The organism is Pseudomonas sp. xss_2, assembly GCF_043104195.1.
GTDB lineage: Bacteria > Pseudomonadota > Gammaproteobacteria > Pseudomonadales > Pseudomonadaceae > Aquipseudomonas > Aquipseudomonas urmiensis.
This window is the reverse complement of sequence record NZ_JBICKL010000049.1, coordinates 1-57,671: the sequence shown is the minus strand read 5'-3', so window position 1 is coordinate 57,671 and position 57,671 is coordinate 1. Positions and strand designations below refer to the sequence as shown.

Below are 57,671 nucleotides of genomic sequence, written 5' to 3'. Positions count from 1 at the left end.
GGCCCCTGTACGTGGACCACGGCTTCAAGCGCTGCCAATGCCACGCACATGTCCGAGGGATGGATCGCGACACAGGCGTCGCTGGCACCGAGAATGGCATGGATGCGGTTCATGCCTGCACGCGCAGGGCATCCGCTTCCCGGTTCGCGCTTGTTGCACGGGGTGCCGGTGTCGTAGAAATAGTAGCAGCGGGTACGTTGCAACAAGTTGCCACCGGTACTGGCCATGTTCCTCAACTGCGGCGATGCCCCAGCCAGGATCGCGTCTGACAGCAGTGGATAATGCTGCTCGATCATCGAGTGCCAGGCCAGGTCGGCATTGCTCACCCGTGCACCGATCAATACGCCGCCGCCGGGGGTGGAGTGAATACCGTCCAGCCCAAGGCCGGAGATGTCGATCAGGCGCTCTGGGCGCACCACGTTTTCCTTCATAAGGTCGATCAGGTTGGTGCCCCCGGCGATGAAGTGCGAGCAGGCGTCAGCTAGGTTCACCGCTTCGCTGACCGAGGCGGGCTTGTGGTAGCTGAAGGGCGTCATGGGTTCGGCCCTCGTTGCGGCTGGGCCCCGTCGGTCATCAACGGCAGGGCTTCTTCCACTGCTGCGACGATGTTGCCGTAGGCGCCACAGCGGCAAAGATTGCCGCTCATCTGCTCGCGAATGGCCTCGCGGGTGTCGGCACGTCCCTCGTGAACCAGCCCCACCGCAGAGCAGATCTGCCCCGGGGTGCAGTAGCCGCACTGGAACGCATCGTGGGTGATGAAGGCGCGCTGCATGGGGTGCAAAACGTCGCCGCTGGCCAGCCCTTCGATGGTCAGCAGGTCGGCCCCGTCGCACATGATAGCCAAGGTCAGGCAGGCATTGATGCGCTTGCCATCGCGCAGCAACGTGCACGCGCCGCACTGGCCATGGTCGCAACCTTTCTTGGTGCCGACCAGGTCCAGTTGCTCACGCAGCAGGTCAAGCAAGGTGACCCAGGGATGCACTTGCAGGGTTCGGGGCTGACCATTGAGGGTCAGGCAGATGGGGTGCTGTGCAGCCCCGTTGTAGGCGATCGCGCTCATGGTAGGTCCTCACGGTCAGGGTTTGCGCAGTCTGCTGCGTCTCTGTTTTTGCGACCGGGCCGGCTGATCAAACGTTCAGCCGGCTCGCCGAGGTGCCTGTCACTTCTTGCCAGGCAGCACCGAGCCGAGCACCTGCTTGGCTGTTTGCATAATGATGCCCGCCTGGTCGGGGTCGCCCTTGAGCAAGCTGCTGGCAAACTTCTTTGCCTGTTCCAACTTGATGTGGGGTGGCAAGGGCGGCACGTTCGGGTCGGTCTTGAACTCGATCAGTACTGGCCGATCGGCAGCCAGCGCACGCTCCCACGCAGCGGCAACGTCCTCTTCGCGATCTACGTAGATACCTTGCAGGCCAATGGAAATGGCAAACAGATGGTAGGGCACGTCAGGGATCGACTGCGAAGCTTCGAACTTGGGGTCGCCCTCCATGACCCGTTGCTCCCAGGTTACTTGGTTGAGGTCTTCATTGTTGAACACGGCACAGATCCATTGCGGGTTGTCCCACTGCTGCCAGTATTTGGCCACGGTGATCAGTTCGGCGAGGTTGTTCATCTGCATCGCCCCATCGCCCACCAAAGCAACTACAGCCCGTTGCGGGTGGGCGAATTTGGCTGCAATCGCATAGGGCACGGCGGCGCCCATGCAGGCCAGGCCGCCGGACAGCGAGCACTGCATCCCCTGGCGAATCTGCAGGTCGCGGGCAAACCAGTTGGCACAGGAGCCGGAGTCGCTGGTGATGATGGCGTGGTCGGGCAGGCGAGGGGAAAGCTCATGGACCACGCGTTGCGGGTTGATCGGGTCGGCCTTGACCAGGGCGCGCTTGGCCACGGTCTTGTCCCACTGTGCACGCCAGGTTTCTACCTTGTCGCGCCAGCGTCGGTCGGTCTTGTGGTCAAGTAACGGCAACAGTGCGTGCAATGTTTCGCTGGCGTCGCCGACGAGGTTGACCTCCATCGGGTAGCGCAGGCTTAGCATGTCGGGTTGCAGGTCGATCTGCACGCCTCGTGCCTGGCCTTCCTTGGGTAGAAACTCGGAATAGGGAAAGCCGGAGCCGATCATCAGCAGGGTGTCGCATTCGCTCATCAGCTGATAACTGGGCTCGGTGCCGAGCAGGCCGATCGATCCAGTGACCCATGGGAGGTCGTCCGGCAGCACCGCCTTACCCAGCAGCGCTTTGGCCACCCCGGCGCCAAGTGTTTCGGCAATTGCAATGACCTGCTCTGTCGCCTGCAGCGCGCCGGCACCCACCAGTATCGCCACCTTGCGACCGGCGTTCAGTAGTTCGGCCGCGCGCTGCAAGTCCTCCTCGAAGGGCAGCACCCTGGGCTTGCTGAAGCCCATGCCGGAATGCACCGTACCGTGGGCCCTGGGTGGTTCGTTGTAGGGTAGGTCCTGCAAGTCGTTGGGCAGGATGATGGCGGTGACGCGGCGTTCGCCGACGGCGGTGCGCACCGCACGGTCGAGCAGATGGCGTACCTGCTCCGGCGTCGATGCCTGCTGGACGAACGCACCGGCGACGTCCTTGAACATCGACAGCAGGTCCAGTTCCTGCTGGTAGTGCCCACCCAGTGCCGCACGGGCCTGCTGACCGACGATGGCCAGCACCGGCTGGTGGTCCATGCGTGCATCGTACAGGCCGGTAAGCAAGTGCGAGGCGCCCGGGCCGGAGGTGGCCATGCACACACCGAGCTCGCCTGTGAACTTGGCATGGGCGCTGGCCATGAAGGCGGCCATCTCCTCATGGCGGGCCTGGATGAACTCTATCTTGCCTTTGGCCCGGCTCAGCGCGCCGAATACACCATTGATGCCGTCGCCAGGGTAACCGAAGATGCGCCGTACGCCCCATTGATACAAACGCTCTACCAGAAGTCGCCTACCGTGCCGGTCATTGCCTGCTCCCGTTCTGTTATCGATAGGCTTCTGGACTTGGCACGTGCCGGGAAAGTTTCAACGGTATGTGCACCCGTCTGCCGGCTGGAACCAGGCAACCGCCGACGGGTTCGAAGTTGCACCGATAACCCCTCAGGGTGCGCATCATGACGCTCATGAATACACAAGATGCCAGCGTGCAGACCTTGTATTTCTAAGACGACGGCGCGACGCCGAACAGCCGTTTTCCCGTACTGCTTTATCGGTTGAAACTTGACCCGTCGGAGGACAATGCCAGCGCATTCGAGGTGATGTTTGCGGCTCACCAATGGACCCCGCTCTGGCGCTCAGGGATTTTCGACTATCACCACTTTCATCCAAACGCTCACGAGGCACTCGGGATTGCCTGTGGACGGGCCCGTTTGACGCTTGGCGGTGAATACGGGCAAAGCGTGAGCGTGGAGCGGGGAGATGTGCTGGTGCTGCCAGCAGGTACGGGCCATCGCTGCATCGAGTGCAGCGATAACTTCCTGGTGGTCGGCGCCTATCCTCTTGGGCAGGAAGACTACGACATTCAGCGGCCCGACAGAGCAGCACACCCGCGCAATCTCGCGCGCATCGCCCAGGTGCTGTGCCCTGAACAAGACCCGGTCTGCGGTATTCGGGGCATGCTGCTGACGCAATGGCGTTGAGTGTGAGGCGAGTGAGCCTCACGCTGCGCCGACCTTCTCCGATTACCCCTGTTTTTGCAGGGCTTCGACCAACTGGGCCTTGTTCATGCTCGAGCGCCCCTTGATGTCTTTGCTGCGCGCCTCCTTCATAAGGCTTTGCTTGCTTTGTGATTCCAGCGACGCGCGCGAAGTGCGTGAGTGCCCTTGACGAGACTCGGCGGCGCGTTTGGCTGAATCCGTGCGTGCGGTCTTCTTCTCGCGTGACGCAGTCCTCCTCCCCGAGCCTCCCGGCTTTTCACCACCACCGGATTGCTTGTTCACGGTGGCCCAGGCGCGCGCTTCGGCTTCGTCCTTGCCCACGCCCTTGTCCTCGTACGATTGCTCGATGTGCTCGGCCTTGCGTTTCTGCTTGTCCGTATATTTGTCCTTGTCACCGCGTGGCATGGCATCCACTCCTGAGTGTGTTGCTTGATCAATGGCGAAACTGAAACGCTGGGCCATGAGCGGGAGATCCTCCGCCATTTGGCCATTCCACCTAGCTGCCCGATCCTGAACCTGATCCACTACCGGTTGAGCCACCACTACCACTCGCCGGTCCTGCACCGCTACCATCCCCCCCATTATCACCGGAGCCCGAGTCAGTATCGGTGCCGTCACCGCCCGTGTTGTCCGTTCCATTGTCATGGGTACCGCCATTACCCGTGCCCATTCCATCTGCTGGTATTCCAGAGCCTGTCGCATCGCCTTGGCCGTTCATGGACCCATTGCTGTGAGGTTGCGTGCCCGGGGCGCGCTGATCGTTCAGGTCTGTGGCAGCCAGGGCAAATGGCGCCGCGCAACCCAAGCACATTGCGAGCAGCAACGCGCACGGTTTCTCTGCTTTCATGGTGAAACTCCCTCTCTGGTTGTTCACCCTGTGTTCGGCCTGCTGTTTACCGAAGGGTGCCCGCAGAGCGACGGAAGGTTCTGATGCAGAAAGGCCGGCTGTCACGGTCAGGCCGATCGCGATCGAGGGCATTGGGAGGATCAAGAGCGCTTACCTGTCGAAGTGGATGAACCGACGCCCCTTTCTGAGGAAAGGCGTTCAACCGAAGGTCCGGCTTCGACAGGCTGCCACGCCACTCGTCTAGCTGCAGGCACTCTCAAGCATCGCCCGCTTTCCAAGTTTAGGTGCAGGTACCATCTGCCTCTGAACGGAGAAAGGACATGGTCATTGATGAAAATGCTCCCGGTAAGGTATCGCAGCAGGTGATCGGCGATAAACACGGTGATGAAACATCGCAGCGTCGCGGGACAGAAGAGGTTGAGGTCCCGTTGCCGCCTGAGGATGAGTCCCCTGTAGAAGAAGAGATGGATGATGTGGATGCAAACAACTCAGTATCCAGTGAACACCCAAACCCTAGCGGTGCGAGTAGTAGGCGGGATGTGCGCCGGGATAATCAACTAAAGGAAGGGGCTCCCATACCTGATGATCCGCGTATCAACCCCGGTCTGGGCAATGACAAGGAAAGCCAGCGTTCCCCTGGAGTTCCGGCGAGCGACCCTGAATCAGGGGCGTAGCATGCCTGGAAGTTCCGGGAAGCCAACCTCCCCGCTGATTGCGGGCGTGGGACCCTCGCTATGCTGATGCCAGCCATGCAAGGTATTTTTTTGTCGGTCAGGTCGAGGACGACATGCCAAATCAAAACATGGATCAAGCCGAGCAGTTGGTGGCTGAGGTGCTCGCTGCGGCCTGCCTGGCCATCGAAAAGGACGCAGGCTCAGTAAATGATCTAAGTGTCATACGACATTTACTGCGTTGTGCCTTTGAAGCACTTCGCTCTCGGCACATCTCAGTGCACAGTCAAGTGGGAGTGAGGGAGTTTCAGCTTCCGAGCGACAAGGTTGCTATCGCGGATCCGGGCACTGGCTGGAGAGTTGTGATGAGGAAGCGCGGACGGCAAGTCGTGCTGGATCGGGCTCGCCTTCAATCTCACTGTGCATTCATGACCATGGGCCGCTGGTGCAGATCAGCGCTGAGAAGCAATCTTCAAAGGGTCTTTAGAATCCTGGGACATCCTGAATTCCGTTGACGCATTTGGAATGCCTCCCACGTCACATCCCATCACAGTATCTATCCATAATCCGCTCGGCGGGGCTGTCTCTTCTGCTCCGCTGCGCTAAGGTTCAGAAACCCCATATATAAGACTAAAGTCGTAGGAGGGCGGCATGCGGATTCGCGGTGACATTTTCTGGAAATGGGCAGACCCGGCGCTACATCACAGGACGCACTATGAGAGCTTGGATGACGGCACTACGATGGATGTCCAAGTGCGCCTTTCGCGCACAGGTGACACGCAAATGTTCATAGGCGTGTATGCCGGCACCGGTATGCCACTGCACGAAGAAGCCTTCGACACGCGGCCAGGAGAGTCGATGACGCGTGCCTTGGCCTGGGGGGTTGGCCGTGCAAGGTGCCTCGCTGCTGAGCGTCACCAGCCGAAACAACGGATTGCTTAAAACATCGCTGGAAACCGTGGGTTGCAGTTTCCGTTCAGCGATCCACGGCTTGATGCGTCCAGGCGGCATAAGCCGCTTTGAGAGAGTGAGGCAGATGAGGTAAACCGGGTTTCGATTCGCCCGCCACCTTCAACCATTCGCTCAACCATGCGATGACCAGGGGGCGCGTTACAGGGCTAGGTCCCACCTGGCGCTCCAATTCAGCAGCAATCTGATCCAGAGAGACGAGCTCAGCGTCCAGTCGGGCTATCTGATCAGCCATGGTGTTGTCCTCCTAGTCCGGCTGCTTATGTGGCTAGCCGCAGTCTCTGGTTACTATCTTGAGCGAGCTTGCAAACTGTCAAGCCGTTGGCCGTGCCTCACGAGGCAGAACGGTGCCTTTCGGTGGCCAGGCTTGGCGTCAATGACAAGGCCCCACGCTCCCGAGAGTTAAACATCGACTGAAGATTCTTTTCGATATTTCGGCAGAGGTCATCGGTACGAATGCTGTGTTGGCTACGCCCGAATGGTGCTTGCAAGTCGGTGCCGATTCGCTCCATGGCCAGCAACATGCAACCTACCACCGTGGAGACGACCGGTGTGAACCAGCCCAAAGAGGGCACCAGGCTGAGCGGCATGATCACGCAAAAGAGGGTGCTGAATATCCTGGGGAAGTAGGTGTAAGGGTAGGGAAGCGGCGTATTGGCAATCCGCTCCATTCCGCCTTGCCAGTTCGAAATATCGACCAACGTGGACTCAAGGCGGGCTAGGCGGATGCTGTCGAGGCGGCCCTCCTGAAACTCCCTAGCGATGATTTCTGCAGAGCCGCTGAGGATGTCGTTTGGCAAATTGCTTGCTGTGGTGAGCAACTGCAGGTCGTGGTTGGACAGCAGCGGCGTTAAAGCAGAGATGTCCCGTTTTCCTTGCAGATGCATTCGCAAGGCCTGGAGGTAGGCCACGTGACGCTGAATGAGCCTAGCCTTGACTGGATTGGCAAGCTGCTCATCGTCGATCAGCGTCAGTACCTGGCGGCCATAGCTTCTCGAGCTGTTGACCATCGAACCCCATAATGTCCGTGCCTCCCACCATCGGTTGTAAGCGCTGGAGTTACGAAAACTGATCAGCACTACCAGGGCTGAGCACAACAGTGACAGGGGCATCAACGGCAGCTCAAACCCATATCCCGCCGCGAGCATCGCATCCAGGGTGACTGCGACGTCCCACAGCAATAGCCAGAACAGCGCCCAACCAACATACGTGATTGTCCGGGCCAGGCATTTCCATTTGTTCGCCAGTGCAGCTTCCATATCGCATCTCTCCTCATCAACTGGGCGCTGGGGCTTATTGCCTGATCAAGGAGATTACGGCGCGATCCTTAACAGGAACTTAATGCCTATCCGCACTTACACGCCGGAAATACGCGAGGCATCTGTAATGTCAGGGAGTAGAAGGGTGGTATTGCAGCCCGGCCGAAGCCGGGCCTTTCAGCTCAACGCCGGTCATCAGAAAGTGGCGTCGGTTCATCCGCTTCGGGAGGCAACCGTTCTTGGTCCTCCCAATCCTCTGGGCTATCCATGCCTGGCTTCCTTAGCGGATCGTACTTCTTAGGGTCATCGGGGTTCAGGGTAGGATTATTTACATCAGGACCAGGCATCGATGGATCTGAGACTTGCGGTTGATCTTGAAAATTCGAGTCAATAGACATAGCGACCTCTCCGATAGAGTCCAGTTTTTCCGGGCCGTACGCTTTGGAAACTACCTAATTCATCGAGGTGCGCTCGAGCAGATGAATGGGCAACAAAATGCCCCACTCAAGGGGCGGACCCAACACCTCGGGGAAGAATGATCGGGTGATTGCGACGGCTATCAGTGTTGAGCGTCAGCTCTGGGCCGACGGCTGCTTTCCACGAAAGATATCTCAGAGTCGGTAGCGGACCCTCATGAGCGACCTGATATCTCCAGGTGCTAGCACGGGACCGTCGAAAGGTACTTCAAATTACGGTGGGGGCAGTGCTGCGGCGCGAAGCTTGGTGGGGGGCGTCTACCGCTAGATGTTGTGTTGCCGGAAATTTTTAGGCCACCTTGTCCGCATTGATACGGGGACGGCGATCAGCGTAAGTGGCCTCCTGCCCGTTCTCTCCTTGCATGGGGTGCAAGGGGTCGAGTGTTCGAATCACTCCGTCCCGACCAAAAAACTCCAAAAAATCCAGTCACTTAGCGGTGACTGAATTTTTTTATGCCTGTCTGCTTTATCTTGGTTAGCGATTTTGCCCCACTTTTTGCCCCACCGAATTTTCAGCTGCCCACTGTCCATGAATGTTGAATCGGACGATCCCTGGCACTACATCCACTCATGCAGAAGGCGAGTAGCTTAGAGGGGGATGAGATGGTGCGAATCCCTACGCTTCCGCCACTAATTCTCATTAAAGCCCTGATTTATCAGGGTTTTTTTGTGTCCGCTCGGTTCTAGCCCATACCATAGCCCATGCTTTGGGCGCTGGCTTTCAGTGAGCATCGTTGGAAATTTTCGCTGAACGGTCGTCACCTCTAACCTGCAGTGTCTTGATGCGACGTGCCGGCTCGTTGAACTCATTATGCTCACAGGCCAGCCGGGCCTGATGGGGTAAGGTTTTCGTTAACAGGTTGCAAGCTGATCGCCGTCACGCAACGACCTGTCATCTTTTCTCCGGCAAGGTCGACCAAAAGCTGCCATTGATTTAGGCAGTATCCGGCCAATTGCTGCCCTTCCTCATTGCCGCAATTTGCCTGAGCAGGCTATTCCTCAGCCTGCATTATCTCAGCGATGTGATCTGCGAATTCTTAGTCGGCTCATGCTGGTTACTAATTGGCGTGGCATTTGCGCAGTGGCAGTTCCCGGCCAATGGCGACGTGTTTGTCGGCGCGTCGCATTGGCGAGAACATTGAGGTCTTTCGGGGTCACTCCGCTCGAAGCAGCATGAACAAATAAACTGCCGCAATGGCGATAGCGGGCACCAGAAATGTCCCTACGATGAGTTCGGGCACTTCGCCCGCCAGTGGTCCGAAATGCCCCTCATGGCCGAACTGAAATAGCTCTGACATTTGTGTGGAAGCCGTCATGATGCTCAGACAGTAGGCGGTCAGAGCACGAAACTTCTCCTTCAGGCTGGCAGCGTGATGAAAGATCGTGGCAGCAACCACCATGCTTGCCACGAACAACAGTGCGAAGTCAGACAAGGCGTCTGTGAGAAACCGTCCCAACAGCAGGCCCAGTACCACGCTGGTCATCAGCAATTTCATGAGGTGACTCTCCCGTTCGAAGTGCTTCGTCGGGCTGAAGTTTGCGTCGCTTCAGGCATGACTATGTGTCTCAAAATATCTGTTCCCTTCGTTGAATGGGGGGAGCCGGTGCGAGCTTGATCATCAGCGTCGTTGGGCACGCAGTTGATGGCGGGGATGCAGGCAATGGCGGTGGCAGGAACCTCGGCTTTACAGGTCGCTTCATTCAATTCCCGTGACGCCAGCACCGCACCTTCCACTTCGGTAATGCTGTACCACCCTTCACTGGAGACCCGCTGACTGGCAGAGATCGCGGCGAGCAACAAAGACCACCACAGCAGCTGGATCAACAGCTGCCTGTTTGCCTCAAACCAGTCATGAGAGGTCGACGTTGGGCGAGCGTTATAGATTCGATACATGCTGCCGGGCTCCAGTCAGAGGGTGTTGTGACGGTTGCTTACGCCTTCAACTGGAAGGTCTGCGTTAGGGGTGGAGCCGTCCGTGATTGGCAGCTCGCACAGCATCAGTACTGCGCGGACTTTGCGCAGCTCTTCAGCGTGATCGCTCAGGAAGGCACGTAACCGATCCTCGGAATCCAACAGCTCCAGATACTGGGGATGACGCATTCCGCCTAGCTCAGGGTGATGATGGGAAAGGCGCTGACCGGGCAAATAACCTGCGGGCACGGTGCGGAGAATCACCTGCTCGATCTTCGCCGCAGCGGCCACTCTCAACAGGTGTTGAGCGAGCGCAGGAGGACTGAGTCGGTGCCAGAATCGGGTCACACGAGCACGGCTCGCACTTGGAAAATACAGCTGCAATATGGTCAGGCGATTCGGTTTAGACTCATTCATTTCTGCTTGTCCTCGACGACCGGTTTTGGTGTGCTCACGGCGTTGGGTTGCGCGTGAAAGGTCTTGATCTCCGAAAGGCGGATATCGGCGGGCAGGGCATGGCGATGCTTGCTGTGGCCAACGCGCTGGGCGTGATAGATCCCGGTATGGCCAGACACCAGATAGCTGGCGATGCAGGCAATCGCGGCGAGTGGGGCAATCTCGGGGCCGAACAATTCCATGGCCATGACAATGGTTGCCAGCGGGGTGTTGGCGGCGCCAGCAAAGACTGCGACGAAGCCGATGCCGGCGAGCATCGAGAACGGTAGGTGCAGCAGCGGCGCAAGAGCATTGCCCAAAGTCGCGCCGATGTAGAACAGCGGCGTGACCTCTCCACCTTTGAATCCTGTGCCGAGTGAGGCGACAGTAAACGCAAGCTTGCCGAACCAGTCCCAGGGCGCCACCGGCGCTGCGAAGGACTGAACGATGCTCGGGATGCCCAGACCGATGTACTGGTAGGCGTCCAGCGCCCACACCGCTGTTGCCACCACGATCCCGCCCAGCACTGGGCGCAAGGGCGAGTAGGGAATCAGCCTTTTTACCCACGCGCCAAGGGTGTGGGTGGTGGTGGCGAACAGCAGCCCCGCGAACCCGAACACGATGCCCGCGACGACAACCGCCATCACGGTCCAGAACTGCACGGGCGCGATTTCGCCGATGACGTAGTGGGTGTGCACGACTCCCCAGATCAGTCCGACCTGATCGGCAACGATGGCGGCGACCATGCACGGGAACAGCGCGTCGTAGCGCATGCGGCCAATGGCGAGCACTTCAAGGCCGAACAATGCTCCGGCCAGCGGCGTGCCGAAAACCGACGCGAAACCTGCGCTAATGCCCGCCATGAGCATGATTCGGCGATCTTCGCAGCGTAGGCGGAACAGGTGGGTTATCTGATCGGCCAGTGCACCCCCCATTTGCACGGCGGTGCCTTCGCGTCCGACCGATGCGCCAAACAGATGCGAGATCAGCGTACCCGCGAGCACCAGCGGCACCATGCGCAGCGGCACGGTTTTCTTCGGATCGTGAATCTCGTCGATCAGCAGGTTGTTGCCCGCGTCCACGGGCTTGCCGATCAGGTAGTAAACCAGCCCCACAGCAAAGCCTGCCAGGGGCAACAGCCAGATGCCCCAGCGGTGGGTTTCACGCCATTGGGTCGCGTGATCGAGAGAGAACAGAAACAGCGCAGAAGCCGATCCCGCCAGAAGCGCTACGGCGCTGGCAAGCACCAGCCATTTGCCGATGTAGGGAAGCAGGTCGAGTTGTTCAGGTTTTCTGAGTTTTAACATGGGGTCAGCCACACAAAGGAAAGTGAGCCTGACCAAAAGGGGATTTCGAGCGCGAACGCCTACAGCCCTGTCTTGATCAGGTGTCTGTAGGCATCATCAGCTGCTACTGGCGCAGCGGTTGGTAAGTGGAGGAATGCCATCTCCGGCGCTCGATCATAGAGACCTCGCCCTGAGATGTAAAATTTGGTTACGGCGGCAGTGGCAGCGGCCTTAAAAATCCTGATGGACGGCAGAAAGGTCGAGTTGCACGTCACATACAAATTGGAGTGTCTGCTTCTGGCCGATTGCAGCCCTAGGCGAATGTCCGCAATGGGTCGAAAGCGCCCCGTCGCGACTGACCGCAATCGACCCGTGGTTGCCGTTGGACTCACCAACATCTTTTGTGGGAGCGGGGTTGCCCGTAAAGCCGGCACCGAGGTGGATGGCACCGGCTGTGGGGCAGGTGGCTGCGTGTCTATATCAACAGGTGATGCCGCCCGCCGGAATGTATCGACCGTCAAGTCCAAAAACTACGGTGCTAATATCTGTTCAGCACTCGAAATGTTTTTCTTGACCTTGACCTGATAAGCAACGGCCAGGCAGAAAATCCAGAGAGGCATTAGGAATACGGCGGTACGGGTATCGTTGTCCAAAATAAGTAGACCCACAACAAAGAGGATGAAGCCTAGCATGGCAACTGCGGTTGGAACGCCTCCGGGCAGCCTGAAGGTGGATGCTCTATTAGCTTCAGGGTTCTTGGCTCTGTAAGCGAGATAGGACAGCAGAATCATCGACCATACGAATAAACCACCCACTGCGGCAACAGTAGACACCATGATGAAGATTGTCATTATCTCTGAAATGAAGAACAGAAGTGTGACGCCAATGATAATGGTGAGCCCTGTGAAAAGAATCGCATTGCCCGGCACACCGAATTTAGTCGTATAGCCTAGTGCGGCTGGAGCTCTTCTGTTGTGGGCAAGACTGAACAGCATTCGGCCTGCTGAATAAATACCGCTATTCGCGGAGGATGCAGCCGAGGTAAGCACTACGAAATTGATGATGCCGGCGGCGGCTGGAAGCCCTGCGAAGAGGAATAGCTCGACAAATGGGCTTCGGTTGGACGGGACGTGCGCCCACGAAATAACACTGATGATGCCTGCAAGCGATAGCACATAGAAAAGTAGAATTCGAAAGGGAATCGTATTAATTGCCTTCTTGATCGTCGTTTCAGGGTTCTTCGCTTCTGCAGCGGTCGTGCCGATTAGTTCAGTGCCATTGAACGAGAAAATAGCAATTTGAAATCCGGCAAAGAATCCCATCACGCCGTGTGGCAAAATGGAGCCGGGTTCAATCAAATTAGAGATGGAAGCTGTTACGCCGTTGGGGGACACGGCAGCATTCATTACCAGGACGACACTCGTAATTATAAGGGCTACAATGGCAAGGATCTTGATTATGCCAAGCCAAAATTCAACTTCACCAAAGACTTTGACCGCTAAAAGATTCAGTGCTATCAATATGCTTGCTGTTATGAGGCCTGGTGCCCAAGATGGCGCGCTGGGATACCAATACTGGAAGAACCCAGTGACCATTACCATGTCGGCGACTGCGGCTACGCACCAGCACAACCAATAGGTCCAGGCCAGTATGAAACCGGCTTGTTGGCCAAGGTACTCGGTCACGAAATCCGCAAATGAATTGAATTTCAAGTTGGACAGTAAAATTTCCCCCATCGCGCGCATCACGAAATAAATGAATGCACCGATGATTGCATACACTAGGAGAATGGAGGTTCCTGAAAGTGATATCGCCTTGCCTGCCCCCATGAACAGTCCTGTCCCAATTGCACCGCTAATCGAAATTAGTTGGATGTGTCGGTTTTCCAGCTTTCTTTTTAAGGTGAAATCGTGAGGGCTGACATCTGAAACACACGCGTCAACTTCAGTTTTCATAATAACCTCTTCTTGTTGTAGGGTTGAGCATCACAATGCTCGCCTTCTTTGCATGAGCGCACGACGGGTAGTGGTAGAGTCGCGCCGCTAGATATCAAGGTTCGATAACTGGAAACAGTGCCGTTCGTTTGCGGAGATGAACTATCGGCTGGCCAAAATGATTGGTTTTTTAGTATCCCGCCCGCCTAGATTTTTACAGGGATAATTGGCGCGTTTGTATTGATGCTGCTGCGCCTATAAACGCATCTAGTAGTTTGTCGAAATCTTGTGCAGGCGCGAGAGCGTCTTCTGGGTGCCATTGCACTCCGACAATCCAGCGTTGGTGGGTCGCTTCGATTGCTTCGATAATCTGATCTTCTGCTCTAGCTGCCACAGCAAGGCCATCACCTAGCTTTGATACTGCTTGATGATGTGCAGACCGAATGGTGAGGTTGGATGTGTCATAGATTGAGTGCAGGCGACTGCCTGCCGCCAGCAAAACTGGATGAGAGACCATCAATGAGTTATCAGCGTTTCCGTTATGACATCCAGGACCAATTTCCTGAATAAGCTCCCCACCGAACGCTATGTTGATTAGCTGCATTCCTCGACAGATTCCAAGAATTGGGAGATCATCAATGGCTCCTTGGCGAATCAGACCTAATTCGAAATGATCAGCTGCAGGGTTGATTGCATACATTGTGTCCGCAACTTGGGCCTGACCATAGCATGCAGGGTCCGCATCTCCTCCGCCGAGCACTAGCAGTCCATCTACCTCTGACAACAATTCATCTGGCACACAGTTTGGTGAGGAGGCCTCGACAAATAGGCAGGCGGCTCCAGCGCGTTCTAACGCTGTGAACACGCCATCGGAAAGTTCCTTCAGCTTACCTTTGAGCCAATCGCTGGCATCAGGCGGCGTCAGAGAGCCCACCACCAAGATTCTAGGGGTAGGCGCTTGAAGGATTTCGTTGGTTGCGGTCATCATCTGATGCATCATTCCTGGTCATTAGGTGGAAGCACGGCATGGCGCCTTGATTTTCGCTGAATATTATCATCTATAGTATAGAGGTCAAATGAAAATAGCTGTCCCCATTCCTTCATCCATCCGATCGGCCCCGGATCTGGTTGCGATTCGACTGCGTGATGCCATCTCGACTGGTGAGCTGCGCCCTGGAGAGCAGTTGCCGCCGGAGGTCGATCTTGCTCGAGGATTCGGTATCGCGCTGATGACGGTGCGGATTGCGCTAAACGCGCTTAAGGACATGGGTCTTCTGGTGACTGTCCGAGGCCGTAATGGAGGGACCTTTGTCGCTATGGATGTCGGCGAGCGCATAGCTGAAGCTGCCAGAAAATCCCCACTCTCAAAGGCCGAGATCAGAGACCTGACCGACTGGCGTCGAGCGGTTTCCGGAGAAGCATGTTATCTCGCCGCCATGCGCGCTACTGCCCAAGAGCGGAGCGCGATTAGGGCAGCATCGGAAAATTTTGACAGCTTAGGAAATACGTTTCCCGATGTCCGATTTGCAGATGCCAAATATCACACGCTGATTGCTGAAGCGTCCAAATCGCCGAGGCTCATTAGTACCGAAATTGAGATTCAGCGAGTACTCACCGAGATAATCTTGGCTATTGATAAGCCACTTAAGTCCAAAGAAATTGCAGGCTATAGCCATGACGACATCACGTTGGCCATCTTGGCTGGTGATCAGGATCGGGCTCGTCAAGCGATGTTGAATCATGCTGAGGCCACGTTTACCTGGGTCACTATGCTTTTGTGAGCTCATTTTGTCGGTCGATTGATAGCTGACGGCTCGCACATGTTGCCGTCTGCGATCAATTCCTTACACCAACAGGGAGGATTCTGGTCACAACGTAAGCGTCCGGCGAACTCACCGTCCGAAATTCAGCGATAAGGGCGATGGTGTCCACGATGTAAGCAGACGCGATCGCGCTTATCTGAAATCGTCCAAGGCCAAGGTCGTTTAGGAATGCCTGCAACCTAGAGCAACCGTGTCCGGTGTCACCATCAGCGACGGCATTGATGCCAACGTCATTCGCAATTGGATGCCGCTTTACCGAGATCAGCCACCAGCAGCGTTACCAGCTTTCGTACCGCTAAGAGCGACCGCCAAGCCCCCAGCTGACGGCGCAGTAACCATCGAACTACCTTTCGGTGAGCAAGTCGTGACCTTGAAATTGCCCACTTCTGATCCTGAAGGTTGCGTCCGTTTCGTTCGTGAGCTGCTCCAGTGATCCGCATCAAGGCGATCTGGCTCGCCATCGAGCCGATGATGTACATGCGTGCCGGCACAGAGAAGGCATTGATCCGAATGATCGCAGTGTTTGGTGCGGCGAAGCCGTACTGCGCTTACCTGTTCGCCAACCGCCGGGCTAACCGAAGGAGAGTGCGTGTGCATGACGGCGTGGGCGCCTGGCTTGTCGCACGGAGGCTGAATCAAGGCAAATTTCATTGGCCCGGCATTCGCTATGGCGGCGAGGTCGAGCTCGACAGCGAACAGCTCCAGGCGTTGGTCTGCCATGGCAGCGCGTCGGCGCAGGTGGTGTGATCAGCATGCTGTAACCGTCGACCATTTGGCCGTTCTACTTGTCGTCCTCCCGCGTCTGCTCTGGCACAATCGGCGGCATTACGTCCTCGCCCAATCTCGACCAGATGACCTTGGAACAGCTTAGTGCCTTGGCGGCACAGGCGTTGCCGTTGCAGTCCGGGTTGAGGCTATGAGCAGGAAAATCCAGAATAAAGCTTCATCGAACAGCTCACGCACGAAATCGCCTTTCGCAAACGACACGAGTTCGTCAAGCGCAGCGAACAGATCAGTCCGGCGCCAGGCCGCTTGCTAGATGATCTGTTCAGTACGGATCATGAGGCTACCGAGGCAGAGCTAAATCAGCTCCTTCCACCTTCACCGCAGGCCGAACACGGGAATCGCCCAAGCGTGTGTCATTGTCGCCGCAATTTCCACGCACCGTCATTCGCCACGAGCCCGAAAACCCTCAGTGCTGCTGTGGCTGTCAACTTCAGCGCATCGGCGAAGACTTCAGCGAAAAGCTGGATGACACGCCGGGCGTATTTACCGTCGAGCCACATGAACCTGGAAACGGGGCCTGCCGTCAGTGCGAAAAGCTGATCCAAATACCTGTACGGGTCCAAGTACCCGACAAAGATATTCCGACCGCATGCCTGCTAGGGGCTTGGAGTTCCAAGTTCACGAGTTCAACCATTTGGGCGTCGGCGTGGGTGCAGGAAGGGTTAGTCGTGTCAGCAAACTGTCGATTTCCTCGTCGAACACTACCACTTCACTGTGGGTGTTGGTGATGAAGCCCTCGTTTTCCGCGTGCAGTAGGCTTGCCCTGAGGAAGGTGTAGTACTTCTCGATGTTTAGTACGCCGATATGCTTTCTCTGTGCGCCGATCTGAATAAGGCTTGCGACCTCTAGAATCTCCTCGAACGTCCCCAGGCCTCCAGGCAAGGCTATGAATGCATCTGCTGCATCTCGCATAACTCTCTTTCGAGACGCCATATCCGCAACAACCTGATGACTTGTAAGGTTCGGATGTAAATGACCGAGCTGGTAGAACTCCTGATTGATGATCCCAACGACCTCGCCGCCAGCGTCAAGCGCGGCGGTTGCCAATATACTCATCAGCCCTCTGGAGCTACCCCCGCAAATCAGACGAATTTTTCGCGTTGCTAATGCGATTCCCAGTGAGCGAGCCGCATCAGCATATTCATATCGGAAGCCGAGATTAGAGCCGCAAAAGACGGCAATGCTCGTTACAGTTTGCGACGCCAATCTCATTCCTCCTTGAGGATTCTATAAATCACACGCTGGAGCATTTTCATGTCAATTCGCTCGGCGGACTCCGGATTTCTAATCGCGCGTGCTGACAGCCCTTCAAAAAGGGCTGCGATGATTTCGCAGCGGGACTGAACTTCAGGAGTTGGTCCGCCGAAAAGCTCGTGAAAAGACTCGCTAACACTGTCGTCATTTTTGTAGATCAGGGAAGCTACTTTCTGATTGCGGCTAGCCTCTGCCAGGATTTCAATTGCAAGAGCGGCATGACCGGGTGCCATGTACCGTTCAGCGCACTTGGGCACCAATTCAGTAAAGGCCGAAATCGCATCGGAGTGCCCGGCAGCATTCCGCACTTCTTCAAGGAAGTCCCCCAGCTCGCTGTGTTCACGCGCCACTACCCCTTCGATGATGCCTTCCTTGCCACCAAAAAAGTGGTGGATATGTCCCGAACTCATTCCGGCAGCAGCGGAAATTTGAGACATGCTTGTACGGTGAAAACCATCCATTCTCACGCACTCAGCCGCTGCCGCCAAAACCTGTTCCTTCCGACGCACTGCAACCGCGGAGTCGCCGGATTTCTTGATAGTCATTAGAGGTTACTCCTTGAAAAGTACCCATCTCAGCGGCCAGCCAGCGAACATGTGGCTTGCGTGGAGGGGGCGGTTTGAGTGTACACTAATCCTAGGTGGGTCGATCAACCTAGAATTTTGGATGCGGTTGAACCCCTTAACGTGTGCTGAATGCTGCCTGTAGGCCGGCCAGTGCTTTCAAGAAAAAAATAGGTGGGTCGAGCCACCTAAAGTGAAGCGCGAAAACATGATTGATACACACAAATCAGTGGTAGCTGGAATCGCAACGCTAGCTGCCTGTTTGCTGATGGCCTCCTGCAAAGAGAGCGATGCGGCAGTCGTTGCTCAAGCGCCCGTACCGGAAGTCATTGTACTGAGTGTCCGCTCGGAGCCGCTGCGGCTCACAACTATTTTGCCAGGCCGTACACGTGCGAATTTGGTGGCAGAGGTTCGTCCACAGGTAGGTGGCATTCTGCTCAAGAGAGCCTTTCAGGAGGGAGCAGAAGTCAAAGAAGGGCAACTGCTGTATCAGATCGATACCGCTCCTTATCGCGCAGCGCTCACCCGGGCAGAAGCAAGTTTGGACTCTGCGCAATCATTGATGCGGCGCTATGAGTCACTGGTGAAGTCTCATGCGATCAGTCAGCAGCAATATGACGATGCGCGCTCGCAGTACCTGCAAGCGAATGCTGCAGTAGAAAGTGCACGTATTGATCTGGGCTATACACGCATCACCGCTCCTATTTCTGGCCGTATCGGTCGCTCCAAGGTGACACAGGGCGCCCTTGTGACCGCGAATCAGGCCGCGGAGCTGGCAACTGTACAGCAACTCGATCCAATCTATGTCGACATCGTTCAGCCATCGATTGCTCTGCTGCAGCTCAAGGATGATCTGGCAAATGGTCAGCTCAAAAGCGATGGGAAGAACCAGGCAGATATCCGAGTCAAATTGGAGAACGGCCGGGATTACGCGTACACCGGGAAGCTCCAGTTCTCGGAAGTGAGTGTTGACGAAAGCACAGGCTCAGTGACTCTGCGTGCGATCTTCCCTAATCCGCAAGGGGATTTGCTGCCTGGAATGTTCGTGAGGGCGGAACTGGAAGAGGGTGTTCGTCAGCAGGCGTTACTGGTGCCCCAGCGTGCAGTGTCCCGAGATAGCCAGGGCAAGACCAGCGTCTTTGTGGTGGACGCTAACAATGCCGTCAAAGAGCGAGAACTTACGATCGAGCGAGCAGTTGATGGGCAGTGGCTGATCAGCGATGGCTTGAAGGTGGGTACCCGCGTGATTGTCGATGGTATCCAGCACGTGCGCCCAGGCATGAAAGTTAAGCCGATTGAGCTCGGTGCGATCACCAGCGCGGCATCTCCAACTTTCAGCAGCAAATAATCGGCGGATCATATGTCAAAGTTTTTCATCGACCGCCCTGTATTTTCGTGGGTGATCGCAATTGTCGTCATGCTGGCGGGAGCGCTGGCGCTCCTCAAACTGCCAGTTAATCAGTATCCGGATGTAGCACCTCCAGCAATCGGGATTATTGCAAGCTACCCAGGGGCGTCTGCTCAAACGGTCCAGGACACTGTCACTCAAGTCATCGAACAGCAGCTGAATGGACTTGATGGACTTCGTTATATTCGTTCCGAAAGCAACACCGACGGCAGTGTCACAATCGTGGTGACGTTCGAACAGAATGTGAATCCCGATACAGCCCAAGTTCAGGTTCAAAACAAGCTTGCACTTGCGACTCCGATGCTACCGTCGGCGGTCCAGCAAATCGGGCTACGTGTCGTGAAATACAAGCTCAACTTTATGGTTGTTGCCGCGCTGGTTTCTGAAAACGGGCGTCTGGATAACTATGCCCTGGGTGATCTAGTGGTTTCTCAGCTCCAAGACCCTCTGACTCGTACCCCAGGCGTTGGCGATTTCATGGTGCTGGGTGCCCAAAACGCCATGCGTGTCTGGCTCGACCCTATCAAGCTGAATAACTACGGGCTGATGCCGGGGGATGTGATAGATGCGATCCAGGAACAAAACGTTCAGATATCTTCGGGACAACTGGGTGGGCGTCCTAGTACCGGCAAGGTACAGCTCAACGCCACTGTGATTGGGAAGTCATTGCTCAGGACGGCGGACGAATTCAAGGCAATCCTGCTTAAGGTCAACTCAGACGGCTCCCAGGTTACCTTGGCCGACGTGGCCGATGTAGCGCTTGGTGCGGATGATTTTTCCATCAGCGCCATGTCAAATGGAAAACCGAGCGCAGGCATCGCTTTGCGGTTGGTCACGGGCGGCAATACTCTGGACGCTGTAGCTGCCGTGCGGGCGACCTTGGACCGTATCGCGCCAACGCTTCCAACTGGGGTGAAAGTAATCTACCCCTACGACACTGCACCTGTCGTCAGTGAATCGATCAATGGTGTGGTTCATACCTTGATCGAGGCCATCGTGCTGGTGTTCCTGATCATGTACCTGTTCCTGCAGAACTTTCGCGCAACTTTGATTCCTACTCTGGCAGTGCCTGTTGTGCTGCTAGGTACGTTCGGAGTCATGGCGATGTTCGGGTTCACCATCAATATCCTGACGATGTTCGGCCTCGTGCTGGCGATCGGATTGTTGGTGGATGACGCCATCGTGGTCGTCGAGAACGTTGAGCGGATCATGGTGGAGGAGGGGCTTTGTCCACTGGAGGCCACCCGCAAATCCATGGAGCAGATATCCGGCGCCTTGGTGGGGATCGGCTTGGTGTTATCTGCTGTGTTCATCCCCATGGCCTTCTTTGGCGGATCGACGGGGGTCATCTACCGTCAGTTCTCGCTGACTATCGTGACGGCCATGGCATTGTCCGTATTGGTCGCGCTGATCTTCACGCCAACGCTGTGCGCGACGTTGCTCAAACCCATCCATGGGCATCACGAGAAAAAAGGTTTCTTCGGCTGGTTTAACCGTTCCTTCGATCGTAGCGCCAACCGCTACGAAAGAGGAGTCGTGCGGGTTCTCTCCGGGCGCAAACGTTACATGGCGCTTTTCGCGATAATCGTCGCTGGCCTTGCATCGCTCTTTCCACTGATGCCGACGTCTTTTCTCCCTGACGAGGATCAGGGTTTCCTGCTGGCGCAAGTCGAATTGCCTCCCAACAGCACGGCAGACCAGACCGACCAGGTTCTCAAGGAGATGACGTCCTACCTACTGCAAGATGAAAGCGAAATGGTTGATTCGGTGTTTGCCGTGAACGGTTTCAGCTTTTCTGGCAGGGGTCAAAGCTCTGGCATGGCCTTCATCATGCTCAAACCATGGGACGAGCGAAAGGGGACCGCATTCGAGCTACAAGGCCGAGCGATGCAACGATTCAGTCAGATGAAGTCTGCAATCGCGTTAGCGTTCATGCCTCCCGCAATCATGGAGTTGGGCAACGCAACGGGCTTCGACTTCTTCCTGCAGGACTACAGTGGAAAAGGTCACGCTCATCTTATGCAGGCCCGTGCTCAGCTTTTGCAAGAGGCTGCCAAACGTCCCGAATTAGCCTTGGTGCGGCCAAATGGCAAGGGAGACGAGCCGCAGTATCAAGTCCAGATCGATGATCAGAAGGCCAGAGCGTTTGGTGTCACGCTCGCTGATGTGAATACCACAATGAGCGCGGCGTGGGGATCGTCCTACGTTAACGACTTCATCGATCGCGAGCGCGTGAAGCGAGTATACGTGCAAGGCGTGCCCCAATCTCGAATTACGCCTGAAGACTTCGCCAAGTGGTACGTGCGCAACAAGTCTGGAGAGATGGTGTCGTTCGCATCTTTCGCTACCGGCACGTGGACATTCGGTTCACCGAAGCTTGAGCGCTACAACGGCGCGCCGGCGATCGAAATTTTGGGTCAGCCTGCGCCGGGTTACAGTTCCGGCGATGCTATGAAGGCTATCGAAGAGATTGCTGCCAAGCTTCCAGACAGTGTCAGCATCGCCTGGACAGGATTGTCTTATGAGGAGCGTCTCTCCGGTTCCCAGGCATCTTCACTGTATGCACTGTCGATCATTGCGGTATTCCTTTGCCTGGCCGCGCTTTATGAAAGCTGGTCGATCCCGTTCGCCGTGATGCTGGTGGTTCCGCTAGGGGTAATCGGCACCGTCCTGGCAACGTTGGGACGAGGGTTGGACAACGACGCGTTTTTTCAGATCGGACTTCTGACCACCGTCGGGTTGTGCGCTAAAAATGCGATCCTGATCGTGGAGTTCGCCAAAGACTTGTATGAAAAGGGCGGCCGGTCACTCATGGAGGCTGCGGTTGAAGCATCTCGACTTCGCCTACGACCCATTATCATGACCTCGCTGGCGTTCACTATGGGCGTCATTCCCTTGGCGATATCTCACGGTGCCAGCTCGGGCAGCAAGCATGCGATCGGTACAGGCGTCATCGGTGGAATGGCTACCGCGACATTCCTCGCCATTTTCTTCATCCCTCTATTTTACGTTGTCGTGTCCTCGTTATTTGGTCAGAAGACCAAGGACACAGACGCGCGCCATAAGGAGACGAAGGCGTGAAAACCATTCCTTTGGCAAACCCGATTTTCATCGCCGTGCTGGCAGCAGTCATGACCGGCTGCTCAAGCACACTGGCTCCCGTGTACCAACGGCCAGCCTCGCCAGTGACCAATGCTTGGCCAGATGACTCCAGCACGCCGCTCCCCGCGACTTTATCGGGGCAGCCTGCTCAGAAATGGCAGGATATCTTCGCCGATCCGAAGCTATGCGAAGTGATTGACCTTGCGCTTGAGAACAACAGGGATCTACGAATAGCGGTGCTCAACATTGAGAAAGCGCGGTCCCAATACCAGATCCAACGCTCGGAGTTGATGCCCGATATCGGACTCGGGGTATCTGGAAACTCAAGCCGCGTTCCATCTTCGATCTCCAGTACCGGGAGTGGATACACCAGTCATGTGTATGAGGTAGATCTGGGAATCACCTCATGGGAACTGGATCTGTTCGGCCGCATTCGCAGCCTCGAAGATCAGGCCCTACATGAGTACATGGCTACGCAGGCGGCTCAGCGCGCAGCTCGGCTTGGACTTATCGCACAAACCGCTGTTGCCTACATCCAGCTCGCCGCCGATACGGAGCAGCTTAACGTGGCGCGTGAAACTGCCCGTAGCAGACTTGAAGCGTACGACCTGCAGAATCAACTGCAGCAGATTGGAAGTGCGTCAGAGCTCGAACTGCGTCAGGCGCAAGCGGAGCTGGATGCCGCTCGCGATGACGTGTTGGCCTGGGAGAGTGCGGCCGCTACGGATCGTAATGCGCTTGAGCTGGTCGTGGGTACGCCCTTGCCCACGACACTGCAGCCTACCGAGTCACTCGAATCCATGTTGGCGGTTCGGGATCTGCCAGCAGGTTTGCCTTCAGACCTGCTGCGTAGTCGGCCAGACATCCTGGGGGCCGAAGAAGCGCTGATGGCCGCTGAGGCAAACATTGGTGCAGCTCGTGCCGCATTCTTCCCCAGTATCAGTCTGACGGGGGGCTTCGGCAGGGCCAGTGATTCGCTCAATGATCTGTTCAGCGGCGCTAATCGAACCTGGTCCATTTTACCGCAAATCAATGTACCGATTTTCACAGGCGGGCGGCTGAAGGCAGGCCTCGCAGTTTCCAAAGTGGATCGCGACATTGCCGTCGCCACTTATGAGCGTTCCATCCAGTCAGCTTTCAAAGAAGTTGCGGACGCCCTGGCGATTCGCTCACGAATTGATGGTCGTCTCTCTGCACAGCAAGGGCGTGTCGAGGCAGCGAGTCAAGCCTACGCACTGGTCAAACAACGCTATGACAGTGGCGTTGCCAGTTACCTTGAAGTGCTGGATGTGCAACGCACGCTTTATTCGGCTCAGCAAACCTGGATTTCAACGCGCCTGGCAAGGCAGGCGAATCTGATCACCTTGTTCAAAGCACTGGGTGGTGATTGGCAATCGCAAAAAAACAACAATCAGGTGGCGACTACGCCAGAAGATCGTCACACATCGTAAAGCGAGGTTTTTACATGCCGATGCTCAAGGATATTGCCGTTTTTTTCGATAGCAGCGATTTCGGAATGCAAGTCCTGCGGTCAGCCGCTCGGCTGGCCGCCACCCACGAGGCGAAGCTCGTGGGGCTCACGACTCTTGAGCATGCACTGGGCTTTCCTGAGGATTGTTTTGCCCGTGGAGATGCCATTTCAGCGGTCATACGTAACCAGGAAAAGACTCGTATTGAAACGACTAAAACCCTACAGGATTCCTTGAACATCGTTGCAGCGGAATTTGGTTTGATCACCGAACTTCGTTTGATACCCGAATTTGAAACCGACACCGAGATACTCGCCCGTTGTCTTTACTGCGATTTGGTGGTCGTCGGACATCCTCGGCTTCCTGGTGCGCTTCATGGAGTGGCGCTCTCTCAGGTACTGTATGGGATCGGGGTTCCGCTCTTGATCCTGCCTGCAAGCTGGACTGGCCAGGTCATAGGCAGGCGTATCACTGTGACATGGAACGCTAGCCGACAATCCCGTCGCGCCATCGCCGATGCCTTGCCAATATTGAGTGTGGCGGAAAAGGTTCAGCTCTTGATCGTGGACTCCGGTAACAGCTCCAAGCAGTATGGTGGTGATTCGGGTGAGGCACTCTCCGCTTTTCTTGTACGCCACGGTGTAACGGTCGAGCTGCGCAAGGTGTCTGCACGAGGATCTGTTGCAGCCACCATTCTGGCGGATGCAAGGGAAAACAACACCGATCTGATCGTATTTGGCGCATATAGTCGGCCGAGAATTACCGAAGCAATCCTGGACGGCGTGTCTCGCACATTGCTCGCGGATGTCCCGCTTCCATTGCTGACAACTCACTGACCATGGAGACCCAGAGCCATCAATGGCGTGATGCCCTCTTTGCAAATATCGCTCGGGTCCAACCGGCCTTCATGAGCGATACGACTCAAGGGGGCATTCTTGAACCGTCAACATCTTCGAAGCATGGATTTGCAGCTCCTGGTGCTTTTTGAAGCCCTCATTCAGGATTGCAATGTCACTAGGACAGCAGAACGAGTCTGCCTTTCGCAACCCACTGTGAGTGCTAGCCTCGCCCGGCTACGACGCTATTTCGGCGACCCGCTGTTGGTTCGATACGGGCGAAGTATGGTGCCCACGTCGCGGGCCCTGGATATCTTGAGTTATTTAAGCCCTGCGCTCGATACATTGTCTTCAGCCATGGGAAAGTCAGCGCCTTTCAATTCGCTTACCAATGCTAAAACGTACCGTATCGGCATGTCGGATGATGTAGAACTCGCGTTGATGCCCTCGTTGATCCAGGTACTGAGACAGGCAGCTCCAACCATCAAGGTGGTCGTCGTTCCCGTGGATTGTTTTACGGTATCCGAGATGCTCAGCAATGGCACGATCACTATGGCTGTTACGCCACTTCGTAATTTGCCAGCAAACTGCAAGCAACGCTATTTGCGACGCGTTAGCAGCTATGTGTTACGAGCGGGAGCACCTCGTAGCAAGTTGGATATCGGAGAGTTCTGCCGCAGGCCTCATGTTCTAGTGTCGCCACTTTCCGACACAAGAGGTGTTATCGATGATGTTCTAGCTAATCAAGGAATGCAGCGCGATGTGGTGATGACAATCCCAAAGTACAGTCCATTACCCGCGTTGCTCGCCGAAAATCATGAGCTAATCGCTGTGCTTCCAGAGCATGCAGCGCGCGTGCTAGCTCGGTACACAGGTCTGACTTGTGATCCGGTTCCCCTCGTTATCCCTGCGTGCGAACTCTCTATTGCGTGGCCGGTAATCCACGACGCGAATCCCGCCGAAAAATGGCTTCGCAGTGTCGTGATTGCTCATCTGTCCCAATGAGGTCCCCAGAGCGATGACACCGGCTTGCGGCGAAACAGGCATCACGTAAGTCCTCGTTTCCCAAGCTGCGTGTCACGTTGAGAGTGAGTAAGGAATTCGAAGGGGTCGAAGAGATTTTCAGCTACGACGCGAGTACGCTGAGCACACTGCTGGCTGAGTCCGACGCTCGAAATGCGGCGAAGAAAAAGCGATATAAGTACATCGAGTTAGTGTCGATTGTCCCTGTCTGAAATTTCACGGACATCTGTATTGCCTTGATCGACGTAGGTTGCAGTCCGCCTTGTGAACTCGGGCAGAATACAATGCATCAGAGATGCGGGGGCTTTAGCAGGTGATGCGGAGCAGTGGCGTGGACGAGAGTGTCCATCAACGAAGGGCATGAGTTGCAGCCACGTTAATCATCTAAGCATTTGCGGCACTAGACCATAACTCTAGGTGAGGGGCCCGGGAGTAAAGTCTCCCGGGCAAGATGCAGCGTTACTTTGCGTATTCGCCTGCCAGCTTGGCTGCGGCGTACTTGAAGGAAGCCTTCATCTCCTCGATCACTGTTGGAGCGTGTTCGAAGGAGATGTAGAGGCGCCCGTACGGCGACGGCATGATCATCAGACCAGCTTCACGAAGCGCAAGGTGCAGCGATTTGGTGAAAGCTGGGTTAGCAAGCTTCGCGGCTTCTTCGTAATTGCGGGGTTCCTGATCGCCCAACCAGATGCCAAAAACGTTGCCGTAGCCGCTAGTGGTAATCGTGATGCCGACGCCTTTAAAGATCTCCACGATTGAGTCGCGCAGCTCGTTGCCTCTAGCGGTGAGCTCTTTGTAGTCCGCAGCGTCGAGTTTGGCCAGTGTGCTAGTCACGGCTGCGCAAGCCATTGGGTTGCCGCTGAAAGTACCGCCGCGCGCGGCGCGGCCAGCCTCTACCACAGCCATCACCTCGGGTTTGCCGACGACGGCAGACACCGGGACACCGTTGCCGATCGCTTTACCGACCGAGGCCAGATCCGGATCTAGTCCTTCCAGATGAGATGCCAGGCCGGCATGGCGACGGAATCCCATGAGGACTTCATCACTGATGACTAGCGCACCGTATTTGCGCGCCACGTTTTGTACGTGCAGCAGGTAACCAGGCGCGGCCATGATGCAGCCAGCGTTTGCAAGCATCGGCTCCAGGATGACGGCTGCGATGTCGTTGTCCTCCTGGAAGAGGCGTTCAACGTCATCGAAGTCATTGAAGCGCAGCAGGGTAGTACGAGGGGTGCTAGGGCGCTCGCCGTCCTTAAAGGCTGCTTCCTGGGTCGAGACGTTACCGAATGCAACATCATCCAGCCAGCCGTCGAAGCCAGCCGCCATTTTGGCGATCTTGCCTTTGCCGGTGTAGGTACGAGCGATGCGACATGCGAGGTGCACCGCTTCGCTACCGGAGTTGTTGAAGACGACCTTGGTCAGATTCCCGGTGTGAGCAGCCAGCGCAGAAGCTGCACCGTGTTCACGGATGTGTGCCCAGGAAGGAGCAGCAGACCCGGCGAGCGCTTCAGCGACCTCACTATTGATGTCGTCATCAGCGTGACCTACAAGTACGGCACCGAAACCGAGTGCGGTATCAATGTACTTACGGCCTTTGTCGTCCCAAAGGTATGCACCCTTGGCGTGCGAGATGAATAGGGCTTCGCCATTGAGATCAGGCAGAATACGGGCAGCACTGGAAACATCACCGACCAGATTAAACATAACAAACTCCATATCTAATATCTGAGCATTTCGCTCAATAAGCTAATTCGGAATGAAAGTGACCTTAGATATTTTTATTATTCCACCTCTGTTTTAAGCCGCAGCTTTTCACTCCGACGGCGCAACTTCTCGATGGTGAGGAGCATGAGCACCGATAGCACGACCATGATGGTCGCTACTGCAGCAATACTTGGGCTGATATTTTCGCGAATACCGGAAAACATCTGGATAGGCAGTGTTTTTTGCGTCGGGCTCGCGAGGAATAGTGTTACTACCACCTCATCGAAGGACGTTGCGAACGCGAACAGTGCGCCCGAGATAACGCCAGGCGCGATCAAGGGCAGTACCACTTTAAAGAAGACCGTCAGCGGTGGAGCCCCTAGGCTGGCGGCGGCACGGCTAAGGTTGACGTTGAAGCCCTCAAGCGTCGCGCAGACGGTGATGACCACGAACGGAACTCCCAGCATGGCATGGGCCAAAATCAGGCCGACATAGCTGTTCAAGAGCTGCAGCTGTGCAAAGTAGAAGTAGAAACCTACAGCAACGATGATCGTTGGCACAATCATTGGCGAAATGATGAACGCCATGATGATTCGCTTGAAGGGGAAGTTACCCCTGGACAAACCTACCGCTGCGAGCGTGCCGAAGATCATCGACAGGATCGTGGCGAAAGGTGCAATGATGAAGCTGTTTTTAAACGCCAACATCCAGTCCTGAGATGACAGGAGTTCCTGATACCAGCGCAGTGAGAAGCCATCCATCGGGTAAGTCAGGAACGAGGTGGAGTTGAAGGACAACGGGATGATTACCAAGATTGGTATCACCAGAAATCCTAGAATCGCCCAGCACAGCACGACCAGCCCGAAGTGGACAATTTTCTCTAACGGAGTTGCATAGAGGTTCATAGGGGTCACCGTGCCTTGCTGGCCGAAGAGTCAAGCAGCTTGGTGTAGACGAAGTAGAGGATCAGCGTGGCAACCAGTAGCAGCGCGCCCAGTGCCGAGGCCATGCCCCAGTTCACGGTTTTGTTGGTGTAGAACGCGACGAAGTAGCTGACCATTTGATCCGCAGCGCCGCCAACGAGGGCCGGGGTCACGTAGTAACCGATAGCCATAATGAACGTCAGAATGCCGCCGGCTGCCAGGCCAGCGAAGGTCTGAGGCACGTACACCCGCACAAACGCTACAAACGGATGCGCGCCCAGCGAGACCGCTGCACGGACATAGCTTGGAGAGATGCTCTTCATCACGCTGTACAGCGGTAAAATCATGAATGGCAGCAGGACGTGAGTCATCGCGATCACAACACCGATGCGGTTGAACACCAGCTGCAGCGGAGCGTCAGTAATCCCCAACGCCATGAGCGATCGGTTGATCAGGCCATCGGATTGCAGAAGCACGATCCAGGAGGCGGTGCGCACGATCAGTGATGTCCAGAATGGCAGCAGCACCATGATCATTAGCAGGTTGCTGCGGTGATCCGGAAGCGTCGACAACCAGTAGGCGACCGGGAAGCCCAGAGCAATACAGAGAATCGTGACAATCCCCCCGATCTGGAACGTCCGCATGAAGATGTCTATGTAGATTGCCTGGTTCGGGCTGGCCTTGATGATCTCACCGGTTTGGGCGTCTACGCGGCGATCCATTGCAGCGAGCAGGTAGTAGCTCGTCACGGCAGACGAGGCCTGCTTGATGGCCTTCCAGGTCGATACTTCACTCCACCCAGCATCAATTTCCCGCAGCGCTCCCTGCTTGGATGCCACGTCGGCCTCTGGAAGTTGTCGCATGGTTTTATTGAAGAGCGAGCGCAAAGCCGGATTTTCGTAGCTCAAGCGCTTAACAAGTGCACCTGCCGAACCTGAATCTGTTGCCGAGCGGAGATCTTCTACGATGGCGGCGTAGACGGGTTCGGGTGGCAGGTCGGTGCCGCTCCAGGTGGCTAACAAAGTCGACGTTTGGGGAAGTGCGGTGTGCACTTCAGGGTTGTCGACACTGCGGCTCAACATGGTGCCAATAGGAAAGGCAAAGCAGGTCAGTACGAACAGGAACAAAGGTGCAATCAGCGCCAGGGATTTCGCCTTGTAGAGTCGCTCGGCTCGCCGCAGCCCAGCCTTCAAGCTGGAGCCGCGACCTTTTTCAGTGGCGTTAGGCATTACGAGGGAATCGTTCATGGCGCACCTCACTGAACCGGATCAAGGGCGCGAGCGTGCTCAATGTCCCAATCGAGCGTCACAAGGCTGCCGGATGCCCAAGCAGGGTTCATCTGCGAGATGGGTAGCTTCACCATGAAATCTTTGTTGCCTGCAGCTTCGGTGATCATGCGGACATGGTCGCCCAAGTAAATGTACTCGCGGATTCGAGCTGGAATTTGGCCTCCGCTATCTGCCACCTTGATACGCTCAGGGCGAATGCACATCGAAACCTTGTCACCCACTTGATTGAGGTCGACCAGCTGAGCGTGAGCTTTGGTGCCATCCGCGAGCTGGATCTCGCCGATGGCTCCATCGATCTTGGTGATGACGCCAGGGATAGCGTTGTTTTCGCCAATAAACCGAGCCACGAACGATTTGTTAGGGGCTTCGTAGATCGTGGCTGGGCTATCGATCTGCTGGATCATCCCGTCGTTGAACACAGCAACGCGATCCGACATCGTCAGCGCTTCACTTTGGTCGTGAGTTACGTACACCACGGTCAGGCCCAGCTCTTTGTGCAGGTGCTTGATTTCCAGCTGCATGTGCTCACGCAATTGCTTATCCAATGCGCCAAGAGGCTCGTCCATCAGAACAAGCTTTGGTTGGAATACGAGCGCGCGTGCAAGCGCCACGCGTTGCTGTTGGCCACCGGACATCTGGGCGGGATAGCGTTTGGCGAGGTCTTGAAGTTTCACCATTTCGAGCGCCCGTTTAACCTTCAGGGCGGCATCAACCTGATTTATTTTCCGCACAGACAGTGGGAAAGCCAGGTTTTGCTCAACGGTCATGTGAGGGAATAAGGCATAGTTTTGAAAGACCATGCCAATATTGCGTTTGTGGGGCGGCTGGGTGTGAAGAGGCTGATTTTTGAGCAAAATCTCACCTTGGGTGGGGCGTTCGAACCCAGCGAGCATCATCAAACTTGTCGTTTTCCCCGAGCCGGATGGGCCCAGGAGCGTAACAAATTCGCCTTCGGCAATATCAAGGTTTAGATCTTTTACGACGAGCTTTTCACCGTCATAAGTTTTTTGTATTTTTTTGAAAGATACTAAGCAGGTCACGATGAACCTCTACTCAATGAAGGAGCGAAAACGTTGCCGCAGACCAGCACTCCGCCATCGAGCAAAGTGCATGAATCACAGCCCATTATTACTGTCAGTGAAGCCTGAACTTGCGCCCCTTAACGGGGCGCAGCCCTAATTATTATTTCTGGGCAATCCATGCATTGAAGCGTTCGGTCAGGGGTTCGATGTTGTCGACCCAGAAGTCCACGTCCAGCGGAAGCGATTGTGCTTGGTTCTCTGGAGTGGTGGGCAAGTCAGCTCGCAGCTCGGCTGGAACAAGCTCGTTCGCTTTCTTGTTGGTGGTACCGTAGGCAATAAACTTTGGCAGCTTGGCTTGGTTTTCTGGCTTGCTGTTGTACGCAATGAAGTCCATGGCAGCCGCTTTATTTTCCGATCCTTTCAACACAGTCCAGGAGTCGATTGCTGCAACACTGCCGTTCCAGACAAATTTGAAGTTCTTGCCTTCGTTTCGGTTGAAGCCAGTGATTCGACCGTTATAGGCAGAGCTCATAACGACATCGCCTGCCGACAGCATCTGTAGAGGTTGAGCGCCCGCTTCCCACCAAACGATGCTGGACTTGATGCTATCGAGCTTTTTGAATGCGCGGTCTACCCCTTCGGGGGTGCGGAGAACATCGTAGACCTCATTGGCTTTCACGCCATCAGCAAGCAAGGCAAATTCAAGAGCGTATTTCGGCCCTTTACGAAGGCCACGCTTGCCTGGGAACTGCTGTACGTTGAAGAAGTCGGCCCAAGAGGTTGGGGCGGCCTTCAGTTTGTCGCCATCATAAGCCAGGCCCGTGTTCCAAACGATGTTGCCGACTCCGCATGGGCTAACTGCTTCCTTGATGAAGTCGTTCTTATCGCCCACCTTGGCCCAGTCGATCTTCTCATAGAGGCCGCTGGCACATCCCAGAGCGAGATCCTCGGCCTCAACTTCGACGACATCCCAGTTCGGAGCACCGGCTTTTACTTTGGCTTCAAGTACACCGACGCCGCCGTCCCAGCTTTGATCCAGAACGGGTTTGCCGATCTGAGCGCTGTACGGCTTGAAGAAGATTTCGCGCTGAGCGTCTTGGAAATTACCACCCCAAGAGACGATCGTAAGATCGCGTGCGAATGCAGGGACTGCAATGGACAGGGAGGCGCCGGTCAGGATTACGGCAAGGACATTACGGCATGAGTTATGCATTTTTATACCTCAGTGACGCGTCAGGGTGGTTGGTGGTAGAAATTATTACCACTCGACCTTCAGGCTTGCAAGCAATTTCGCAATGCCCTATTTCCGTCATTTCATGGTTTTTAGGCGTATTTAGGCGCAAAATCACATGATTTATGCCTTTGTGTGCGGGATTGTCATAATTCTTATGACGTTTTTTTCTTGCGTAACATGCGTTTCTCCTCTTGATGATCGTTTCCTCTTGACACACAGGCTTGAGTAGTCTGCGAAAGGCGCACCAAAACGGGACGTTTGTGGGGCCTGTGCACCTTTCTTGCTTTGACTGGCAGTCACACCTGATGTGAAGAAAGAGGGGCTTATCGGCAAAGCTAGCCCCCTATACCTTGTACTCCACTGGTCACGCCGCACCGTACGGCGTGCACCTAGACCGGAGAAAAAAGAATGACTAGCCTGAATAAACCTGATCAGCTCGCGATCCCGTACCAGCTTCCCCAAGTGCCCTTCATGTCTCCCGACCTGGTGCACCTGGGCGTCATGACCGATTGGCTCGCCGATGACAATCTGTGGGTGCCTGTTACCGATAGCGTTTCCTTTAAGCCTCTTCTGCTGAGTGTGAGCGGCGGCTACTACGTCAACCTGCTGCGTGTTCGCCGCTCTGGCGTACTGTCGCGTCACCGTCACACTGGTGGTGTCCACGCCTTGGTTCTCAAGGGTCGTTGGTACTACTTGGAGCATGACTGGATTGCGGAAGAAGGTTCCTTTGCTTTCGAGCCGCCAGGAGAAACCCACACCCTGTTCGTACCAGAAGGCATCGATGAAATGATCACCTGGTTCCATGTACAGGGCGGTTACACCTACGTAGACCCTCAAGGTAATGCCGTTGGCTACGAGGACGTCTTCACCAAGCTTGAAGCAGCCCGTGCGCACTACAAGGCGATTGGCCTTCCAGATGACTACATCGAAAAGTTCATCCGCTGATCAACAGGGCGCCCAATGGGCGCCTTGTTCTTTTAGGGGTACGCTGCGCTAGCATGTGTATTCACAACCTTGCAGAGATCGCCCGGTGGACAAAGAAAACTATTCGCAGATGTTGGCCTTTCTCTGGTCGAATGAGCACGGGAGTTTCTCGTCAGCCGCTCGCGCACATGGCTTATCCCCGTCAGCTATCAGCAAGCTAGTGACCCGCCTGGAAAACCGTCTATCCGTCAGGTTGTTTCAGCGCGGCACCCGGAGCTTGACGCTAACGGAGGAGGGGGCAATCTATCTTCGTAGTGCCCGATCTGTAATGGATGCCATGGCTGAGGCTGATTCTCTGGCAGAGTTTTTCCCGGCCAAGATAAGTGGAACGCTACGTATCCACACCATGGCTACTTTCGCCAAGCACCAAATCATTCCTTGGCTCCCGGACTTCCTCCAGGTTCATCCTGATTTGTCGATCGAAATCGAGGTAGGTGCCCAGTTTGTCGATCAGTTTGATCAAGGTCTAGATATCGCGATCCACAGCGGCGTCCTACCAGACTCTTCAAGGGTCGCCAGACGGATTGGTGAGTCGAGCTGGATCACCTGCGCTACGCCCGAATATCTCGCGGCGCGGGGTGAGCTAGAGAGGCCTGAGGATCTGCTCAAGCACGATTGCTTCCACTTCAGCTTCAATAGTCCATGGAATGTGTGGAGCTATGAGGTCGATGGGAAAGCGATGGTGGTGCCGATCAAGCCCCGATCAACGTTCACTCAGGGGGATCTGCTGAGATCTGTAGCCTTGAATGATGGCGGGATCGTCCGTCTAGCTGATTTTCACATCGGCGCCGACATAAATGCGGGGCGACTTGTCCCCGTGCTGGATGAGTATCGATCCAGGGTAGTCCAGCCCATCTACCTAATCTATGCCAATCGGAACAATTTGAGCCCACGAATCCGCGTCTTTGTGGAGCATCTTGAGCGACAGATTGCACTCCATCCTTGGAATGTGTGACGTGCTCGGGTAACGCCGAAGCACGGTGTTACCTCTCCGACCTCTCCGCAACATGCGCTACCTCAAGGGCGCTCTTTCGTCCCGCTAAGCCGTTGTTTTTCAACATTTTATTTTATGTGGCAATAGGGTTTCTTGAACATTTCCGTAAGAAAAATGCTCCCAAAAACCGGTTGATGCGCCAAATTGAGGGTGGTAAGAATAGTAACCACCCAGGCGAGTTGACCAAGGTTAGTAGGGGGTGAAGCATTTTTCATGCCGTCCCATGTAGCGCTCGTACTGGGCGAGTCGTACCGGCAACTCCGTAATTAAATCAATCGTGCATTTCATTTTTGCGCACGCCCGCCTGTGCGCGTGAAACGCATGTGCTTATGTCGAGAATGAAATAATTATAACTGGTGCATAATAATGACCTATCGAATTTCGGTTGATACTGGTGGTACCTTCACGGATGTTGTTGTATCAGGTGCAGAGCATAAGCTGATTATCGGAAAGTCGCTGACCACACCTGAGCGTGCATTCAAAGGTGTTCGTAACTCTATTGAAGACGCCGCCGGCCAAATCGGGATGACCGTTGAAGAGTTGTTGTCGAAGACCTCTTTGTTCATCTACGGCACCACTCGGGCTACCAACGCGATCGTTACGAAGCAAGGCGCCAAGACTGCATTCCTCACGACTCAAGGTTTTCCCGATATCTTGGTCATGAAGGAAGGTGGCAAGGTCAATGCTCATGACTTCAGTAAGGACTACCCCGAACCTTATATTCCTCGCCGACGTACCTTCCAGATCGAAGAGCGTATGAGCTCCGAAGGGACTGTTTCGCGCGAGCTTAACGAGGAGCAAGTGAGGGAAGTTCTGCAAGCGCTGGCTGCTGAGAAGTATGAAGCCGTCGCCGTCACGCTACTTTGGTCAATGGTAAACCCCACCCACGAACTCCGGATTGGCGAACTCATCCAAGAGGTGCTGCCTGGCGTTCCGTTCACCCTGTCGCACCAACTCGTGCCTATCCTACGTGAATACCGGCGCGCTTCCGCCACCGCGATTGATGCATCCCTCAAGCCGCTGATGCAAGCGCACCTGCGGGGCCTCGAAGAGGATCTGCGGGCAGCTGGGTATACAAACGAAATCCTTGTCTCGACGTCGATGGGGGGCTGTATGCACATCAGCAACCTGATCGAGCGTCCGATCAACATGGCGAAATCCGGCCCATCCATGGCCCCTGTTGCTGCACGTAGCTTCAGCAACCTCGAAAGCCTCGGCGGCGATATCATCATCGCTGATACCGGTGGTACGACCTTCGATGTGGGTTTGATCAGAAACAATGAGCTGCTTTACTCCCGCGACACTTGGGTCGACGGAGAGTGGACAGGGCATTTGTTGGGTATCTCCTCCGTGGACATCAGCTCTGTTGGTGCAGGCGGGGGCTCGATCGCCTGGATCGATGACGGCGGCCTGTTGCGGGTGGGGCCGCAGTCTGCGGGCTCGGTACCTGGCCCGGCTTGCTATGGTCGTGGCGGCGTCAAACCGACGGTTTCTGACGCAGCTGCAGTACTTGGTTATTTCAATCCCGCCTACTTCCTGGGCGGACGGATGGAGCTCAACGTCGATGCGGCGCGAGCGGCCATTGCGACTGTCGCAGGGCCGCTGAACCGCACCGTCGAAGAAACTGCGTTCGCCATCTTGAGCATCGCCTCGGAAGTCATGATCAACGCGGTACACGACATCACGACCTCCAAGGGCATCAACCCTCGTGAGAGCATCATGGTGGCTGGTGGCGGTGCTGCTGGTATCAACATCATGCTTATCGCCAAGGAGCTGGGCACCAAGACGGTGTTGGTGCCCAAGCAGGCTTCGGCGCTGTCAGCGTCCGGCATGCAGTTTGCGGATATCGTCACCGAAGAGACCAAGAGCCTTTTCACCACGTCCGGCAATTTTGCAGGTGACAAGGTGGCGGCAGCGCTCAAGGCCTTGGAAGGTTCGCTTCTCGATTTCCGGAAAAATCTTTCTGCAGAGCACCAGGCATGCGAGTACAGCCTCGATTACTCGGTGGAGGCCCGATACGCAAGCCAGGTATGGGAAATCGACGCAACCGTACCTGCAGACAAGATCGTCAGTGATCCGCAGGCATTGTTCGAGGCTTTCCACCAGTCACACGAAAATCTGTTCGCGATGCGCGATGAAGGCAGTGACATTGAGTTCATCAGCTGGAAAGCACGCTTGACTGTCCATACCGGCCTCACGCTCACAGGCAGTAAGGGTGCAGCGAAGGCGCTTTCGTTCGCCCCGATCGATGAGACTCGCGAATGCTTCTTCGGCGAAGCAAGCTCGAAGACCACCGCTATCTTCAAGGGCAAAAACGTCGTGCCGGGCATGGTGCTGGAAGGCCCGTGCATCATCGAAGAGCCCACCACCACCATCGTGGTATTCCCGAACATGTCCGCCCAGGTCACTCCGACCGGCCACTATCTGCTGACCTTCGAGTGAGGAGCCTGCCATGACTGAACAATCCCAACAGCTTGATCCTATCCTCACCTCCGTTCTCTCGAACCGCATTGACGGCATCGTGCGTGAGATGAGCAATACGTTGATGCGTACCGCACGCTCTGCGGTGATCAACTCCGCGCGCGACTTCTCATGCTGCATCGTTACGGGTGACAACCAGCTGCTCGCAGTCGCTGAAGGCTTGCCGATTCACATCTTCGGCACCGACCTGCAGACCCGCGTCATGACTGAATACCATCCGGACATGGCCGAGGGCGACTGCTACCTGCATAACGACCCTTATACCGGGAATACGCACGCCGCCGACCACGCCTTCATGGTGCCGGTCTTCTTCGAAGGTGAGCATCTGTTCACTGCAGTGGCCAAGGCTCACCAGGCCGACTGCGGCAACAGCATCCCGACCACCTACATGGCTGCCGCAAAGGATGTATATGAGGAAGGCTCGATGATCTTCCCGGCAACCCGCATCCAGCGTGGTTACGAGATGGTTGGCGACATTGTGCGGATGATGGAGAAGCGCATTCGTGTACCTAGCCAGTGGTATGGGGATTTCATCGCCGGCATCAGCTCTGCGCGGGTCGCCGAGAAGCGCCTTAAGGAAATGTGCGAGAAGTACGGAAAGTCGACGATCAAGCAGTTCATTCAGACTTGGCTCGATTACTCCGAACAGCGCATGACCAACGCGATTCGCGCGCTCCCGAAAGCTACCTTAGTCAACCACGGTCGCCATGACTCCACACCATTCCTGCCGGATGGCATTCCCCTGATTGTCAAAGTAGAAGTGATACCGGAGGAAGGACGTATTGAGATCGACCTTCGCGATGGCCCTGACAACGTCGACTGTGGCTACAACCAGAGCCAGGCCACTGCGACGGCTGCGGTAATGGCTGGCCTCTTTAACAGCATCGAGGGCGATATTCCAAAGAACGCCGGGGCGTTCCGTCGTGTGCAAGTGCTGATGCGTGAAGGATGTGTCACCGGGATTCCCAAGTTTCCACATTCGTGTTCGGTTGCAACTACCAACGTGTCCGACCGTATGGTCAACCTGACAGGCGCTGCCTTTGCGCAGTTGGGCGATGGTTTTGGGCTGGCAGAGGGCGGGCTGGGCCCAGGCATCGGCATGGCTGTCGTGGGTGGCGAAGATCCACGATACGGTAATGCACCGTTTGTTAACCAAATCCACTTGTGCACCAACGGTGGAGGTGCCTCTCCGACCGCAGATGGTTGGGTGACATTTGGCATTCCCGTCGTAGCTGGCTTGATGAATCGGGATTCCGTCGAGGTTGATGAACTCAAGCACCCGTTTGAGATCAAGCAACTGGCCCTTATGACTGGCTCGGGCGGCGCAGGCAAGTTCCGAGGAGCACCTGGGGCCATCCTGGAGTTTGGTATCAAAGGTGAAAGCATGAGCGTCATCTATCCAGGTGACGGCCAGGAAACACCGCCCCGTGGTGTCCGAGGGGGGGGGGATGGTCAGTTGGCCGAGCGTTGGCTGGTCAAGGCTGATGGTGAGCGGGTTAAGTTGGAGAACGCTGCCCATGTGGTCATGGGGGCGGCAGATACCGTCATCGGAATTGACTGCTCCGGTGGTGGGTATGGCTCGCCTCTGGAACGTGAACCGCAGCGTGTTCTTCATGATGTGCTTGAGCGTTATGAGACGCGGGAGCGAGCTGCAGACATCTACGGCGTTATCTTCACCGGCGATGCTGCGAACGAAACATTGGCTGTTGATATTCCGGCAACTTCGGCAAGACGAGCAGATCTTAAAGGCGTGCAACGCGCTTAAGCTCCGATCTGCGGTGTGGACTGTCCCACCGCAGATCTTCCACCTCCACCCCCTGTAATCCTAGTTGGCACTACTAGGTATCTGGCACGTGCGTCTAAAAATAAAACTGCTCGATGTTTCGGTTTGACTCAATTCGGGAATTAATCCGTAGTATCTAACATGCGGTGAACTCAATGACAGTGCAAAATAGAATAGATAATGTTGTAGCTCCTTATGGGATATCCCCGACTGTACCCTCGCGCGATATTAAATTTGCGACGATGATTGCGTTTTTTGCGTGGGTTTTCGCGGTCTATGACTTTATTCTTTTCGGAACACTTCTACCTGAAATGGGGGCGCATTTCGGGTGGGATGCCGCAAAACAGTCCTGGATCGCCACACTCGTCGCGTTGGGTGGATGTGTTGTCGCCCTGGTCATCGGCCCGATAGTCGATCGGCTTGGACGACGCAAAGGGGTCATCATCACGGTAGGTGGAGCGGCTGTATCCTCTCTCGCCACTGCGCTTGGCGGTAGTTTGGGCACAGGCACGCTTGTGGCCATTCGCTCAGTCGCGGGGTTGGGATACGCTGAGCAGACGATCAATGCTACTTATTTGAGTGAACTCTATGCCTCCACCGACGACCCTAAGCTGGTCAAGCGCAAGGGTTTCATCTACAGCTTGGTGCAGGGTGGCTGGCCTGTGGGGGCGCTGCTCGCTGCTGGATTGACGGCACTGCTCATGCCCCTGATAGGTTGGCAAGGAAGCTTCATTTTTGCCGCCATTCCGTCGTTCGTCATCGCTTTGCTCGCGTTCAAATTGAAGGAAAGTCCACAGTTCTTAATGCACGCGAAAATGAATGAGCTCAAGGCCGCCGGTCAATATTCTGAAGCTGCGGACATCGCAAAGCACCAGGGCTGGGAATCGGGTGATGCAAATACAGGGCTTGCCGGGGTTTTCCGGGGATCCTCTCGCAGAGCTGCACTGATTTTGGGCTTTGCACATTTGCTTTGCTGGTTCCCGATTCAAGTTTTCAGCGTCCTCGGAACTACTGTAATCATTGAGGTTCACCGGGTTTCGTTCGAAAACTCGCTCATGATTCTGGTGATGTCCAACCTGGTTGCATACGTGGGGTATCTCACGCATGGGTGGTTGGGGGATAGGTTTGGTCGTCGAAACGTAATCGGGATTGGCTGGATTCTGGGGGCAGTGGCGTTTACTGCGATGCTTCTGGTGCCGACAAGCTTCAGCGCAATTGTCGCGCTGTACAGCATCGGTTTGTTCTTCTTGATTGGGCCGTTCGCCGCGATGCTCTTTTTCGTGAGCGAAAGCTTCCATACGCCTATCCGGGCATCTGCCGGCGCGGTGGTATCGGCGATGGGCCCTATTGGCGCCGTACTGGCGGGGATTGGTTCGACGTATGTGCTATCGAACGGCGGCACCTGGCTAACCTGTGCGCTTTGGTTTGGCGCGTTCCCGTGCTTACTGGCGGGGTTGCTGATGTTCGCAGCCAAAAAGGTTGATCCATCAAGCGTTCGTTAGATTCTCAAGGGGGCTGCTGCCCCCTTTTCTTTGGCTATATCGCCCTCGCATTCAGCCCCCTTGCATGTGTTCATGTAGCTCCACACTCGTCTTTCTAGCGAGCGGCTAGTTGATGTGGTAGCGTTTGGACATTGCCTGTAAGCAGTCCTTTTCTCTGGTTTGATCTTGCTGGGAGCACCATGTACTTCGACGCATTGGAAGAACGCTTGTCCTCCTATGGTTCTGGCGGTTTTTATTTTTTAGAAGCTTTCATACTGAAGCTGTTAGAGCTTGAGGCTGAAACGTTAGGGCAGAAAATTTTGCAGCATGGTGTGCCGTCTGCCCCTTTTGATGCAACCGCTCCAAATGGGGTTGGCGAGATCAGTGAACCGGTTGTTATTGAGATCACCTTTGCTATAAGCAGTAAAAAGCTTGAGTCTATAATCTCTCATTACTCCAAAAAGGCTGAACCCGGTTATCGATTGCTGGTGATTGCACCCAAGGTGACAGATGATCAGCTTCCGTTCATTCTTGGTGGAGTAAGCGACGCCTCTCGGTTTCCACTTTACCTCTGGGGCAGGGAGAAGATAGATGAGCTGATTGCGAAACATGCGGCTGTTGCAGGGGTGCTTGCTGAAAATATGTTTTCGGTTAGGCTCAAGATGGCCGCAGATCGACCATCTAACGCTTGGCATGAAGAGCGAGATCAAATAATAAAAGATATTTCCGATCAATACCGTGCTGGCAGTTTTTCATTGGCATTGGGAGCCGGTGTATCTAGCAGCGCAGGGTTGCCCGATTGGAATACGCTTTTGAATTCTTTATTTGTTTCCATGCTTTCCGAGGAAAATATTGGAGAGGGTGAGAGTAATCACTCACAAGTGGCACAGATTGTGGGGCGATTGATGGAGGTCGATGGGCCGTCTGCATTGATGCTAGCTCGTTATATTCGAAAGGGGCTGGCTGCGGGGTCGCCGACAGAGCAGCAGGTATTCATCGAGGCTATTACCAAGCAACTGTACGATCTGAGAAATACTGACTTTCCGGTTGAGTCCAAGCTTATTACAGCTATTGCAACGCTTTGCACGCCAACCCGTACTGGAGCCAAGATAAAATCCATTTTGACGTATAATTTCGACGACTTTATCGAGCGGGCGTTGAAGGCCAAAGCGCTTGTGCATAAAAGTGTTTTCGAAGAGTTTGAGACTGCGTCTGCCGAGGAGCTTCCTGTTACCATGTGCATGGTTTCTTGCCCCAGGACAGGTCAGGCTACCCCAATCTAGATCGAAGCACTTTGGTTTTCTCGGAAGAGGGCTATCATCAGATTTATCGAGACGCTTACCACTGGTCTAATTTGGCGCAGTTGAATATATTTAAAGAAACGTCATGCCTCATGATAGGTTTGTCATTGACCGATCCGAACCTGCGTAGGCTGTTGGAAATTGCTTCAAAGTCCCTCGAAAAGCCAAAGCACTTTGCATTTATGCGTCGTTTGAATCCGGTCAAATTTAAACGAGGTGAAGGAAGCACTGCTTTAAAAATTCCGAATGCGGTGATCGAGCGATTCCTTGATCGTCATCATAGTACGAATGAAGAGCTGATGAGGGAACTGGGTGTTACTGTGATTTGGTATGAGAATTACGATGACATACCCACTATTCTCGATAGGATCAGGGTTGGGCAGCGGAGCAGCTAGGGGGCTATCAATCGTCTGCTAAGGCCAACACATCCATGTCGAGTCGGATAATGCATCCCTCAACTGTTGCTAGCGGTGACTTGCTATTCATGATCATGAACATGATTTGACGATCTAGACGCGACAATTTTTTTGCGCAACGTTTAGCTGTGGATTTAACGGCGGCATCCGTTTTGTGAATGCGTGCCGCCAACGCCACGCACAATGTGGCATGGACAATATCCATTAGTTACCTCATCTGCAGCGGGCACATCAGAGTACCCGCTGCGTTCTCATGAGTATCAGTTAGCCAGTTTGGCGTCTTCGATGATCAGGTCTGCTGCTCGCTCAGCGACCGCCATTACAGCGCCTTGAATGTTGCCAGAGATCATGGTGGGCATGACCGAGGCGTCCACTATGCGAAGCCCTGTCAAGCCGTGAACTCGCAGCCGCGAATCCACAACAGCCTCTTCATCCTCACCCATGCGACATGTGCCCAACGGGTGATAGATTGTCTGACCGTTGCGACGAGCAAAGTCGAGCCACTGCTCGTCAGTTTGCACGCCCATACCAGGGCTCGTTTCCTCTTCCAGGAATGGCTGCATTGCCGGTTGCATGACAATCCGCCTAGCGATCTTCATACCTTCGATCAAGCTGATCTGGTCTTCACGCTCACCCAGCATATTCGGGCGGATGGCCGGCATGGCATAGGTATCGTTGGACTCGATGTGGATCGAGCCCTTCGATTTTGGACGCAGCTGGCTTACACCGATAGTCATCCCCGGGTGCTTGTCCAAAATGCGGTTTGCCGCGTTGGCATAGCTCGCATGGACGAAGAAATACTGGATATCGGGTGATGCCAGTGCCGGGTCGGTTTTGACGAAGCCGTGCACCAAGCCAGTACCAAGTGTCAGGATGCCGGTCTTTTTGGTGAAGTATTCAGACACCGCCATCCCAAGCCGCCATCCCCGAGCCATCTCGTTCAGGGTGACCGTATTACGCATCCGCCAATTCATCCGCGTGGCGAAGTGATCGATGTAGTTTTCACCAACCCCGGTGAGCTCATGCTTGAGTCGAACACCCGCATTATCCAGCACGTCGGCACGCCCGATCCCTGAAAGTTCCAGGATTTGCGGCGACTGAATGGCGCCTGCGCACAGAATCACCTCGACCTTGGCAGTTGCGGTGACTTCACGACCATGTCGCTTGTAGGTAACTCCGGTGCAGCGCTTGCCTTCCAAGTTCAGCTTAAGGACGTGAGCGCCCGTTTCGATGCTGAGATTGCTACGGCTACGTGCCGGCTTGAGATATCCGTCTACCACGCTCCAGCGCTTACCGCCGTGCTGGGCGACTTGGTAATAACCAAACCCGGTTTGATCGTCGCCGTTGTAGTCCGGGTTCAGTTGATGCCCATCCTGCTTGGCTGCCTCAATGAAGGCGGTGGAAAGCGGGAAGCGCTCGGTGACCTGATGAATCCGCATCGGGCCTTCGTGCCCTCGGGTCGTATCGCCTTGGGCATAGTTTTCAAGTTTGCGGAAATAGGGCTTGAGGGTGCCGAAGTTCCAGTCCTTGGCACCGGTTGCGGCCCAGGCATCGTAGTCACCTGGTTGGCCACGGACGTAAATCATGCCGTTGATGAGGGTTGATCCCCCGAGACCTCTGCCTCGGGGCACGGCGATTTCTCGCTGGTAGGTTCCAGCTTCGGGCTTGGTTTTGAAGTCCCAATTGTAGCGTTTGTCGACCATCAACTTGCTGAAGCCGGCTGGAATGGGAATCCACCATCCATTGGGCTCACCACCGGCTTCAAGAACAAGAACGCGATGCTTACCCGAAGCGGTCAACCGATTTGCGAGGATGCAACCGGCTGTACCACCGCCTACGATCACGTAATCATAACTGCTCATTTTTGGACTCGGTTTTGTTGGTGTGTCTGAGTGTCGATACCCATTGCTTGGGCCATGTATTCGATTTGGCACTTGAGCATTGGGCGCCCGAAATGGATCGTGCAACCCAGCTTCTCAGCATACTTAAGCAGCGAGGTGTACTCAGGTTGCATGATGATCTCTGCAACAATTTGGTCAGCAGTTAAGCTCTCAACGTTCAGAGGATAGGGGTCATTTTCGTTAAGCCCCATGGAGGTAGCGTTGATCACGAGTTCGTGGCCGGAGGCATCAGGTGATCCAACGCGGAAGTCTACTGTGGGGAAAATTTCGCGAAGCCGCATCACCAGCAGCTCGGCTTTGGAACAGGTACGATTTGCGATCGTGAGCTGTTTGATCCCACTCTCGGCCAAGGAGAACGCGATTGCATTCGCGGCTCCGCCGGCACCCGCCAGGTAGGCCGTTTTGCCCTCAGGGTCGATCCCGGCGTTGCGCAGCCCCGCCACGAAACCTACTCCGTCCAAGATATCGCCATGCAGCCCACTCTTGGTGCGCCGGACAACGTTGGCAGCACCCACCATCTTGGCGGCTGGAGACAATGTATCGCATAGCTCAATGATTGAGCTCTTGTGCGGGACTGTGACGATGAAACCGTCCAGGCTCTCGATGCCGCGAAGCCCTGCTACCACACTCGCCAGGTTCTCAGGCTTTACGTGGAAGGGAACCATGATCTGATCCAAGCCGAGCTCGGTCATCAGACTGTTCATGTCCTCGGGGGTTTTTACGTGATGGATAGGGTCGGCCAGAATCGCAAGGACACGAGTTTTACCGGTGACTGGACGCAGAGTATTAGTCATCGCAATCACGCCTGGGTGTAGGTGGTCTTGATGGAAGTGTAAAATTCGCGGGCATAAGCACCTTGCTCGCGTGCGCCGTAGCTGGATCCTTTGCGGCCACCAAACGGTGCGTGGTAATCCACGCCTGCAGTCGGAACGTTAACCATGACCATGCCAGCGGTGGAACGTTGCTTGAAGTCCGATGCGTATTTGAGCGAGGTGGTACAAATGCCAGAGGACAGGCCGAACTCCGTCTCGTTTGCTACGTGCAGGGCCTCCTCGTAATCCTTCACGCGCACTACGCTGGCTACCGGGCCGAAGACTTCCTCCTGGTTGATACGCATTTGATTGTGCGTTTCGGTGATCAGCGCTGGAGTGAGATAGAAGCCATTCGTAGCGCGCTGCACAAGTTCGCCACCAAATGCGACGTGGCCGCCTTCGCGCTTGGCTATTTCGATGTACTCCAGATCTTGTTTCAGCTGGGCCGCAGATACCACAGGGCCGATGTCTGTGCCTTTGTGAAGTGCATGATCCACTTTCAACGATGCAAGCCGCTCTTTGACGGCGGCAACGAATTTGTCGTGGATGCCTTCCTGAACAATGAAGCGGCTGGAAGCGGTACAGCGCTGTCCCGTTGAGAAGAATGCGCCCTGAACAGCGACCTCGACAGCTTGAGACAGATCGGCGTCATTCAGTACGACCAATGGGTTTTTACCGCCCATCTCAAGCTGTACTTTCGCGCCTCGGGTCATGCATTCAATACCCACCGAACGGCCAGTAGAAGACGAGCCTGTGAACGTCAGTGCTTTAACCTTTTGATGTTTGGCAAAGACGTCGCCCACCTGAGACCCAGGGCCCATAACCAAGTTGAATACACCAGGTGGTAGGGCGCCGGCACGGGCGATGATTTCCGCCAGTGCCCAGCCGCTGCCGGGTACGAGATCAGCAGGCTTGAACACTACCGCGTTGCCATACGCTAGGGCAGGGGCAATCTTCCAGGCGGGGATTGCGATCGGGAAATTCCAAGGGGTGATGATAGCGACGACACCCTCAGGTTCCCGGCGTACGTCAGTCTCGACGCCCGGACGGATGCTTGGCAGGCGCTCACCAGAAAGACGAAGCGCTTCACCTGCAAAGAACTTGAAAACGCGGCCAGCACGCGTCGCCTCGCCGATCCCTTCTGGGAGAGTTTTACCTTCTTCACGCGAGAGCAGTTCACCCAGCTCATCTTTGCGTGCAAGAATTTCCGTGCCGATGCGATCCAGGGCGTCACTGCGCTGTTCCGCCGTCATGCGCGCCCACTGCGGCTGAGCCTCTGCTGCGGCTTCAACTGCAAGTGTTGCCTGTGCTGCATCGGCACGAGCGTATACGCCTACCAGGTCATCCGTATCCGAAGGGTTGATGTTGCGATTGATACTGGCGCCTTCAATCCATTGGCCAGCAATATAATTGTTATTCATGCACACTCCCGGGTAGCGATTCTAAATTGACGGCCCGGAATGCTCGTCTCGGACGAAGTATGTCGATGTGATATTGACGAGAATTCTGTGAAGGGAGGCCGTGGCCAAAACATACCGGAAGCGTATGAATACAAACAGAGAGGTATCTGTGCCTCGCATTCATACCCGCTATGAATGCTGGTCACGGCACGTTGGCAGGGGCTTTGCCGATGCGTCAAGAATTGGAGGTATAAAAAAGGCGCCCATTCTTGGCGCCTTTTTTGATATTAGAAAGTAGGCGGTGATACTGCGCTTACAACAACACACTCTTCATCAAATGGATTATGCATTTTATGTGGAATGCGACTGTCAAAGTAATAAGCGTCGCCCTCTTCGAGAATCTTGGTCTCATCACCAACAGTGACGGCGAGACGACCTTTGACCACGATGCCGCCTTCCTCCGCTTCATGTGAATAGGATTCCTCGCCGGAGTCCGCACCGGGGGCCCAGTGTTCATGAAGGATCATCATGGAGCGGTTATTGAGGTTTGCGCCGACCTGACGATAGGAGACCATCTTGCCATCAGCGATCTCGGTGAGCTCATCTGCCTTGTAGAAAACAGCAGCATCCACGTTGGTCGCATCTGAGAAGAATCCGCTGAGTGTAACGCCTAGCGGCTTGAGAAGACGGTGCAGAACACTAATGGAAGGGCTGGAAAGGTCACGCTCGATCTGCATGATGGCGGGATGACTTACGCCGCTGAGGGCGGCTAAACGCCGAAGGGTCAGCTCATTTTGCTCACGAAGGGCGCGCAAGCGCTGGCCTACAGATTGCTGAAGCTCTGCATTAGGTGGATTCACCGGAGCCTGATGGGGATTAGACGCAGCGGTCGTCTCTGTCCGATTAACCAAGCCAGTCACACTGCACCCTCCATAACAGCCAGGCGGCAGCACCCGGCGAGCATTTGTATACACATGCGAAGGATGCTAACACAGCGTGGGCGGCTAAAGCAGTGTCCCCTGTCCGCCCTTGGGTCTCCGAGCGGTACTCATCTCGATCAGGAGGGGCGAAGCGGGCGGAAGAAAAAGTCTGCTGCCCGAGCGTGGTGCCGGGCAGCAGTGGAGGAAAGGACTTCGAGCGTCAGGTTGGTTTGATGCTCAACGGCATGGCGCTTCGTTTTGCCGACAGATCCGGCTGGCTTTTCTGAAGATACAATCCGATCGCTACGAGTAGAGCGGTCAAGCCAAGTGTGGACAGCAACTCGACTCGCTGGCCAGGGAAGCAGCCCATCACCACGAAGATAAGCATGATGAAAGCAATGGTGGCCTTGGTCAGGTGTGGGAACAGCCACATTTTGACCTCCAGCTTCTCACCCGCAGCTTCGAGTTTTTTGCGCATGTAGAGCTGGGTGACGGCGATCACCAGGTACATCAGCAGCGCGATGGCGCCACTGGTGGCCAGCAGAAACTCAAATACTTGCTTGGGCAGTAGGTAGTTGGCGACCAGAGCGAGTATGGCGACAAAGGAAGTCAGACCGATGGCCGCCAGGGGCACGCCGTTGGGAGTGGTGTGGGACAGAGCCGCAGGGGCGTCGCCGCGAAATGCCAGCGAGTAAACCATGCGGGAAGCTGTATAGATTGCCGAGTTTAAGCAGCTGGTGACAGCAACCATGACAACGATGCTCATGATCCCTGGAGCCCAAGGGATGTTCATGGCGTTGAGCACTGCCTGGTAGGAGCCTTGCGAAAGGCCTGGGGCGTTCCACGGGATCAGGCAAACCACTACGAACATCGAACCGAGGTAGAACAGGCCGAGGCGCCAGACCACGGAGCGAATGGCTTTCTTGATGTTTGCTTTTGGTTCTTTTGTCTCAGCGGCGGCAATGGTGACGACTTCGCTTCCCTGGAAGCTGAACATAGCGGTCAACAGAGCAGCGACGATGGCGACGTAGCCATTGGGCGCGAAGCCTCCGTTAGCTGTCAGGTTGGAAATTCCACTGACGGATGAGCCAGGAAGCACGCCGAAGATAGCCAGCAGTCCAAGGATGATGAATGTTACGATCGAGATTACCTTGAACAGGGAGAGCCAGTATTCCATGCGACCAAAATTGCCAACGCTTAGGCAGTTGGTTGCAATCAAGCCAACCGTCACGATCCCCGCTGCGAGCCAATGCGGAATTCCGATCCAGTCGCCCAAAATGCTTCCGGCGACGATTGCTTCGATGCTGATAACTAGAACGTAGAACCACCAGTACAGCCAGCCAATCGAGAATCCTGCCCAGCGTCCCAGCGCTTGATCCGCGTAGGAAGAAAATGAGCCCGTGTCGGGTTTTGCGGTGGCCATTTCGCCAAGCATTTGCATGACAAGGACTACGATGAGTGCTGCCGCGAGGTAGGCGATAAGAACCGCCGGCCCGGCTTTAGCAATCGCGTTTGAGGATCCTACAAACAACCCTGCGCCGATGACTCCACCAATGGATATCATCGTTACCTGGCGACTTTTCAGGCCACTCCCTAGCCGGTTGTTGTGCTGATTCGTTTTTGCATTCATGTCACTTACCACGCTGCACACAGTTGTTTTTATATCGGCCACAAGGCGTCAGCCGCGAAGGTGCCAAACGATACGCATCTGTGCTTGATTCGATTATGGCCATTTCAGTCAATGCTGGTTTGCCTGACAGGCAAAGCACTCGGGTTGCCGTATCCTGCGCGACCCGCTCCAAGCTGGTTTCCAGGCGATTTCTCTCGCGATGTATGGATGTGGTCACAGGTCGAATGTGACCTTCCAGAAGGGGCCTGATGCATAGCATTCGGGAGATGGACAGGCTCGACATCCCGATCCCCGTGGGGCTGGATCTCGATGGCCATGTCACGCCCAGTAAGTAGTCCGCCTGCGATTTTTAATGGGCTTCGAACCCCCACGCTGACATGGCAGAAAAGGGCGTGGGGGCAACGGGGTGGCTACTCAGATTTTGAAGCCATCTACCAGCTTCATGAGTCGATGCGTCTGTTGATCCAATGCTGTGCAAGCGTCCAATGTCGCCTGAAGATTCCTGACCGCTGCCTGGTTCAGGTCGCTGATGTGACTGATGTCTACGTTGAGTGCTTCGACCACCGCAGTTTGCTCTTCAGTCGCGGCGGCGACCGACTGATTCATACCATCGATCTCGCTGATGCGGGATGTCACGCTGTTGAAGTGTGAGCCCGCTCGGTTGACCGCCTCCACACTGCCATCGCTTTTTCGTTGGCTGTTGACCATCATCGATACGGCCTCGCTGGCCTCTACCTGAAGCTCTTGGATCATCTTTTCAATTTCTTGCGTCGACTGCTGAGTGCGATGGGCAAGTCCCCGTACTTCATCTGCCACGACTGCGAAACCCCGGCCTGCGTCGCCCGCTCTCGCGGCTTCAATCGCGGCGTTGAGAGCGAGCAGGTTGGTCTGTTCGGAGATGCCTCGGATAACGGCCAAGATCTGGCCTATGTCACCTGTGCGACTGTTGAGCGATTCAATTGCACTGCATGACGACTGGATGGTCTCGGACAACGAACCCATTGCGTGAATGGTCTCCTCGACTACTTCCTGCCCATCCCGCGTTTTGGACTTGGCGGAGGAGGCTTGCCTGGATGCTTCGCTAGCATTTCTTGCGATCTCATGGGCCGCCGCACCCAGCTCATTGATTGCTGCCGCGACGGAAGTCGTACGCTGGCTTTGTTCATCAGTGTTCTGCATGGAATGGTTGGAGGTGTCGAGCACCTCCTGACGTACTTGGTAGAGATCCTTGGTGGCTGCAGCAACATCCCGGATGGAGCCATGAACGCGCTCAACGAAGCGGTTGAACGCTTGCGCAAGTTGCCCGAATTCATCATGCCCTGTGACTGATAGCCGGCGGGTCAGATCACCTTCACCAGCGGCGATGTCTTGCATGGCGGATGTTATCCCTCGCAGCGGCATGAGCAAATACTGGATCAAAAAGCCGAGCAGTACGATGGTGGCAAGCACCGTCACGCCAATAGCTACTACCGCCGTGATGCGGAAGTTTTTCAGCGGCTCGAACGCTTTTTCTTTATCGATCGACAGCCCCAAATACCAGTCTACGGAGGGCAAGCCGTTGATTTTGGCGAAGTGGATCAATCGGCCCCGTCCCTCAAGCTCGACATCATTCAGTTCGTGAGCGAACGACGGCGTATCACCCGGGTAGATCTCGGCTAAAGACTTGCTGACCTGGTCAGAGACCGGACTGACCAACACTTTCCCGTCAGAGCTGACCAAAAATGCATAGCCTAATCCGCCAAGGTCGATGGAGTTCACGGCCTTCACCATCGCATCCAGACTCAGGTCTCCGCCGCCAACCCCAACCAACTGTCCCTTGGCGCGTACTGGTGCCATGATCGAAAGGACTAGGGTCTTAGTTACCATGTCCAGATAGGGTTCAGTAATAGTGGTACCGCCAGCTGCCACAGCGTTTTTGTACAAGGCCTTGATCTGGGATCGTAACCCTCAGGCATCTCAGAGTAGGGTGATGTGATGAATTCTCCGCTGGTGGTGCCGATTGACCTCAAGCTGAAGATCCCGCTAACAGTTTTTCCATTCAGGTGGCCGTCGATGCCGCCGCGTGACAGATCTAGCTCGATCCCTTGAAGCATTGTTTCGATGGCCTGTACACGCCCGAGCAGCCAGTTCTGAATGTTGCTCGCATTAGTGCGCCCGGCCTCTCCCAGATTCTGATTAATCGAGTATTCGAGTGCTTTACGTTGATAAGAATCGGTGTACAGGGTGAACGCCGCGAACGCTGCGATCACTACTAGTGATGCTGCACACATAATTTTGTGGCTGAATTTGATACCTGATTTCATTTTTGTAGTTCGCAAGCCAGGTGTAGGGGCGGAATTGCAACGCTCAGCTGCTTCTGCTGCACCTGTCGGAGCTCAGAGGTAATTGGCGCCAGGGCCTAAAAGGCTCTTTCGCTCGAAAGGAGTTAGCTGGTCGGTAAGTTTATTTACCACTTGCGGGGGCGGTAAGCAATGGGTGGTGGAAATGGCATTGCTCGGGCCATGACGAGATCGCATCTCCATCGAGGTGAGCTCAGATGAGGTACGCTTAAAGCTGCGTGTTGAAGGGCACTGCTGCTTGAAGTCGGCTGCTTAATTCCTCCCCAGTTGGGGTACGCGCACGTCAGAATGGTCTTTGAAAGCTTCCACCTGCCTCCTGGTGTGAATGCCCTGGAGGAAATGGGCATCCCTATTCAGACCCTACACCGCCTGGCTGACCTCATGGATTTTCCGGAGAAGGCAGGCGTGGATCAGCTTGGTCAGTTCATTCGAGACAACCAGCACGCCTGGGTGCGATCCGTGGGATACGTGGATCGAATGTTCATCCAGTGCACGCTGTGTTTTGGATGACTCCAGCCCAGCATTCTGGCAAGGGAGAGCGATGGTCGATGAGGCCCTGGTTAGGTTGGCCAGGGCTCTAGTTGTTGCGCAGCCAGATCATCTGTTAAGGCGTTCTCAGCGACGTAGTGCGCTTCTCAGCGCTTTCAGCATCCTGCTTGTACATCCGCTCCAGATCATTCAACTGTCTGAGGTAGTCGGCGACCGGTAGGCCTTCCTCCAGCTGGAGCTTGAGGTCGTTGGAGAGCGCAAAGTACTTGTCCATGGCAAGCGCCTGGTGCACTGAGCTGAGGGTCTCAGAGTAATTGGCGAGATCTCGGAAGGCTAAGTGGATGTAGTGTTCGACGGACGTCGGATCCAGATGCCCTGTCCACTGCACAACCTCTGCAACAAAGGTTTTGGTGTCGAGCAGAGCCCGACGAAAATCGTCAGCGTTGTTCAGCTTGTGCTGCGCGATGAACTGGGTGAAGACGCGGGTGACCATGGCATGCCTGAACATGTGTGGGCAGAGTTGCGACTCGATGCCCGCCAGTATTCGAAGGTCGCGAATTTCATTCGATAAGCGGGTTTCGCGCAGTGGTTGACCGTTGCGAGCGGAGACGAATACGTAGCCGTGATCCTTGCCTCCCTTGTAAACCTTACGCATCAATTTGCGTCGGGGGCCGTCAATGAACTCATCTAACTTCTTCAGCGTAGGTCTGAAAATCGCTATGAACCGCTCCGCCCCTTCCTCGCGTTTTAACGTATCCAGTCGCAGAACGGGCTCGTCCAACTTCACGGCGTTTCGCACATCTTGCACCTTCAAATTAGCTAGCTCGCCCCGCCTTGGCCCCAGGTCGGTGAGCAGCTCGATCATCGTCAGGCGCCGCATCTTCACAAAATCAGAGGCCCTGTCCTTGCGGTTGGCCGCTTTGAGCATCTGAATCTGCTCGCTGGTAACGGGGTCGCGACGATGTTCTCGGTGTGACTTGCCAAAGGAATGATGCCAAAGGTAGGCCTTCGGAATCATTTTTCCGCCTCGGACTTTGACGTAAAAGGTCTCCTCGCGCGCCCGGATCGCACCGGTTGGCGAAACAAAGGTTTTGTTCCTGTAAAAGGTACCTACGAACACTAGGAAGTCGAGCCAAACCTTGCCGGTCGCGATCACTGCGTTCTGTGATTTCTTTGGCTGTGCCGGGTTGTAATCTGCCGTCTCCTTTCGGATTTCATCCACGTAGTCGGTGAGCTTCATGTCGTTCAGGTTGATCGGGTCAACGCCATCCCGGTAGCACCGTTTAAGCAGTTGCCCCACATGCCCGGCATACGCTCCCATTGAGCCGCCTTTCGTACCTTTACGGGAAAGCCCGTTACGCGTGCGACCTCGGCTGAGGAGCAGGCTCTGCATGTACAGGTTACCAATCAAGCAGGGAGAGCCGTTTGGCCAGCAAATGAACGGCATGTTTGATGCGTCGCGTGTGCTGATGCGATCCACTGAAAAGTGATTGAAAAAAGTGAAGTCGCCGAGCAACGAATGGAGCTTTTTGCTGGTCACTGCCTGCATGGTCTAGTCCTTCCTGTAGTCGGCGATATTGGGCACCTCTGCAGAAGGACTTGGCACTTCTACGGTATGCAGCGTGTTGAAAGGTGGCATGGCCATGCTCAGCACTGCGCGCACCGTATCGGCTGCGTCCTGGGCATCCTTCTCCCGTTGCAGTGCGCTGGACGCGTCACGAATGTTGTAAAACCACTCGTGGCATTCCGCGATGGCTTTGAGTAAAAGCATGTTGGTCTGCCGGTGCAGCTCCAATTCATGCTCCAGCTCGGCCACTTTGAGTGAGAGGCCGGAACGGGTGCGCTTGTTGGAGCGCTCGCCGCGCTTCGCTGCGATTTCAAGCGCTTCCAAGGCTTTGAGCCGCAGGTCATTGAGCGCCTTGAAACCGCCCGGCAGATGCGCGTCGGCATAGGTCTTCAAGGTGTTGAGGCTCATGGGAATGACGTGCAGAGTGTCGCCACGGTCGTTGGTAACCTCGGGCTCCAGCTTCGCAATGCCACCCTGGCTCTTCAGGGCCTTACGCAACTCTTGATCAGAGTGATACTGCTGAGCACGCTTGATCGCATCCACCAGCAATGCGTGCATTCCACGCACCGATGGCGCGGCGCGTGCAGCGAGAGAAATACCTTGGCTCATGCAGCCTCCGGAGCTCGCACCAGGCGCGCCACAAGTTTGAATTGCTTACCCCGATGATCGTTGAAGTACTCAGGCTCGATCTCCACCCAGCCTTCGTCCATCAACTCCCTGATCTGGTCTTCCAGGTCGTGGGCGCTGATCAAGGTTAATTTCTCCGTGCCGTAACGATGCTTCAGCAACTGCGTCAGCTCAACGTAGTTTTCGATGTCGCCATGGTGCAGTTGTTCGGCCACGGTCTGAGCCTTCGCGCTGGCCAGCACTGCCCCATCCGTAGACTCCGTGATGTACCGATAGACGTGTTTCGGGTCGGTATGGCCGAGCATCCACTGCAAGGTGTCGAGCTTGGCGAAGCTGCCGCAGTAGAAGAACAGCATCGCGAAGAACCGACGCATCTGGTGCTGACGGAAGTAGTAGCGCTCCCCCTTGGCATTCAGAGGGGTTTCAAAGTAGTCGCACATCAGATCCAAGTTGCGGTTGTACGTGTATGCGCTTGAGTCGGTCAGCTGTGCTGAACCTTTGAAACTGGGCAAGGCAAACAGCGTTTGCAACTTTGAAATGAAGCCAATCCGGCGCAACAACTTTTGCATACGAATAAGTGTCTTGATCATGTCTGCGGCAATCGGCTCAATCGGCCTGGCTTCGCGGCGGCGCATGCCAAACAAGTGGCGTGTGCTTTTGGCGTTGCGGAACAGCAGCCACTCTTGCGACTCATCGAGGCAGTCTTCCGCGTTCAGCCCGTATAGCTCACTGGCCCTGCGGGCCATAAGGACGCCCACCGTGAGCTGCACGCAACCCATATATACGGCCATGAGTTCATAGAGGCCGTTATTCGCCCGCAGGTTACCGAAGTAAGCTTCTTTCGTACCCTTGATACCAGAGTGGTAAACCCCAGTGTTGGTTGAGTTTACCGCCAGCGACAATCTTTGCACGCCGAAGGCTGACAGCTTCGGCCCTGCCAATTGTTGCACTTCCTCTGCGGTCAAGAAACTCGGTGATACATTCCGTTTTTTGCATTCCAGCGCGATTCGGCAAAATGCTTTGGTGAGCTCTTGGCCATGCTCCAGGTGGAATTCGATAGCCTGTCGTAGCCCCGTGAACACCATTTCGGATGGAAGGGTGCGAAATCGCCCGATGGGCGGCAGGTCAGGATTGAATTTTTCTGCTTTGACCAGAGCTTCAACCCTGGGGGCAGGTAACTCCAGCTCGTGCAGAACGCCTAGTTGATAAACTGCTCGGCGATAGGTGACATATGTGATATCACGCATTTTTTCACGTGCACCACTGGTGACAGGAACTCCTCTGTATTCGCGATCAAATTGCGATGCATCATCATTGTATATGAGGATGTCATACATAACCTTTGATTGGTTTTTACCCCACAAAGTCTCCGAATAAATCTCCTGAGATATTTGAACTGTGTTGGGTTGGTTGCCATGGGTCTGTGCGTGATAAAAGCCCTGCAGATACAGTGCGGCTCGCACCTGCGGAATTAGTTCATGTGCGATGCCCAATTCATCTTCTGCACGCTGTTCGTCGGTGATTATAGCAAGTTGTGGCTTGGCTTTTAAAAGATCTGCTAGTGTTGTCGGGCAAGTGGTTTCTAATAACTGCATGCAGTAATCATGCAGGCGTTCGCGCCAGTTGTAGACCGACTCAGCAATTTGTGGTGTGCTCGCTAATGTTTGAAGGATTTCCTGCAAGTTGCCGGCATTGAGGCCTTCTAGGCCGTACTTTGCAATCTGATATCGCTTGTCGTTGATAAGCAGGAAGTCAATGATGTGGCAGGTGTTGCAAAAACGTTGCAACTGTTGACCCTGCACCTCATTCGTCTCGGACAGATATCCCGACGAATCCCGCGTGCAGGAAGTGAGGTAATATTTGAAACCCAGAAGCAGATTCCTGTTTTTAGGGGCTGTCAGCAGGCTGCCATCTTCAAGTGTAACTCTCCAGTCCAGATATTTGGGTTTTTTGTAGTCAAAGCTATATTCCCAAACCTCCGAATCGAAGTCGTTAATTAGCCAGGCCGCATAGCGGTACGCCTCAGAAGGTTCCACTAAGTACGGTGCCAGAAAGGCAAGTTCAGGCGGCAATTGCTTTTGCATAGATCAACTCTTCCATATGGGCGGCATTGGCATGCTGACGGGCTTTTGCTAGGTATTCATGCATGGTAGTGTCTAAGCGGTCTTCGATTTCCTTAACTACCAAATCGCTGAAACGTGCCCAATAAACGGCTCTGGCACAGATCTGTTTGGCTTCTTTCTGCCTGGCTTCTTCTGACTCGTTGGCATTCTGGGTAGCGTTGTTTACCGCAGCTTGAAGCGATAACAGTGCAGTCAATACGCCTGTGTCGATCGAGACTACGACTTGATCTGCTTTACCTGGCTGATTTGCGCCTGCCCTGGGCTTTGCTGCGGACGCTTTGAGATAGTCAGGGTTTTGCAGGTGTTCCGGAATTTCCTTGAGCGCGTGATTCTCCAAGAACCTATGCAGTTCATCCATATCAGCGAAGCGAGCGACTTCCAGCAGATGAGGACTGTCCTTCATCGCGCGGCAGATGATCCCTCGCTGGAACAAGCGGATCCATCGGGTTTGGAAGAATGCCAGGATGGGTTCGGGTAGATAGTGGCTGAGCAGGGTGGACGTGTATCCCTTGTGGCCGAGCGCTCTCGCCATTTCCTCCACATCGTGATTACGGAGGAAGATCTCTACCGCTGCCGAGGCTCGGAATGCAGTGACTGACAATTGAGCAATGAAGCGCTTGGTGGCTGTCTCGCCACGGTTGCCGAGCGCCATGAACTCATCCACCATTCTTCGCTGGTACTTGATCGTCTTTTCGTTTAGCTTCACCGTGGTAGGCACGGTCGGTGTTGTAATTGCTCCGCCGGTGTGAAGAAAAAAGTAACGCCATTGGTCGTTGCCTGCGTGCTTAAGTTCATCTCGCAGTACTTTGGTCATGGAGATCATCAACTTAACCCATTCCGCTTCTTCATCGGAAAGCAGGATCTTGCGCTCGCTGTTAGGCCCCTGTGCGCGGTCTTTGTAGCCCAATAGCTGGTAATTCCCTTTCTCTGTTTTCGTGAGTCCAGTTAGTTGTCCTTGCTTATTGAACAGCTCAAGGTTTACGAAAAATCCGTCAGTAATATTTGGGTGTGCATGGGTCAGCAACATTTGCAGTGCGAAAATGGTGTCTAGAGTGGGGATTGCTAGAAGGCTATGTGCTTCACCTTTTGGTATGGCGCCTAGAATCTGCCCGCTACTCTTAAGGTAGGTGACGCCCATTTTGAGGTAGGTAGTGCACAAATTTTCTGCGCCCACTTGATCTATTGTCTTTGCGCTCTTATTGCCACCAGTAATGACGGTTCCTCGCGAGCCCAATTCGAGGCACGCCTCATAAGCCTCCTTGGCTTTTTGAAGGCGATGCCTTGCCCACTTTAAGACGAGCGAATTGTCCTCGTGGATATCTTTGAACAGGACTTCAATAGCTGCACTGTCAGTAAGGTGTAATGGGATTTCGGTGATCAGTTTGCTCTTGACTGTCGTACCATCTGCTTTCTTTTTGGTGTGGGTGAGCGTGCCTGGGGTGCATTTCCCCGGGGGCTTTGGGAGCCCCCATGAAAACGGGCGCGCCCAAACTCCAGATTGGAGGAAGATTTCATCCATTGTGAAGATGAATTTAGAATAAGTTCTTGTCCTGGTTTTGACGTCAGTGCCGCTTTCCACCGCTTTCGTGAAATTGTGAAACATGAAATCAATAAATAACCTCTTGATTTCGAGTGGGCTTTGGAATGTTGATACGGGCCAGCGTTCTTTATGCTCTGATAGGTAGTATAAGAAGGTGTTGAAGTCAGTGTGGCTTGGACTCAGCCTTTTCGCCATGTTTTTGGAATATCGGTCGAAAATGAGCTCGGCAAACTCTTGCCCATGTGAGTTCCACACGTGAGCGATTGGAAGATACCCACTATTTCCGTTGCGTCCTTGAATCTCCCATCCATTCCAGTAGCGCAGCGCTACCGGATCCAGCTTCTGTTGGAGCTTCTTCCAGACGTGTTGGTACTTGCCAATTTTCCAGTCAGCATTGGTGAGCTCCGGAAGCATCGGAACCTCTTCCCGCATCTTGAGCACCAGCTTGACGAAGCCTTTTTGGTGAAGCGCTCTGGTTGGCCGTTGCAATTGGATCAAGGAATCATCATCGAACGCTCCCAGGAAGCCCTTAATGACCTGTTCAAAACCTGGGGTGGACAGGGAGAGGAAGCTGATTGGAGTGGCTGTTACGTGGGAGGTAGCACCGTGATGGGATAGAACGAAAAAAACTGCATCTTCTTGATGATTGTCAAAGCGCTATCCATCGGTGCATTCTCGCTCAAAGCCTTGTGATAGATGGATTGTCAGATGGTTTGACAAGGTGTTGCAAGTGGCAATCTTCACGGTGATGAGGGTGATCGTGTCCGCTTAAAAGTGCGCTAACATGATCGCTCTTAATACTGGAGTTCGGAAGGTGAGTTCGCCAGACCCTTACAACACCTTCGAATTAATGCTTTGTGAGTATCGCTGCGGGAACGGGCTTCCTTTACCTAACCAATGTGAGGAATGGGTTGTCCGCCGGTTGTTCTCGAGATATGACTGCTTTTTCGCGCAGGAGGTAGCCATTTAATAAGCTTGTTTTTCGAGGGCCTCTAACCTTGCACGTCCAGATGTTTTGACCG

46 protein-coding genes, 1 tRNA gene, 4 pseudogenes and 1 riboswitch (1 of these 52 running past the window's edge) are annotated in these 57,671 nt (G+C 55.0%); of the genes and pseudogenes, 20 read left to right on the top strand and 31 right to left on the bottom strand.

Going from position 1 to position 57,671, the window contains the following annotated elements:
* From ACF8K2_RS11435 to ACF8K2_RS11425, 3 genes and pseudogenes are all read right to left on the bottom strand, one after another.
* A protein-coding gene (locus tag ACF8K2_RS11435; protein ID WP_060494603.1) for a xanthine dehydrogenase family protein subunit M crosses the window boundary here: on the bottom strand, nucleotides 1-536 show its 5' portion. 466 nt of this gene lie to the left of the window's left edge; only the first 536 of its 1,002 coding nucleotides appear in the window; its start codon is at nucleotides 534-536; the stop codon falls past the left edge of the window.
* Nucleotides 533-1,060: a (2Fe-2S)-binding protein gene (locus tag ACF8K2_RS11430; protein WP_060494604.1), complete on the bottom strand. Its 528-nt coding sequence runs from the start codon at nucleotides 1,058-1,060 to the stop codon at nucleotides 533-535. The genes ACF8K2_RS11435 and ACF8K2_RS11430 overlap by 4 nt, the downstream gene beginning before the upstream one ends.
* Before the next feature lie 99 nt (nucleotides 1,061-1,159).
* Nucleotides 1,160-2,946 (bottom strand): annotated as a pseudogene (locus ACF8K2_RS11425) (thiamine pyrophosphate-requiring protein).
* A 147-nt stretch (nucleotides 2,947-3,093) separates the two neighbouring features.
* On the opposite strand from ACF8K2_RS11425, the pseudogene ACF8K2_RS11420 reads away from it, so the two are divergent.
* Nucleotides 3,094-3,618, top strand: a pseudogene (locus ACF8K2_RS11420) (cupin).
* 42 nt (nucleotides 3,619-3,660) lie between these two features.
* On the opposite strand, the gene ACF8K2_RS11415 reads toward ACF8K2_RS11420, so the two are convergent.
* Nucleotides 3,661-4,041 (bottom strand): hypothetical protein, encoded by a 381-nt coding sequence (locus tag ACF8K2_RS11415; RefSeq protein WP_060494608.1) that lies wholly within the window; start codon nucleotides 4,039-4,041, stop codon nucleotides 3,661-3,663.
* 762 nt (nucleotides 4,042-4,803) lie between these two features.
* Between ACF8K2_RS11415 and ACF8K2_RS11410 the strand changes: the two genes are divergently transcribed.
* Together ACF8K2_RS11410 and ACF8K2_RS11405 are read left to right on the top strand one after the other, a co-directional pair.
* Entirely contained in the window at nucleotides 4,804-5,157 is a 354-nt protein-coding gene (locus ACF8K2_RS11410) for a hypothetical protein (RefSeq protein ID WP_081238043.1), read from the top strand.
* A 648-nt stretch (nucleotides 5,158-5,805) separates the two neighbouring features.
* Nucleotides 5,806-6,096, top strand: coding sequence for a hypothetical protein (locus ACF8K2_RS11405; RefSeq protein WP_060494606.1), 291 nt, complete (start codon nucleotides 5,806-5,808; stop codon nucleotides 6,094-6,096).
* 34 nt (nucleotides 6,097-6,130) lie between these two features.
* Here ACF8K2_RS11405 and ACF8K2_RS11400 read toward each other — a convergent pair whose 3' ends face one another.
* Both ACF8K2_RS11400 and ACF8K2_RS11395 read right to left on the bottom strand, forming a co-directional pair.
* Nucleotides 6,131-6,358, bottom strand: coding sequence for a hypothetical protein (locus tag ACF8K2_RS11400; protein ID WP_060494607.1), 228 nt, complete (start codon nucleotides 6,356-6,358; stop codon nucleotides 6,131-6,133).
* A gap of 97 nt (nucleotides 6,359-6,455) precedes the next feature.
* The gene (locus ACF8K2_RS11395; RefSeq protein WP_063425424.1) at nucleotides 6,456-7,382 is read right to left on the bottom strand and encodes a bestrophin family protein; all 927 of its coding nucleotides are present in this window, start codon (nucleotides 7,380-7,382) and stop codon (nucleotides 6,456-6,458) included.
* A 791-nt stretch (nucleotides 7,383-8,173) separates the two neighbouring features.
* On the opposite strand from ACF8K2_RS11395, the gene ACF8K2_RS11390 reads away from it, so the two are divergent.
* Nucleotides 8,174-8,265 (top strand) — tRNA-OTHER (locus ACF8K2_RS11390).
* A 747-nt stretch (nucleotides 8,266-9,012) separates the two neighbouring features.
* Here the strand turns inward: ACF8K2_RS11390 and ACF8K2_RS11385 are convergent.
* The 6 genes from ACF8K2_RS11385 to ACF8K2_RS11360 form a co-directional block, all read right to left on the bottom strand.
* Nucleotides 9,013-9,354, bottom strand: coding sequence for a hypothetical protein (locus ACF8K2_RS11385; protein WP_392464890.1), 342 nt, complete (start codon nucleotides 9,352-9,354; stop codon nucleotides 9,013-9,015).
* Nucleotides 9,351-9,752 carry a hypothetical protein gene (locus tag ACF8K2_RS11380; protein ID WP_392464889.1) on the bottom strand — a complete coding sequence of 134 codons (402 nt, stop codon included), beginning with the start codon at nucleotides 9,750-9,752 and terminating at the stop codon, nucleotides 9,351-9,353. Before ACF8K2_RS11380 ends, ACF8K2_RS11385 begins: the two co-directional genes overlap by 4 nt.
* A gap of 15 nt (nucleotides 9,753-9,767) precedes the next feature.
* The gene (locus ACF8K2_RS11375; RefSeq protein WP_392464888.1) at nucleotides 9,768-10,187 is read right to left on the bottom strand and encodes a hypothetical protein; all 420 of its coding nucleotides are present in this window, start codon (nucleotides 10,185-10,187) and stop codon (nucleotides 9,768-9,770) included.
* Entirely contained in the window at nucleotides 10,184-11,512 is a 1,329-nt protein-coding gene (locus ACF8K2_RS11370; RefSeq protein ID WP_392464887.1) for a voltage-gated chloride channel family protein, read from the bottom strand. Before ACF8K2_RS11370 ends, ACF8K2_RS11375 begins: the two co-directional genes overlap by 4 nt.
* Nucleotides 11,513-11,592: 80 nt before the next feature.
* Nucleotides 11,593-11,665: riboswitch (Fluoride riboswitch) on the bottom strand.
* 356 nt (nucleotides 11,666-12,021) lie between these two features.
* Nucleotides 12,022-13,446: an amino acid permease gene (locus ACF8K2_RS11365; protein WP_392464886.1), complete on the bottom strand. Its 1,425-nt coding sequence runs from the start codon at nucleotides 13,444-13,446 to the stop codon at nucleotides 12,022-12,024.
* Nucleotides 13,447-13,639: 193 nt separating this feature from the next.
* A complete protein-coding gene (locus tag ACF8K2_RS11360) occupies nucleotides 13,640-14,413 on the bottom strand; it encodes a gamma-glutamyl-gamma-aminobutyrate hydrolase family protein (protein ID WP_392464885.1) in 774 nt (257 codons plus the stop codon).
* Between the two features lie 88 nt (nucleotides 14,414-14,501).
* Here ACF8K2_RS11360 and ACF8K2_RS11355 point away from each other — a divergent pair, with 88 nt between their 5' ends.
* The 4 genes and pseudogenes from ACF8K2_RS11355 to ACF8K2_RS11340 form a co-directional block, all read left to right on the top strand.
* Nucleotides 14,502-15,206, top strand: coding sequence for a FadR/GntR family transcriptional regulator (locus ACF8K2_RS11355; RefSeq protein ID WP_392464884.1), 705 nt, complete (start codon nucleotides 14,502-14,504; stop codon nucleotides 15,204-15,206).
* Nucleotides 15,207-15,438: 232 nt separating this feature from the next.
* A complete protein-coding gene (locus ACF8K2_RS11350) occupies nucleotides 15,439-15,681 on the top strand; it encodes a hypothetical protein (RefSeq protein WP_392464883.1) in 243 nt (80 codons plus the stop codon).
* Entirely contained in the window at nucleotides 15,678-15,995 is a 318-nt protein-coding gene (gene tnpB / locus ACF8K2_RS11345) for an IS66 family insertion sequence element accessory protein TnpB (RefSeq protein ID WP_392464882.1), read from the top strand. The genes ACF8K2_RS11350 and tnpB overlap by 4 nt, the downstream gene beginning before the upstream one ends.
* Nucleotides 15,996-16,072: 77 nt before the next feature.
* Nucleotides 16,073-16,633, top strand: a pseudogene (locus tag ACF8K2_RS11340) (IS66 family transposase); the annotation flags it as partial.
* Between the two features lie 19 nt (nucleotides 16,634-16,652).
* Here ACF8K2_RS11340 and ACF8K2_RS11335 read toward each other — a convergent pair.
* On the bottom strand, nucleotides 16,653-17,246 hold the full coding sequence (locus ACF8K2_RS11335) for a TIGR00730 family Rossman fold protein (RefSeq protein WP_392464881.1): 594 nt from the start codon (nucleotides 17,244-17,246) through the stop codon (nucleotides 16,653-16,655).
* Complete coding sequence (locus tag ACF8K2_RS11330) at nucleotides 17,243-17,833, bottom strand: TetR/AcrR family transcriptional regulator (RefSeq protein WP_392464879.1); 591 nt, start codon at nucleotides 17,831-17,833, stop codon at nucleotides 17,243-17,245. The genes ACF8K2_RS11335 and ACF8K2_RS11330 overlap by 4 nt, the downstream gene beginning before the upstream one ends.
* A 226-nt stretch (nucleotides 17,834-18,059) precedes the next feature.
* On the opposite strand from ACF8K2_RS11330, the gene ACF8K2_RS11325 reads away from it, so the two are divergent.
* The 5 genes from ACF8K2_RS11325 to ACF8K2_RS11305 all read left to right on the top strand — a co-directional run bounded on the left by ACF8K2_RS11325 (nucleotide 18,060) and on the right by ACF8K2_RS11305 (nucleotide 25,671).
* Nucleotides 18,060-19,199: an efflux RND transporter periplasmic adaptor subunit gene (locus ACF8K2_RS11325; RefSeq protein ID WP_392465092.1), complete on the top strand. Its 1,140-nt coding sequence runs from the start codon at nucleotides 18,060-18,062 to the stop codon at nucleotides 19,197-19,199.
* Nucleotides 19,200-19,211: 12 nt separating this feature from the next.
* Nucleotides 19,212-22,340, top strand: coding sequence for an efflux RND transporter permease subunit (locus ACF8K2_RS11320; protein WP_392464877.1), 3,129 nt, complete (start codon nucleotides 19,212-19,214; stop codon nucleotides 22,338-22,340).
* A complete protein-coding gene (locus ACF8K2_RS11315; RefSeq protein WP_392464876.1) occupies nucleotides 22,337-23,812 on the top strand; it encodes an efflux transporter outer membrane subunit in 1,476 nt (491 codons plus the stop codon). The genes ACF8K2_RS11320 and ACF8K2_RS11315 overlap by 4 nt, the downstream gene beginning before the upstream one ends.
* Before the next feature lie 14 nt (nucleotides 23,813-23,826).
* Nucleotides 23,827-24,666, top strand: a complete 840-nt coding sequence (locus ACF8K2_RS11310; RefSeq protein ID WP_392464875.1) for a universal stress protein — start codon at nucleotides 23,827-23,829, stop codon at nucleotides 24,664-24,666.
* A 99-nt stretch (nucleotides 24,667-24,765) separates the two neighbouring features.
* On the top strand, nucleotides 24,766-25,671 hold the full coding sequence (locus ACF8K2_RS11305) for a LysR substrate-binding domain-containing protein (protein ID WP_392464874.1): 906 nt from the start codon (nucleotides 24,766-24,768) through the stop codon (nucleotides 25,669-25,671).
* A gap of 477 nt (nucleotides 25,672-26,148) precedes the next feature.
* On the opposite strand, the gene ACF8K2_RS11300 is transcribed toward ACF8K2_RS11305, so the two are convergent.
* The 5 genes from ACF8K2_RS11300 to ACF8K2_RS11280 all read right to left on the bottom strand — a co-directional run bounded on the left by ACF8K2_RS11300 (nucleotide 26,149) and on the right by ACF8K2_RS11280 (nucleotide 31,840).
* Nucleotides 26,149-27,393, bottom strand: coding sequence for an aspartate aminotransferase family protein (locus tag ACF8K2_RS11300; RefSeq protein WP_392464872.1), 1,245 nt, complete (start codon nucleotides 27,391-27,393; stop codon nucleotides 26,149-26,151).
* Nucleotides 27,394-27,470: 77 nt separating this feature from the next.
* Nucleotides 27,471-28,298, bottom strand: coding sequence for an ABC transporter permease (locus ACF8K2_RS11295; RefSeq protein WP_392464871.1), 828 nt, complete (start codon nucleotides 28,296-28,298; stop codon nucleotides 27,471-27,473).
* A 5-nt stretch (nucleotides 28,299-28,303) separates the two neighbouring features.
* On the bottom strand, nucleotides 28,304-29,545 hold the full coding sequence (locus ACF8K2_RS11290; protein WP_392465090.1) for an ABC transporter permease: 1,242 nt from the start codon (nucleotides 29,543-29,545) through the stop codon (nucleotides 28,304-28,306).
* A 26-nt stretch (nucleotides 29,546-29,571) separates the two neighbouring features.
* Nucleotides 29,572-30,645 (bottom strand): ABC transporter ATP-binding protein, encoded by a 1,074-nt coding sequence (locus ACF8K2_RS11285; protein WP_392464869.1) that lies wholly within the window; start codon nucleotides 30,643-30,645, stop codon nucleotides 29,572-29,574.
* 142 nt (nucleotides 30,646-30,787) lie between these two features.
* Nucleotides 30,788-31,840 (bottom strand): ABC transporter substrate-binding protein, encoded by a 1,053-nt coding sequence (locus ACF8K2_RS11280; protein ID WP_392464868.1) that lies wholly within the window; start codon nucleotides 31,838-31,840, stop codon nucleotides 30,788-30,790.
* Between the two features lie 429 nt (nucleotides 31,841-32,269).
* On the opposite strand from ACF8K2_RS11280, the gene ACF8K2_RS11275 reads away from it, so the two are divergent.
* The 7 genes from ACF8K2_RS11275 (at nucleotide 32,270) to ACF8K2_RS11245 (ending at nucleotide 41,280) form a co-directional block, all read left to right on the top strand.
* On the top strand, nucleotides 32,270-32,806 hold the full coding sequence (locus tag ACF8K2_RS11275; protein ID WP_392464866.1) for a 2,4'-dihydroxyacetophenone dioxygenase family protein: 537 nt from the start codon (nucleotides 32,270-32,272) through the stop codon (nucleotides 32,804-32,806).
* A 109-nt stretch (nucleotides 32,807-32,915) separates the two neighbouring features.
* Nucleotides 32,916-33,800, top strand: a complete 885-nt coding sequence (locus ACF8K2_RS11270; RefSeq protein WP_392465088.1) for a LysR family transcriptional regulator — start codon at nucleotides 32,916-32,918, stop codon at nucleotides 33,798-33,800.
* A gap of 405 nt (nucleotides 33,801-34,205) precedes the next feature.
* The gene (locus tag ACF8K2_RS11265) at nucleotides 34,206-36,281 is read left to right on the top strand and encodes a hydantoinase/oxoprolinase family protein (RefSeq protein WP_392464864.1); all 2,076 of its coding nucleotides are present in this window, start codon (nucleotides 34,206-34,208) and stop codon (nucleotides 36,279-36,281) included.
* 10 nt (nucleotides 36,282-36,291) lie between these two features.
* Complete coding sequence (locus ACF8K2_RS11260) at nucleotides 36,292-38,085, top strand: hydantoinase B/oxoprolinase family protein (RefSeq protein WP_392464863.1); 1,794 nt, start codon at nucleotides 36,292-36,294, stop codon at nucleotides 38,083-38,085.
* A 173-nt stretch (nucleotides 38,086-38,258) separates the two neighbouring features.
* Nucleotides 38,259-39,605 carry an MFS transporter gene (locus tag ACF8K2_RS11255; protein ID WP_392464861.1) on the top strand — a complete coding sequence of 449 codons (1,347 nt, stop codon included), beginning with the start codon at nucleotides 38,259-38,261 and terminating at the stop codon, nucleotides 39,603-39,605.
* Between the two features lie 179 nt (nucleotides 39,606-39,784).
* Nucleotides 39,785-40,867, top strand: a complete 1,083-nt coding sequence (locus ACF8K2_RS11250) for a hypothetical protein (RefSeq protein WP_392464860.1) — start codon at nucleotides 39,785-39,787, stop codon at nucleotides 40,865-40,867.
* Complete coding sequence (locus tag ACF8K2_RS11245; protein WP_392464859.1) at nucleotides 40,822-41,280, top strand: SIR2 family protein; 459 nt, start codon at nucleotides 40,822-40,824, stop codon at nucleotides 41,278-41,280. The genes ACF8K2_RS11250 and ACF8K2_RS11245 overlap by 46 nt, the downstream gene beginning before the upstream one ends.
* Before the next feature lie 7 nt (nucleotides 41,281-41,287).
* Here the strand turns inward: ACF8K2_RS11245 and ACF8K2_RS11240 are convergent, their stop codons facing one another.
* From ACF8K2_RS11240 to ACF8K2_RS11185, 12 genes and pseudogenes are all read right to left on the bottom strand, one after another.
* Nucleotides 41,288-41,506 (bottom strand): hypothetical protein, encoded by a 219-nt coding sequence (locus tag ACF8K2_RS11240; RefSeq protein WP_392464858.1) that lies wholly within the window; start codon nucleotides 41,504-41,506, stop codon nucleotides 41,288-41,290.
* Between the two features lie 55 nt (nucleotides 41,507-41,561).
* Entirely contained in the window at nucleotides 41,562-43,163 is a 1,602-nt protein-coding gene (locus tag ACF8K2_RS11235; RefSeq protein WP_392464856.1) for a GMC family oxidoreductase, read from the bottom strand.
* The gene (locus ACF8K2_RS11230) at nucleotides 43,160-43,996 is read right to left on the bottom strand and encodes a shikimate dehydrogenase family protein (protein WP_392464855.1); all 837 of its coding nucleotides are present in this window, start codon (nucleotides 43,994-43,996) and stop codon (nucleotides 43,160-43,162) included. Before ACF8K2_RS11230 ends, ACF8K2_RS11235 begins: the two co-directional genes overlap by 4 nt.
* 5 nt (nucleotides 43,997-44,001) lie before the next feature.
* Nucleotides 44,002-45,435 carry an aldehyde dehydrogenase family protein gene (locus tag ACF8K2_RS11225; protein ID WP_392464854.1) on the bottom strand — a complete coding sequence of 478 codons (1,434 nt, stop codon included), beginning with the start codon at nucleotides 45,433-45,435 and terminating at the stop codon, nucleotides 44,002-44,004.
* A gap of 266 nt (nucleotides 45,436-45,701) precedes the next feature.
* Complete coding sequence (locus ACF8K2_RS11220) at nucleotides 45,702-46,334, bottom strand: cupin domain-containing protein (protein ID WP_392464853.1); 633 nt, start codon at nucleotides 46,332-46,334, stop codon at nucleotides 45,702-45,704.
* A gap of 220 nt (nucleotides 46,335-46,554) precedes the next feature.
* Nucleotides 46,555-47,964, bottom strand: coding sequence for an amino acid permease (locus tag ACF8K2_RS11215; protein WP_392464850.1), 1,410 nt, complete (start codon nucleotides 47,962-47,964; stop codon nucleotides 46,555-46,557).
* A gap of 414 nt (nucleotides 47,965-48,378) precedes the next feature.
* Nucleotides 48,379-50,267: pseudogene (locus ACF8K2_RS11210) on the bottom strand (methyl-accepting chemotaxis protein).
* Nucleotides 50,268-50,907: 640 nt separating this feature from the next.
* Nucleotides 50,908-52,341, bottom strand: a complete 1,434-nt coding sequence (locus ACF8K2_RS11205) for a tyrosine-type recombinase/integrase (protein ID WP_392464849.1) — start codon at nucleotides 52,339-52,341, stop codon at nucleotides 50,908-50,910.
* A 3-nt stretch (nucleotides 52,342-52,344) separates the two neighbouring features.
* Nucleotides 52,345-52,968, bottom strand: coding sequence for a hypothetical protein (locus tag ACF8K2_RS11200; RefSeq protein ID WP_392464847.1), 624 nt, complete (start codon nucleotides 52,966-52,968; stop codon nucleotides 52,345-52,347).
* Nucleotides 52,965-55,070, bottom strand: a complete 2,106-nt coding sequence (locus ACF8K2_RS11195; protein WP_392464846.1) for an integrase — start codon at nucleotides 55,068-55,070, stop codon at nucleotides 52,965-52,967. The genes ACF8K2_RS11200 and ACF8K2_RS11195 overlap by 4 nt, the downstream gene beginning before the upstream one ends.
* Nucleotides 55,048-57,147 carry a hypothetical protein gene (locus ACF8K2_RS11190; protein WP_392464845.1) on the bottom strand — a complete coding sequence of 700 codons (2,100 nt, stop codon included), beginning with the start codon at nucleotides 57,145-57,147 and terminating at the stop codon, nucleotides 55,048-55,050. Before ACF8K2_RS11190 ends, ACF8K2_RS11195 begins: the two co-directional genes overlap by 23 nt.
* A gap of 388 nt (nucleotides 57,148-57,535) precedes the next feature.
* Nucleotides 57,536-57,661: a conjugal transfer nickase/helicase domain-containing protein gene (locus ACF8K2_RS11185; protein WP_392465086.1), complete on the bottom strand. Its 126-nt coding sequence runs from the start codon at nucleotides 57,659-57,661 to the stop codon at nucleotides 57,536-57,538.
* Between the last annotated feature and the right edge of the window lie 10 nt (nucleotides 57,662-57,671).

Bases quoted from the DNA above. Each gene is read 5' to 3' on its own strand.
- ACF8K2_RS11430 (WP_060494604.1), bottom strand. From the start codon at position 1,060: ATGAGCGCGATCGCCTACAACGGGGCTGCACAGCACCCCATCTGCCTG.
- ACF8K2_RS11415 (WP_060494608.1), bottom strand. From the start codon at position 4,041: ATGCCACGCGGTGACAAGGACAAATATACGGACAAGCAGAAACGCAAG.
- ACF8K2_RS11410 (WP_081238043.1), top strand. From the start codon at position 4,804: ATGGTCATTGATGAAAATGCTCCCGGTAAGGTATCGCAGCAGGTGATC.
- ACF8K2_RS11405 (WP_060494606.1), top strand. From the start codon at position 5,806: ATGCGGATTCGCGGTGACATTTTCTGGAAATGGGCAGACCCGGCGCTA.
- ACF8K2_RS11400 (WP_060494607.1), bottom strand. From the start codon at position 6,358: ATGGCTGATCAGATAGCCCGACTGGACGCTGAGCTCGTCTCTCTGGAT.
- ACF8K2_RS11395 (WP_063425424.1), bottom strand. From the start codon at position 7,382: ATGGAAGCTGCACTGGCGAACAAATGGAAATGCCTGGCCCGGACAATC.
- ACF8K2_RS11385 (WP_392464890.1), bottom strand. From the start codon at position 9,354: ATGAAATTGCTGATGACCAGCGTGGTACTGGGCCTGCTGTTGGGACGG.
- ACF8K2_RS11380 (WP_392464889.1), bottom strand. From the start codon at position 9,752: ATGTATCGAATCTATAACGCTCGCCCAACGTCGACCTCTCATGACTGG.
- ACF8K2_RS11375 (WP_392464888.1), bottom strand. From the start codon at position 10,187: ATGAATGAGTCTAAACCGAATCGCCTGACCATATTGCAGCTGTATTTT.
- ACF8K2_RS11370 (WP_392464887.1), bottom strand. From the start codon at position 11,512: ATGTTAAAACTCAGAAAACCTGAACAACTCGACCTGCTTCCCTACATC.
- ACF8K2_RS11365 (WP_392464886.1), bottom strand. From the start codon at position 13,446: ATGAAAACTGAAGTTGACGCGTGTGTTTCAGATGTCAGCCCTCACGAT.
- ACF8K2_RS11360 (WP_392464885.1), bottom strand. From the start codon at position 14,413: ATGATGACCGCAACCAACGAAATCCTTCAAGCGCCTACCCCTAGAATC.
- ACF8K2_RS11355 (WP_392464884.1), top strand. From the start codon at position 14,502: ATGAAAATAGCTGTCCCCATTCCTTCATCCATCCGATCGGCCCCGGAT.
- ACF8K2_RS11335 (WP_392464881.1), bottom strand. From the start codon at position 17,246: ATGAGATTGGCGTCGCAAACTGTAACGAGCATTGCCGTCTTTTGCGGC.
- ACF8K2_RS11330 (WP_392464879.1), bottom strand. From the start codon at position 17,833: ATGACTATCAAGAAATCCGGCGACTCCGCGGTTGCAGTGCGTCGGAAG.
- ACF8K2_RS11325 (WP_392465092.1), top strand. From the start codon at position 18,060: ATGATTGATACACACAAATCAGTGGTAGCTGGAATCGCAACGCTAGCT.
- ACF8K2_RS11320 (WP_392464877.1), top strand. From the start codon at position 19,212: ATGTCAAAGTTTTTCATCGACCGCCCTGTATTTTCGTGGGTGATCGCA.
- ACF8K2_RS11310 (WP_392464875.1), top strand. From the start codon at position 23,827: ATGCCGATGCTCAAGGATATTGCCGTTTTTTTCGATAGCAGCGATTTC.
- ACF8K2_RS11300 (WP_392464872.1), bottom strand. From the start codon at position 27,393: ATGTTTAATCTGGTCGGTGATGTTTCCAGTGCTGCCCGTATTCTGCCT.
- ACF8K2_RS11295 (WP_392464871.1), bottom strand. From the start codon at position 28,298: ATGAACCTCTATGCAACTCCGTTAGAGAAAATTGTCCACTTCGGGCTG.
- ACF8K2_RS11290 (WP_392465090.1), bottom strand. From the start codon at position 29,545: ATGCCTAACGCCACTGAAAAAGGTCGCGGCTCCAGCTTGAAGGCTGGG.
- ACF8K2_RS11280 (WP_392464868.1), bottom strand. From the start codon at position 31,840: ATGCATAACTCATGCCGTAATGTCCTTGCCGTAATCCTGACCGGCGCC.
- ACF8K2_RS11275 (WP_392464866.1), top strand. From the start codon at position 32,270: ATGACTAGCCTGAATAAACCTGATCAGCTCGCGATCCCGTACCAGCTT.
- ACF8K2_RS11270 (WP_392465088.1), top strand. From the start codon at position 32,916: ATGTTGGCCTTTCTCTGGTCGAATGAGCACGGGAGTTTCTCGTCAGCC.
- ACF8K2_RS11265 (WP_392464864.1), top strand. From the start codon at position 34,206: ATGACCTATCGAATTTCGGTTGATACTGGTGGTACCTTCACGGATGTT.
- ACF8K2_RS11260 (WP_392464863.1), top strand. From the start codon at position 36,292: ATGACTGAACAATCCCAACAGCTTGATCCTATCCTCACCTCCGTTCTC.
- ACF8K2_RS11255 (WP_392464861.1), top strand. From the start codon at position 38,259: ATGACAGTGCAAAATAGAATAGATAATGTTGTAGCTCCTTATGGGATA.
- ACF8K2_RS11250 (WP_392464860.1), top strand. From the start codon at position 39,785: ATGTACTTCGACGCATTGGAAGAACGCTTGTCCTCCTATGGTTCTGGC.
- ACF8K2_RS11240 (WP_392464858.1), bottom strand. From the start codon at position 41,506: ATGGATATTGTCCATGCCACATTGTGCGTGGCGTTGGCGGCACGCATT.
- ACF8K2_RS11235 (WP_392464856.1), bottom strand. From the start codon at position 43,163: ATGAGCAGTTATGATTACGTGATCGTAGGCGGTGGTACAGCCGGTTGC.
- ACF8K2_RS11230 (WP_392464855.1), bottom strand. From the start codon at position 43,996: ATGACTAATACTCTGCGTCCAGTCACCGGTAAAACTCGTGTCCTTGCG.
- ACF8K2_RS11225 (WP_392464854.1), bottom strand. From the start codon at position 45,435: ATGAATAACAATTATATTGCTGGCCAATGGATTGAAGGCGCCAGTATC.
- ACF8K2_RS11215 (WP_392464850.1), bottom strand. From the start codon at position 47,964: ATGAATGCAAAAACGAATCAGCACAACAACCGGCTAGGGAGTGGCCTG.
- ACF8K2_RS11205 (WP_392464849.1), bottom strand. From the start codon at position 52,341: ATGCAGGCAGTGACCAGCAAAAAGCTCCATTCGTTGCTCGGCGACTTC.
- ACF8K2_RS11200 (WP_392464847.1), bottom strand. From the start codon at position 52,968: ATGAGCCAAGGTATTTCTCTCGCTGCACGCGCCGCGCCATCGGTGCGT.
- ACF8K2_RS11195 (WP_392464846.1), bottom strand. From the start codon at position 55,070: ATGCAAAAGCAATTGCCGCCTGAACTTGCCTTTCTGGCACCGTACTTA.